Below are 57,671 nucleotides of genomic sequence, written 5' to 3'. Positions count from 1 at the left end.
TCTGCGCTGCGGGGTCGGGGTGGCCGAATTGCTGGCCGGTCCGGCAAGCCGGGTGCGCGGTGCGCGGCTGGCGGATGGGTCCGAGGTGACCGCGGACCTGGTGGTGTCGGGTATCGGCTCGCGTCCAGTGACCGACTGGCTGGCCGGATCCGGTATCGAACTGGCCGAACCGACCGCCGGTGGCGGAGTGTTCGCCGACGAGGCCGGGCGGACCAGTGCGCCCGGCGTCTGGGCGGTGGGCGATGTGGCGGCGTGGCGGACCCCTACGGGTGAACATCGCCGGATCGAGCACTGGACCAATGCCGGTGAACAGGCCAAACTGCTGACCTGCGCCCTGCTGGGGGTCGCGGCGCCGAGTACCCCGCAGGTCCCGTACTTCTGGAGTGATCAGTACGACCTGAAGTTGCAGGCGCTCGGCACGCCGCGCGCGACCGACGATATCCACATCCTCGCCGACGACGGGCGCAAATTCCTCGCCTACTACTTCCGCGAGGGCCGGCTGTCCGGAGTCGTGGGGGCGGGGATGACCGGACAGGTGATGAAGATGCGCGCCAAGATCGCCGCGGCCGCCCCGGTGGAGGAATTGCTCGGCGCGACTCAATAACCTGTGGGGGTGATCGTCGCGCTCATCGATTCGGGTTTCGGGTTGCTGCCCACCGCGGCGTGGCTGCGCAAGCTGCGTCCCGACGTGGATCTGCTGTTGCAACTGGACCCCGAAGGGGCGCCGTGGGGCCCCAAGCCACAGGACTGGGTGATCGACCGGGTGGTGGCGGCCGGTCGTAGCGCGCGTGACCTGGGTGCCGAGGTGGTCGTGCTGCCGTGTAACACCGCCAGCGTGACCGCACTCGAACACGTCCGTGCCGATCTGGGCGCCGCGATCCCTGTGGTGGGTACGGTGCCGGCGATCAAACCGGCCGCGGCGGCCTGCCGGTCGGTGGCCGTATGGGCGACCGCGGCCACTACGGCCAGCCCCTACCAGGCGGATCTGATAGCGCGGTTCGGCGGCGAGGCGAAGGTGACCGGGGTGGCCTGCCACGGACTCGCCGAAGCAGTGGATCGCGGTGATATGGCCGCGGTGCGTGCGGCGGTGGCGGACGCCGCGGCCCGGACACCCGCCGATGTCGAGGGTGTGGTGCTGGGTTGCACCCACTACCCGCTGATCGTGGACAGCATCCTGGCCGCGCTGCCCGACGGCGTCCGGCTGTTCGACAGCGCGCAGGCCGTCGCCGCGCAGACGGTGCGGCGGATGGAGGCGCTGGCCGGCTCGGCGACCGGCGAAGGGACCGTGCAGGTGTATCTGAGTGGCCGTCCCGGCGTGCTGCCGCCCGGCGCGGCCGCGTACGAATCCGGGCGGATCCTGGGGGCCGGGTAATGCGGCCTCGCCTTCCCGAGTGCGCGACCGGCTGCTCTTCGACGCTGGGCTCGGGACGCTGCGCGGTGTCGGCATCGGCCGATTCCGCCCGCTCATGACGGCGCGGTCGCAGCCGGATGGCGCCGAGCCGGAGGCGGGGAGGGGCACGGCCTGCTCCGGCCCCGTCTCAGTCGATGCCGAAGGAGCGTGCGATGGTGTCGGCGACCGCGGCGACGGTGCCCCGGACCACCGGCTGGCGCACGATCCAGGTCTGCATGGTGATCGGCGGGTCGACCAGTCGCCGCCAGACCCATCCGGGCAGCAGGCGGCCCGCGGTGGTGCGGCTCAGGATCGCTCCGCCGGCTCCCGTGGCATGCAGACAGGCCCGCGCGTTCTCGGTGTAGTTGGCGAAATGCCACCGCGGCCTGACACCGGCTTCATGGGCCGCCGATACCAGCCGGTCGTGGCCGATGGGCACCTGGTCACGGGCGTGCGCGAGCACGTCCATGCCGTGGAGGGCGCTCAGCGGGCAGATATCGCCGCTGAACTCGCCGTCCAGTCGCGGATCCACGACGAATCCGAACGGCTCCTCGAGGACCCGGTGCCGGACGAGATCCCCCGCGGGCGGTTCATGCACGAATGCTATATCGAGTCGTCCGGCCCGCAGCTGCTGGAGTTGGGCGGTGCTGGTCGCGTCGGTGAGCGAAAGGTATGCCTGGGGCACGGCCACCCGCACGGTGTCGATGATTTGCCCGAGCCAGGTGGGCGGTAGGCCGGGGGCGAGGCCGATCTGCACGATCTCGCGGACCGGACCGGCCTCCCGGGCGGCGTCCTTCGCGGTGTCGGCGTAGCGGAGCAGGGTGAGGACATGCTGATAAAGGGCGGTCCCGGCGGGAGTGGGCACGATACCGGCAGGTACCCGCTCGAAGAGCGGCACGCCGCATTCGCGTTCCAGCTGCTGGACCTGGCGGGTGAGGGCCGGTTGGGAAATCAGCAGCGCCTTCGCCGCCGCCGACAGCGAGCCGCGATCGAATACTTCGACGAAATACCGTAGCTGTCGTAGCTCCATCGTTGCTCCCTGTTTCGCATACCGATCGGTATGCCATAACTTCAGGACATACCCGGGTCATCCAAGTGGCATTGGATCATGAGCCGTCCGCACGGTTGCATTGTGGTGGGTGCCACAGCCGCCACGCAGTGCGGGCGCCGGTGCCCCAGCTTCACTCGAAAGGACCTCCGGTGACCGCGATATCCCCCGCAACACCCGACACCCGATATCGCTGGGTGGTGTTGACCCTCTGCTGGGCCGCCTTCACGATGACCTCGGTCGACCGGGCCACCTGGGGCCCGGCGGCGGGCTCGGTGGGCGAGGACCTCGGGGTGGCCGTCGCCGGCCTCGGTGTCTTCGCCACCACCTACTACATCGGCTACGTGATCTCCAATGCCATCGGCGGTTTCGTCGCCGACTGGCTCGGTGCGCGGATGACCGTCGGGGTGAGCATCCTGCTCTCCGGCGGGTTCATGCTCGCCTTCGGCGAGGTCGACAGCCATGCGCTGGGCCTGCTCTTCCAGGCGTGTATCGGATTGTGCGCGGGCGCCGAGGTGGGTGGCGGCGTCAAACTGCTCACCAGCTGGTTCAGCCCGCAGCGGCGAGGCTTCGCGATGGGTGTCTTCATGACCGCGACCTCGCTCGGACTGGTGATCGCGAACGCGGTCGTACCCCGGTTGATCGAATCGCACAGCTGGCGCACGTCGTATCACCTGTTCGGTCTCACGTCGATCGTGGTCGGTGTCCTGTGCCTGATCCTGCTGCGCCCCGGCCCGCTGGTGGAGGCCCGGACCGAAACCGGTGGCCGCCCGAATCTGCGGCCGCTGGTGCGCAATCGCGGCCTATTGCTGATCGCGCTCGCCGGATTCGGCGCGCTGTGGGGCACCTACGGGTTCATCACCTGGTCGAACCTGCTGATGGTCAAGGGCGTCGGTATCGATCCGGTGCGGGCCGGCACCGTGGTGATGATCTTCGGCGCGGTGGCGGTGTTCTCCAAACCACTGATCGGGCTGCTCGGCGATGCGCTCGGGTTGAGTCGCCGACGGCTCACGATCGCCATCCTGGCTGCCTTCGTGGCCTGCCTGATCATCTTCAGTTTCGCGACCACCGCCACCCAGTTCCTGTGGATCGCGCCGTTCCTCGGCATCACCGCCTACATCTACAGCCCGGTCATGATGGCGATGATCCCGACCCTGTCCGGTGCCGAACTCGCCGGGACGGCGACCGGCGGCGTGAATGCCTTCTGGCAGCTCGGCAGCACCATCGTGCCCGCCGTGGTGGGCCTGGTCTTCGCCGCGAGTGGCTCGTTCCAGCTGGTCTTCCTGGTCCTCGCCGCCGGGCCCTGCCTGGCGATCCTTCCCATGTACTTCATCCGCGACGCCGACAACCGCGAATCCGCGTCCGGTACCGCCGCGCCCGGCGACGGCAATGCGCTGGTCCTCGCCACCAATGGAAAGGTCTGATCCCCGTATGACCCCGAGCAATACCCACTACGACGTCATTGTCGCGGGCGGTGGATCGGCCGGTATCGCCGCGGCGGTGGGCGCTGCCCGGTCCGGTGCCCGCGCCCTGTTGATCGAACGCGGGCCGTGCCTGGGTGGCGCCGCGACGCTGCGCAATGTTGTCACCTACTGCGGTCTCTACACCCGCGACGACCTGCGGCAGGTCGTCTTCGGTATCGCCGACGAGGTGATATCGCGGCTGAAGGCGCGCGGCGCGGTCGGCGAGCCGCGCCGGTTCAACGCGGTCACCGTGGTCTTCGACCCGGAGAACGTGAAGGTCGTACTGGACGAGCTGTGCCGGGAGGCCCAGGTCGATGTCCGCCTGCACAGTCTGTTGATCGGCGCCCACACCGAGGGCGACAGCATCACCGCCGTGGAGGTCGCCGACCACGAGGGCGTGCACCGGTTCACCGCCGACGCCTTCGTCGACGCCACCGGGGACGCCGATCTCGCGCACCACGCGGGGGCCGAGGTGCGTTACGGCACCGACGGCTGGGTCCAGAACGGCAGCCTCGGCGTCCGGTTCGGTGGTATCGAACCGGATGCCGAGGTCACGGTGGATACCGTCGGCGCGGCGGTCCGCAGTGCCAAAGCCGCCGGTGTGGACGGTCTGCTCGCCGAGTCCGGGCTGGTCGCCCGGATGCCGGTCTCCGGCGACGTCATCATGTACCTGGTGGACGAGGGTTACGACGCCCGGTCCGCCGCCGACACCACCCGCGCCGAGATCAGCGCCCGCCGCCAGGCCCAGGCGTATCTGCCGGTGGTGCGGACGATCCCCGGCGCCGAACACGCGTATATCGTCACCACCGGTCCCGAACTCGGTACCCGGGAATCCCGCCATATCGTCACCCGGCAGCGGCTGCGTGAGGCGGATATCGTCCACCCGGGCACCACCGAGAGCGCGGTCGCGATCGGGGCCTGGCCGATGGAGTACCATCCGGGCCCAGGCATCCCGTCCACCTGGAAATTCATCGGCGATCCCGGTTTCTACCCGATTCCCCTCGACTGCCTGCGCAGTGTCGGCACGGACAATCTCTACGCCGCCGGGCGAACTCTCGATGGCGACCGGCAGGCCGGCGCATCGCTGCGCGTGATGGGCACCGCCTTCGCCACCGGGCACGCGGCCGGGGTCGCGGCGGCGCAGCAGGTCCGGAACGGCGAGGTCACCACCGCGAGCGTGCGCGAGGAACTTCAGCGTCAGGGAGCCCGGCTACCCGAGCCCGTGCCCGTCTAACCGCTGGGAAACGCGACCGGGAGCCCGCGGGCAACGATCGTCCGGCGGATCGTATCGAGGGGTTCGCGGGCTCCCGGTCATCCGGGAGTTCCCGGATGACCGGGGCGCCCCGCCGCCGTACGTCCTCGATTGGCATCGCGTTCGGCCCTGGGCGACCGGCTCGGCGCACGATCGCCCGGTTGTCTCTCAGGAACCAGGTGACGGCCAGGTGCAACGACGTACGGACCGCATCGTCGGCAACGAGATGGGCACGCACCTCCGGCTCACCCTTATCCGGTAGGCCGTACCGCCGGATACCGGATACAGGCGACCCAGGACGCAGGCCGGGCGATCAGAACTGGATTCGCAGGTGGTCGGTGACCGGCCGGGCCTGGCAACCCAGGATGTAGCCGTTCTCGATGTCCTCGGGATCGAGGATCTCGGCGTTCTCCATCTCGACCTTGCCCTCGAGTACCGTGCAGGCGCAGGACCCGCATTCGCCCTCCTGGCAGGAGTAGGGTACATCGAGGCCCTTGTCCAGCATGATGTCGACCAGGGTCTGTTTCCGCGGCCAGCTCAGGTTGTGCGTCTCCCCGTCCAGTTCGACCTCCACGGTCGCCGCGTCCGCGGCGTCCGCCTCGGAGATCTCGGCCGGGGCGGTATCGGCGAACGGGTCACCGGCGAGCGAGTTGAAGATCTCGGCGTGGGTGCGGTTGCGCGGTACCCCGAGCTGGGTGAGGGCGTCGTGCACCCCGTCCATGAAGGGCCGCGGACCGCACATGAAGGCGGCGTACTCGGTGTAGGGCCGCAGCACTTCGGACAGCGCGGTCACGGTCGGCAGGCCCTGTAGGGTCTCCAGCCAGTGCACCACCACCAGCCGCTGCGGGTTCTTCTCGGCCAGTTCGCGCAGTTCGGTTGCGAAGATCACCGATTCGGCGTCGCGGTTGGCGTAGAACAGCACGATCTTGCCGCTGCCTCGCGCCAGCGCGGATTTGAGGATGGACATCACCGGGGTGATACCGCTGCCGGCCGCGCAGAGCAGTAGGTCCTCATCGAGATCTTTCGGGGTGAACACCCCGGCGGGCGGCAGCACCTCGAGCTGGTCACCCGGCTTGATGTTGTCGCAGAGCCAGTTGGAGCCGTACCCGTCGCTGGTGCGCTTCACCGTGACCTTGGGTAGATCGTCGGTGAAGGGCGAACTCGCCAGCGAATAGCAGCGCGCCACCGATCCGGTGCGGTCGCTGGGGATACGCAGGGTGAGGAACTGGCCGGGCCGGTACGCGAACTTCTCCCGCGCCTGCTCGGGGACCTCGAAGACCAGCGAGCTCGCGTCGGCGGTTTCCGCGATGACCTGGGCGACCCGCAATACGACGGATCGCGAGCCATGGGGCACTTCGACGGTGGTCATCTCGTCCTCTCGAAACACTGATTGCCGGTGGCTTCGAGCCTACGGCAAAACTAGAACGTGTTCCAATTTTAGCCTATGCCGGCGGACTGTTGGCGGACGAGCTGACTCTCCAGGCCGGAGACCAGGACGCCCACCCCGAAATCGTAGGAATACTTGCCCCGCAGATCGGGCAGGTGTTCCATTGCGCGGGCCACTCGTTCCGGCATCACCACATCGGGCGGGGTGTCGAGGTTGCGCGGATTCACCCGCCGGCGGCCGAACAGGTAGGTGTGGATGGTCGCGTAACCGGCCAGCACATTGCGATCGTCGAACCCGGCCTCGTAGAGGATCTCCATGATTCCGGCGATCAGGTCGAGCTGTTTCCCGAGCATCTGCTCGATGAGCACATCGCCCAGTCCGGGGTGCCGGCGCAGCCGTTCGTCGATCTGGGCGAGCAGATCGACGAGGCGGTCCTGCCAGGGTCCCGAGTCGGGCGGCGGCTTGCGCACCCCGGTCAGTGCCGCGGTGGCCACCAGGTCCAGTAGTTCGCGCTTGTCGGCGACGTAGTAGTACGGCGCCATGGGGGAGACACCGAGCTCGCGGGATAGTCGTCGCATGGACAGCTTCTCCACCCCGTCGGCGCGGACCACCCGAAGTGCCGCTTCGACGATCTCGGTCTCCGAGAGGGTGCTGCCGTTACCGCCCCCGCCCGCGCTCGCCTGCATTCGCACGACTCCCATTGCCACCTCTACACGTCGAGCGGCATCCGCCCGTCACGTTCTGTTCAGCTGCTCTGCCCCCGCAGTCTAGAGGTCGCGTTCCGGCGTGAGCGTGGACATTACCCGAAAACTGTTCCATTTTGTCAGTGGATGACGTTATGGTGTGACGGTGGTCGCACCGGGCGACCGCGGCGCCGGCGCTGTGCCGGGGCCCACCGGCGGTTTCCCCAGCGGCGCCGCGGCGGGCGGGTCACCACGGCAGCGAGCCGGCGCAGGCACCAATCTGTGGAGGTAGCCATGGCGGACAACCGTTCCTTCGGACCGGCCGAAACCGATCACCGCGGCCCGATCGCAACCGTCGACACCGACGCGGCCGCGAATGCGCCCGTGATCGAGGAATCGCTGATCGAAGAGGTGTCCATCGACGGTATGTGCGGCGTCTACTGACCGGCGGGAGCCAACCATGCTCGATCTGGAAAACCGCTGGCAGTTGCATCCCCGGGTGGCGCTGCGGCCGGAGCCCTTCGGTGCGCTGCTCTACCACTTCGGAACCCGCAAGCTGTCGTTCCTGAAGAATCCGCGGATCGTCGAGATCGTGCGTTCCCTGCCGGGGCACACCTCGGCGCGGGCGGCCGTCCGGGCCGCCGGGATCGAGGACGCGGCCGCCGCCCCGTACCTGCGGGCGCTGACCGAACTGGCCGATTCGCAGATGATCCAGCGCGCGCCGGAAACGGCGGTGCTCGGTGAGCCCGCGCCCTTCACCGGGGTGGGTCCGGCCGATCCGGCGGTCCGGCTGGTCGACCGTTTCGAATCGGGTCTGGCGGCTCCGATTTGCCTCACCTGGGAACTCACCTATGCGTGCAATCTCTCGTGTGTGCATTGTCTGTCGTCGTCGGGCAGGCGTGATCCGGGTGAACTCAGCACCGAACAGTGCAAGGCGCTGATCGACGAATTCCAGCGGATGCAGGTGTTCTATGTGAACATCGGCGGCGGTGAACCCACCGTGCGTCCGGATTTCTGGGAACTGGTCGATTACGCGACCTCGCATCAGGTCGGGGTGAAGTTCTCCACGAATGGGGTCCGGATCACTCCGGAGGTCGCGCAGCGGCTCGCCGCCAGCGATTATGTCGACGTCCAGATTTCGCTGGACGGTGCCGACGCCGAGGTGAACGACGCGGTCCGCGGGCCGGGTAGCTACGCCACGGCGATCCGGGCGCTGGAGAATCTCGCGAACGCCGGCTTCCGGGACGCGAAATTGTCCGTGGTGGCCACCCGGCACAATATCGACCAGCTCGACCAGTTCAAAGAGATCGCGGACCGTTACGGCGCCACCCTGCGGCTGACCCGGCTCCGGCCGTCGGGCCGCGGTGCGGATGTCTGGGACGAACTGCATCCGCTTCCGGAACAGCAGCGCACGCTCTACGACTGGCTGGTCCGCAACGGCGAGGGTGTGCTCACCGGGGATTCGTTCTTCCATCTCTCCGCCTACGGTCAGGCGCTGCCGGGACTGAACATGTGCGGGGCCGGCCGGGTGGTGTGTCTGGTCGATCCGCTGGGTGACGTCTACGCCTGCCCATTCGCCATCCACGAGAAATTCCATGCCGGAAACGTGGTCACCGACGGCGGTTTCGCCACGGTGTGGCGGGAATCGGCGCTGTTCGAGGAGTTGCGGGAGCCCAGCGGCGGCGGGGCCTGCGCCTCGTGCGCGCACTACGACTCCTGCCGGGGCGGGTGTATGGCGGCGAAGTTCTTCACCGGACTGCCGGCCGATGGTCCGGATCCGGAATGCGTGCAGGGCTACGGGGAAGCGGCGCTGGCCGCCACCGGACGGGTGATCCCGCGTCCGGCGGTGGACCATTCGCGAAAGACCGCCCCGCGCCGGGCGCGTTCCGGGGGTCCGGTTCCGCTGACGCTGTTGCCGCCGGCGCGGCGTCCGGCGCGCGCGTGCGACGAGAGTCCGCTCGTGTGAGCAACTTCCGGGAAGCCGCCCGGAGCGACGGTAGCCAGACCATTGCTCCGGGCGGCTTTTCATGCCTGCGCTACGGCCGCGGTGATCTATTTCATGCCCGCACGCCCGATAATTCCGGGAATTTCCTCGGCTCGAAGCACTTTTTCCCGGACTGCTGATGTCTTGTATCGAATCGGCAGTTACCATCCGTGGAATGCGCAATGATCGCCTGCCCGACGGATTCGGGGTGCGGATCGACCCACGGGTGCGCGCATACTCGGGGGGGCGAATCCTTATCGGAGGTTCACCTGCCCGGTTGCTGCGCCTGGCTCCCGAGGCCGCCGAAATGATCGGTGACGGCTATCTCGAGGTGAACAGCCCGCAATCGGCAGTGGTTGCCAGACGGCTACTGGATTCCGGGGTGGCCAATCCCCGGCCGCGGCTGTTGCCGTCGCCGGAGGATGTGACGATCATCGTCCCGCTGCACAACAACCCCGGCGGGCTGGACCGGCTGCTGGCCGCGCTGCGCGGTCATACGGTGATCGTTGTCGACGACGGTTCCGACGACGAGGTACGGATCGCCGACGGGCACACCGGCCGCTGCCGGGTGAAAGTGCTGCGGCACGAACGGCGCCGCGGCCCCGCCGCGGCCCGTAACACCGGCCTGCGGGCCGCGACGACCCAGTTCGTGGCCTTCCTCGACTCGGACGTGGTACCGCGCAGCGGCTGGCTCGAAGTTATGCTCGGGCATTTCAGCGACCCTCAGGTCGCCCTGGTCGCGCCGCGGATCGTGGCGCTGGACCCGGAGACCAATACGCTGGCGCGCTATGAGCACGCCCGCTCCTCGCTGGATCTGGGCCGCCGCGAATCGGCGGTGCAATCACGCGGGGTGGTGTCCTATGTGCCCAGCGCCGCGCTGCTGGTGCGCCGCTCGGTGCTGGAAGCCGAAGGCGGTTTCGACGAGACCATGCAGGTCGCCGAGGATGTGGACCTGTGCTGGCGGCTCGAGCGTTCGGGCTGGCGGGCCCGCTACGAACCGGCCGCGCACGTGGCCCACGATCACCGGGTGTCGTTCCGGGACTGGTTCCGTCGCAAGATGTTCTACGGCACCGGCGCCGCCCCGCTCAGCGACCGGCACGCGGGAATGGTGTCACCGCTGCAGGTACCGAAATGGACCGCGGCGGCGGCTATGCTGCTGGCGACCCGGACCCGCTGGGGCGTGCTGGGCGCGGGACTCACACTGCTGCTGCCGCTGCGCCGGTTGCGGCGCGCGTTCGCCGGCGTCGACAACCCGACCGGTGTCGCGGCGATCTACGTGGCACGCGGGTTTTTCGCCGGTCTGTGGCGGATCGCCTCGGCCATGTGCCGGCACTACTGGCCGATAACCCTGGCCGCCATGCTGTTCTCCCGCCGGATACGACAGATCGCACTATCGCTGGCGGTGGCCGAGGGCGCGGTCGACTGGTACACCCATCGCGAGCCCGGCGGACTGGATCCGCTGCGCTATATCGTGTTCCGGCGGGTCGACGATATCGGCTACGGCACCGGCCTGTGGCTGGGCGCGCTCCGGGCGGGCAGTCCCGCCGCCCTGAAGCCGACCGCCCCGCCCCAGTAACCCGAGCAGGTCGCCCCGCATGGTGGACACGCTGATCATCGGCGCCGGGAGCGCCGGATGTGTGCTGGCTGCCCGGCTCAGCGAAGATCCGGGACATACTGTGCGGGTGGTGGAGGCGGGTAGCCACTGGGCTTCGGCCGACGATTTCCCCCCGGAGCTCGCCGACAGTGCCGACCTGCCGCTCGGTGACCAGGTCGCCTGGTTGTGGCGTTATCCCGTAGCCCTGGCACCGGGCCGACCGGGCACCATCGTGCGCGGCCGCGGTATCGGCGGTTCGGGGTCGGTGAACGGGTCCTATTTCATCCGGGCCGCGGCGCGGGATTTCGCGGCATGGAGCGGGGAAGTGGGTACCCGCGCGTGGGATTTCGAATCGGTGCTGCCCTATTTCCGGGCGCTCGAGAACGATCACGACTACGGCGATCACCCCGGCCACGGCCGGGCGGGGCCGGTCCCGGTACGCCGGACGCGCGCGTTCACTCGGCTGGTCGAGGAGTTCGGCACGGCCTGCGGGGAACTCGGATTCGGTGAGGTCGCGGACTGGAACGCGTTGCCCGGCGGCCCCGAGGCGGGCGTAGGCCCGGTGCCGTGCACGGTCGGGCCGCCCGATGCCTCCGGCCGGCGTCATCGGATAGGTCCCGCGCATTCGTATCTGCTACCGGCGCTATCGCGTCCCAATCTGACGGTGCAGGGCGAAACCCTGGTGACCCGGCTGCGTTTCCGCGGCGACCGAGTGGTCGGCGCCGACTGCCTCCACGGCGGCCGACCCGACACGATCCGGGCCGACCGGGTGGTGGTGTGCGCGGGCGCGATCGAATCGGCGGCACTGCTGCTGCGTTCCGGTATCGGACCGGCCGCGGAGTCCACGGCACTGGGTATCCCGGTGGTCGCCGACGTACCGGTCGGGCGATGGCTCACCGACCATCCCGAAATCGGTATCGACTACCGGCATCCGGCGCCCGCGGGCCGGTCCGTCCCCCTGGAATACGTCCTGGAGTTCGACGATATCGAGATCCGTCCCTATACGGTCGCGTTCACACCGGGGGTCTACCGGATGGGCGTGACCCTGATGCGGCCCACCAGTTCGGGCACCATCACGCTGAACTCGGCCGATCCGCTGGCCGCGCCGCGGATCGAACACGGCTACCTCGGGACCGGAACCGACCGGACCCGGCTGCGCAACGCGGTGGAGTTGACCGGGCAGATCCTCGGGTCCATGGCGGCCGAACCGGTAGGCCCCGTCGACCCGGTTTCGGATCGGTGGCTGTACGACCGCCTCGGCACCTCACAGCATCTCGGGGGTACCTGCCGGATGGGACGCGCCGGCGATCCGCGGGCGGTCGTCGACGAGCGGTTCCGGGTGCACGGGGTGGACGGGCTCTCGGTCGTGGACCTGTCCGTGGTGCCGGTACCACTGAGCCGGGGTCCGCAGGCGACCGTGGTGCTGCTGGCGGAACGGGCGTCCGCCGAACTGCGCTGAATCCCGCCCAGTGATCACCTGCATTTACACTGCCGCAGCGCCTTTCGGGCCCTGGAGCGGTCGACGGCGTGCTAATCGATGGCGAACTCGCTCGGCCCGGCCGCCCGGCCCCCGCGAAGGCGCGGAACTCCCACTGGCGCGGCTGTGGCCGGTGCGGTACCTTCCACCGGTGCGATTCGCCGGTCGGTGATCAGGACCGGCCCCTGCGCAGATATCCGGACACTGCCCGGCACCCGGGCGCGAATCGCCGCCACCGAGGTATAGCCGTCCGCTATCGGCGTACCCCAATTGCCTGCGCCGGGCCAACCGGTGTGGTAGGTGAGCTGTATCGGTCGGGGATACAGCTCACCGGGGTCTGCCCGCCGAAATATCAAGCGGCACCGTGCAATATTGCGTCCACATTTCCGACACCCCGGGCCGATCTCCCGGGATTCGGACCGCGAGCTTGTACTCTGGTCCCTTGGGTGGCCCGCTGCGGCAACGTGATCCGGCCACCCGAGAATCCGCACCCGGCGCCGGGCACCGGGGAAGGTACGGCGCCGGTGCGGAAGACTCAGCGAACTCCTCGCGACCCACAATTGTCGACTTCGAGCGACTCGCCACACCGATGAATGTTGGGAATCGGCTCGCGCCGGTCAGGGGAAGTGCGCCCGCCGTTCCGGAAGATCCGGTCGGGTTCCTCGAGGGCATTTCCCGCGGCTGATCCCTGCCCGCCCACCCTGTCGGACCGTTCTGCTGCCTGCTCGGCCGGTAGCGCGACCGCCGTGGTCGGGTCCGGCGGTTTCTCCGCGGATAGTACGTCGTCGGCTCCCAGGCGCGATCGGCTTTGCGAATGGGGTGTCCGGTCATTCGACCGATCCCGCGAAGTGCGCGTTCCGGGCGATTGGTCCGCGGTCCGCGCCGGCCAGGTCGATTTCGTCGATTGCCAGGACTCGTTCGTCATCGGTGAGTCGGCGCAGGATCGGCGACAGCTTCCGGATGCGATCGTGCCTGCGCGGCCAGATCGAGCGGACCCGGGTGAGGGTTGTCGGCGCGCCGGAAGAACGGCCGGGTGTGTTCAGGCGTGTGGTTGTGGGGCAGGGCGCCGGTGAGCACGGCCTGTACGGATCTGTGGACGGCGGCCGCGGTCGGTGCGTTCTCGCGGTCGGCGAATAGCAGGTGTGCCGCACCGGTGAGCGTGGGGGCGAGGGTGGCGACGTCGGCGTCCGCGGCCAGGCGCCCGAGGTCTCGTTCGGCGGTGAGGTAGTCGGCGATCATGGCGGTGCCTTCGCCCAGGACAGGTATGGGGGCCGCGCCGGCCTCGCGCAGGCGGACTCGTAGGTCGTCGCGAGAAACGATGAGCGCGACGATCGCTACCGCCACCGGGTCGAACAGCTCGGTCAGGGCGGTGGCGAGATTCTCGGCGACGGGGCCGGTCCCGGCGGTATCGCGGAGCGTCGCGGCCTGCCGGTCGAGTGCCGCGATCCGGTCGAGGACGAACTCGGCGAGGAAGGCGTCGAAATCGGTGAAGTGCCGGTGGATCACGCCTTTGGCGACTCCGGCTTCGGTGGTCACCGCCCGGCTGGTCAGTCCATGGGGTCCGCCGAGGAGTAGGACGCGCCGGGCGGCGGCGAAGAGTTGTTCGCGCGCATCACGCAATGCCACACCGGTCGGCATCCGGGCACCGCCCTTTCCGTAGTTCTCGCTCCGCGATTGACAAGTGGGCGAGCGCCCACTCATAGTGGGCGCATGACCACTCTACCGTCCGATTCGTCGTCGTCCCCCGTGGGCGAATCCCACTACGCACGCCGGCTCGCGCAGTCCTTCGGCGATGACCCGCAACGTTATGACCGAACCCGGCCGCGTTACCCCGCCGCGATGGCGGCTCGGGTCATCGCGGCGGCTCCCGGTCACGATGTCCTCGATGTCGGCATCGGCACCGGGATTTCAGCGCAACCCTTCGCCGCGGCCGGATGTCGAGTACTCGGCGTCGAGGTCGACCCGCGGATGGCCGCGTTCGCGGCCGAGGAGGGATTCGCCGTCGAGGTGGCGAAGTTCGAGAATTGGGATCCCGCGGGCCGGGACTTCGACGCAGTGATCTCCGGGCAGTCCTGGCACTGGGTGGACCCCGTCCGCGGTGCCACCAAGGCGGCACAGGTCCTGCGGCCGGGTGGCCGGCTGGCCGTCTTCTGGAACGCGTTCGCACCCCCCGCCGAGCTCGCGCAGGCATTCGGGGCCGTCTATCAGCGGCTCCTGCCCGGCTCGCCGTTCGCCCGAGGACCGTTCGGGGGCCCCACCATGTACGCCGGCCAGTTCAACGCGGTCGGCGACGGGATGCGTCGAGCAGGCGCATTCGAGGCGCCCGAACAGTGGGAGTTTCCCTGGACGCGCCGCTTCACCCGGGACGAGTGGCTCGAGCAGATACCCACCTTCGGCGGTCACAGCCAGTTCCCGCCGGACACGCTCGATCAGTTGCTCACCGGTCTCGGGTCCGCGGTCGACGACGCCGGTGGCAGCTTCGTCATGAAATACACGACCGTGGTGATCACCGCATCGACCACCGGGCGGAATCGACCGGCGACGTGATGACAGCGCCGCCCGGCCCGTCACCGTCCACCGAAACCCGACATGCCGATACCACGGAGGAAGGCCTTCTGCGCGACGGCGTAGAGGATGACCAGCGGTAGCAGGATCAGCATGGACGCGGCCATGAGCACCGGCCAGTCCGAGACATATTGTCCCTGCATCCACACCAGGCCGAGGGTGACGGTGGAGATCTCCCGGCGTTGGATCATCACCAGCGGCCACAGGAAATCGTTCCAGACATTGACCCAGGTGAGGACGGCGAGCACCATCACCGCCGGTTTGGCATTGGGCAGCAGGACCCGCCAATAGATCTGCCACGGGGAGCAACCGTCGAGCACGGCGGCCTCGTCGAGTTCGACGGGGAGGGTGCGGAAGAACTGCCGCATGAGATAGGTGCCGAACGCACTGCCGAACAGTCCGGGCAGGATCAACGCCCAGGGGGTATCGGTCAAGCCCAGCACCCGGATGAGCACGAACTGGGGCACCACGGTCACGGTGAGCGGGACCATGAGGGTGGCCAGGTAGGCGATGAACAGGACGTCGCGGCCGGGGAAGCGCAGCCGGGCGAACGCGTACCCGGCCAGTGAGCAGAAGAAGACCTGACCGGCCGTGACACATCCGGCGTAGAGGACGGTGTTCAGGAACATCCGGCCGAACGGCATCTCCTCGAAAACGGTGCGGTAGTTGGACCACTGCGGTTCGCGGGGGAGCAGGGTCGGTGTGGTGACCTCGGATTGCTTCTTCACCGACCCCGCCAGCGCCCACAGGATGGGAAGCAGAGCACACCACGCCATTGCGATGAGCGCCAGGTAGAGCGCGGCGGCTCGGACGAATGCGCGGGTCTTCCAGCCCGGTGCCGCCATCACTGCTCCGTCGAATTCTTGCGGGCGAACCACAGTTGCGTGAGGGTCAGCACCAACAGGACCACGAAGATCAGCCAGGCGATGGCCGCCGCGTAGCCGGCGTCGCCGAAGGCGAAGGCGTTCTGGAAGATCATGATGCCGAAGACGTAGGTCCCGGTTTCCGGGCCGCCGTGGCCGCCGGTGAGCACATAGATCTGGTCGAAAGCCTGTACCGCGTCGATGATCGAGACCACGAGGACGAAGGACAGCGCGCCCCGGATCAGGGGCACGGTGATCGAGACGAATCGCCGGATCGCGCCGGCCCCGTCGATCTTCGCCGCTTCGTACAAGTCCTGCGGGACACCCTGCATCGCGGCGAGCAGCACGACGGTGGCGAACGGGATGCTCTTCCACACGCTGACCAGGCAGACCGAGACCATCGCCCACCGCGGTTCGACCAGCCAGGGGACGGGGCCGAGGCCGATCCGGCCGAGCATCGTATTGAGCAGCCCGTTGTTCGTATCGAAGAGGAAACGCCAGATCACCGCCATCACCACGCTCGATATCGCCAGGGGCAGGAACATGACCGTCCGGAAGAAGCCGGTTCCCCGGACTCCCCGGTTCAGGGCCGCGGCGACGACGAGACTTATCGAGATGGTGGGGATCAGCGTGCCGAGGGTGTAGACGACCGTGTTTCGCAATGCGATGGCGAACAGCGGATCCGCGGTGAGCAACTCACGGAAGTTCCGCAACCCGGTGAACCGGACCGGCCCGAACATATCCCACTCATGGAAGCTCAGGTAGAGCGAGAAGCCCAGCGGGAAGACCAGGAAAGCCGCGACCGCCAGGAGGTTCGGGGCGATGAATAGCCCGGCCGCCCGCGCCTGCCGCTTCGCCGACTCCGAGCGGTGCCGTCCGTTGGCGGCATCCGATGCCGCCGGTTTCCCGGTCGCGATCTTGTCGGTGCTGGTCATCGGTTGCGCAGCACCTCGTCGGCTTCCGGAGTGAGATTGTCCGCCAGCGAGGTCGCCGGGGCCGCGCCGCGGAGCACCGGACCGATGTACCGGTCCATCAGTGCGTCGATGCGCGGCCATTTCACCGTGACCGGGAGTGGGGCGGAGTGCGCCGGTCCGTCGAGGAGGATGTCCAGGTTCCGGATATCGCGGTGCGCCGCGGCGAATCCGGGTGATCGCACGGCAGACTCGCGGGCCGGCACGAAGAGACCGGTTCCCGCGACCACCGCCTGGCCGACCGGCCCGGCTGCGAATTTCAGAAACTCCCAGGCCTGCTCTTTCCGGGGGCTGTCGGCGGATATGGCGAGGCCCGTGGTGCCGATATTCGAGCGCGCGCCGCGGACCGTCGGGCCGGTCGGCAGGGCAGTGATATCCAAATCCAGGTCGTCGGCCTCGGTGAAGGTGCGATATCGCCAGTGCCCGCCCATCGCCAGCGCGGCTCTGCCCTGCGTGAACAGATCCATCGCCGAGATCGACTGCTGATCAGCCGGACTCGGTGCGACGCGATACCTGTTGGCCAGGTCCGCATAGAACTGGACGCCTTCGATGAAAGCCGCGGTGGAGAAATCCGACCGGTCGGGAACGGTCCGCGGGCTCGCCCATTCGGCGCCGTTGTTGACGGCGAAGAGACCGGCCGAATAGTACGGCACCCAGGTATCGACGAACCCCCACTGCCGGACCTCGCCGGACCTGTCACGCTCGGTGAGCGCGCGCCCGATATCGAGGAATTCGGCGAAGCTCCACGCGTCTTCCCACCGCCCGGGCGGCCGCAGTCCCGCCTCGTCGAACAAGGTCCTGTTGCAGAACAGGAAGTTTCCCGACCACTGCTCCGGGAGTGCGTACTGCCCGCCCTCGAAAGTGAAGGTGTCGTACAGCGCCGCGGTACCGCCCGCCCGCAGATCGGCGGCGAAGGCCGGATCACGGTCGAGCAGGGTGTTCAGATCCAGCAGCACGCCCCGGTCGGCGAGACCGGCGTAGGTCTGTTCCCACGCCATCAACACGTCGGGGCATTTGCCGCCCGCGCAGAAGGTCAGCATCTGCTGCATCGGGTCGGGGCCGGACAGCAGGGTGCGCACTCGGATATCCGGATTCCGGCGGGTGAACTCGTCGATCACCCGCTGCCGTCCGTCGGCTTCGGCGGGGTTGGCCTGGAAGAAGAACGTCAGCGCGTCGTCGTCGCTGCCACACCCACCCAGTGTCAGCGCGGCACCGGCACCGGCGACGGCCCGCAGGAACTCGCGTCGTCCCAGTGAGGTGCCTTGCTCACGCACGCCGCAACCACCTCCCGCGCGTGCCCTCGCGCGAAATCGTCCCTATCCGGATTCGCGAATCGTCTACCGTGCCCGCCGAGGCCCGCCTGGTACACCTGCCTGCGAGCACCGATGCCCCGGGCCCCTGCGATTGTCCACCGCCGGCGCATGAATCGCCTCCAACGACTCACCGGGTTCTCGCCCAGCCGAATCGGTACGGCCGGTGTGAGGCCATGTCGGAGATTTCCCGGTTCTTCCGTAGGGACTGCACCGCCCGCGGTACGACTCGCGGTGAAAACCGCCGACGCGGAGTCGGCGGAGACCGTGGTGGTGATCGGCCAGACCATTACCAGTCTCGGTACCCGGGGGCAGCCCGCGCCGGGGCAGTTGAGCATGGTGATGCGGATGCAGAAGATCGACGGGCAGTGGCTGGTCGATCAGATGATCACCCCGCTCGCTCCCGGCCCGGCATCGTGACCGGGTACGGCTAGCGGGCGGTCGGGCCGTACAGCACCGCCCGCATGAGCAAGGCGACCCGCTGCTGCGAGGCGGTCGCGACCGTGCCGAACGCGCGGCCCAGATCGACCACGAGAGCGAAGGCCGCGTGGACGAGAAAACGCGCCTGCGGACCGGAGAGTTCGGGGCGCACCTGCCGGACCAGCCGCGCCCACTCCTCCACGCTCAGCCGCTGCACATTGCGCAGGGCGGCGCGTTCCTCGGCGGGTACGTGCTGGAATTCGGTGTAGTAGACGAAGGTGAGTTCCCGTTCGGCGAACGAACCCTCGACGTACTGGTCGATCAGCGAATCCAGCGCCTCACGCGGTCCGGCGGCTCCGGCCACCGCGGGACCGATCGCACTGGACACCCGTTCGGCGGCGCGCCGGAAGGCGGCGGCCAGCAGATCACTCTTCCCGCGGTAGAAGCGGTACACCGCGGACGCCGCGGACAGACCCGCCGCGGTGGCGATATCCTCCACGCTCACATTCGGATATCCGCGAGCGTGGAAGAGTTCCACACCTTTGCGGAGCAGCAATTCGTGCTTGAACGATTCCGGGATCTCCACCGGGCGGGCGGGTTCGACATCCCCCGGCTCCGGGAGCGAGACGGCCGCGAGGTCCATGGCGGTGGAAACCAGCAGCCCGGCAAGCGGTTTCGTGGGTAGCGTCGCATGGTGATCGGCGATGCTGGTGATCACCGACAGCAGCGCCACCACCAGCACCTGGCGATCCTGACCGCGCAGCTGCGGACGGTAGGCGGCGAGCTGGGTACCCAGCGCCTCCAGCACCGCGTTCTGCTGGCCGTCCCGGATCTCGCGATCCGCCGGCTCCAGGTAGCGGCCCTCCCAGCGCACCAGCGTCACACTGGCCCGGTTGGCGACCGTGACCGCGCTGAGCGCTTCCAGTACCGTGCGCAATCGCTGCTCGGGTGGGGCCGCCGCGGCATCGGCGTCGAGCCGTACCGATTCGGCCATGGCCTGCCCGACCCGCAGCGATTCCTCCTGGAACAGCGCGTACTTACTGGGGTAATGGCGGTACAGGGCAGCGGAACTGATACCGAGCCCGCCGGCGATGTCCTCCATGCTTACGCCGTGGTACCCCAGCGAACCGAACGCGTTGGCCGCGGCCGCCGCGATCTGCGCCCGCCGGTTCTTCGGACGGCGCCGTACGGGGCGGGCCGCCGCGACACCCTTTTCGGTGGCGACGTCGCTGCCCGGATCGTCGCGACCGCTCGCGCGCACCGGCGGCGCGGACGACCGGACCCGGCGATTGTCGACGCTCATTCCGTAATCCTATCGTCGGGTAACCAGCGACAATGCCGCGCACCCCGCTCGGGGGTCGTTTCCGGCGGCCGATGCCCGGCCCGGCCCGGCTTTCCGGCTCGTCGCCGGGTGGCCGTGGGGGCCGGGGCACGAAGACTCCCCGAAGGGGAGAACACAACCATGGCACACACCGGTGTCCCCGGGTTCCGGACACGGGGTACCGCGGCGGTCGAAGTGACCGGGGATTCCGGTCGTCCGGGGTACTCGGCGCGAACGCGGCGCCGAAACGTGTCCACTGACCGGGAATGCGGCTGGGGCGACCCGGTGCCCCAGGCCACTATCGGCGCAGTCACACAACTCCGCTGGAACATGGAGGTTCCGATGCCGGATCTTGCACCGAACGGGCGACCCCAGCACGGTACAGACGAATACAGGCAGATCGAGGCGGCCGCGGCCCCGACCCGGTTCGCGCGCGGCTGGCACTGCCTGGGACTGGCGAAATCGTTCCGGGACGGGCAACCGCACGAGGTCAAGGCATTCGGCACCACGCTGGTGGTGTTCCGGTCCGAGACCGACGGCACGCTGCACGTACTCGACGCGTACTGCCGGCATATGGGCGGCAATCTGGCCCAGGGTTCGGTCAAAGGCGATTCCATCGCCTGCCCGTTCCACGACTGGCGCTGGGGCGGTAACGGTAAGTGCACCGGGATCCCGTACGCCCGCCGGGTACCGCCGCTGGCCCGCACCCGGGCCTGGCCCACGCTGGAACGCAACGGTCAGTTGTTCGTCTGGCACGACCCGCAGGGCAGCAAACCCACCGACGAGGTGACGATCCCGGAGATCGAGGGCTACGGCACCTCGGAGTGGACCGACTGGACGTGGAACACCCTGCTGGTCGAAGGGTCGAACTGCCGCGAGATCGTCGACAACGTCGTCGATATGGCCCACTTCTTCTACGTCCACTACTCTTTCCCGCGCTACTTCAAGAACGTGTTCGAAGGGCATGTGGCGACCCAGTACATGCGGTCCACCCCGCGCGGCGATATCAACGTCGGTACCAACTACGACGATCCGGATTCCGCGCTGCGCTCGGATGCCTCGTACTTCGGCCCGTCCTACATGATCGACTGGCTGTGGAACGAGGCGCAGGGCATGACGATCGAGACGGTGCTGATCAACTGTCACTACCCGGTCACATCGAATTCGTTCGTCCTGCAGTACGGCGCGATGGTGAAGAAACCCCAGGGCATGTCGGACGCCGACGCCGCGGCGATGGCGGCGCAGTTCGCGCGCGGCGTCGAGGTGGGTTTCGAGCAGGACGTGAAGATCTGGAAGAACAAGGCGCCGATCGACAACCCGCTGCTCTCCGAGGAGGACGGGCCGGTGTACCAGTTGCGCCGCTGGTATCAGCAGTTCTACGTGGATGTCGAGGACATCACCGAGGACATGACCAAGCGGTTCGAATTCGAGATCGATACCGAGCGCGCCGTCACCAGCTGGGAGGCGGAGGTCGCGGACAACATCGCTCGCGGCGCGGTACTCGACACCACCACCTGACCCGAACATCCTCGTCCGCGCCGGGTGCACACTCGGCGCGCGTTCACCTGGGCGGCCTGGCGGGTGGTGATGGCCGTGGACCAGCTCTTCGCCCGGTCGGGCGGTAACGCGCCGCGAAGGGACACACCACTGCAGTGGTACTGACGTGACGTCGACCACGCGCTCCAGGTGCGGAGCATTGTCTACCACGCCTCGGCGCCGAGCTCGATGGGATTCGATCCGGCCGAGCATCGCGCTCGGCTACGTACAGATCCAGACCACGGATATGGCGCGCTGGCGGCAGTTCGCCTTCGAGGTGCTCGGGCTCCCGGCGGCTGCGATATCGAATTCGGCACCGACGGGATCAAGGTCGACGAAAAGTACTACACCGCGTGAGGAGGTCACCGCAGAAATGCTTGGAACGGCCCCTCGGGCCGGGCGTATCGCCCGGCCCGAGGGGCCGTTCGTGATTTTCGGCCAACCTTTGCCATTCGTGTGACAGCAGACACAATAGGATGCTACTAATAGGAATATGCCTATTCGTCATATCCGATTCGGCATCAGCACGTAGACCCAATGGAGGGTTCATGACTATCCAGGCCGACGCCGCCACCCCGAGCGCTGTGCTCGACCGCGTCTCGCTGGTTCTCGACGCGTTGGAGGGCCCGGGGCGCCTCACGCTCGCCCAGATCGTGCGCCGCACCGGACTACCCCGGTCCTCGGCGCACCGCATCCTGGAGCGGCTCGTACAACTGCGCTGGTTGCGGCGCGACGGCCGGGACTACGAACTGGGCCTGCGGCTGATGGAACTCGGCTCGCTGGCGGTGCATCAGGACCGGCTGCACCGCGCCGCCGTGCCCTTCCTGCACGAACTACACCGCACCACCGGTTGCGTGGTGCATCTGGCCGTACTCGACGGCACGGACGTGGTGTACCTGGACAAGGTCGGCGGCCGGCTGGCGGGCGTGGTACCGACTCGGGTCGGGGGCCGGCAGCCCGCGCACTGTACGGCGGTGGGCAAAGCGATCCTCGCCTACGCCGACGGCGAGCGCGGCAATGTGTTCGAGGCCGGCCCCGTCCGGCCGAAGACGCGGTACTCCATCGTTACGGCCGCGCAATTGCGGGCCGAACTGGTCAAGGTCCGCGCGCACGGTATCGCCTTCGAGCGCGAGGAATCACTGGCCGGATTCGGGTGCGTGGCGGCACCGGTCGGAGAGATCGGTCAGGCGGTGGCCGCGGTATCGATCTGCGGGCCGGTGGACCGGATGAGCTTCGACCACCGAACGGCCGCGCCGGTGCGGATGACCGCGCTGGGGATCTGGCGCAATGTCGAGGACGGCCGGGCCCGGGTGCATCCCACGCTGCAGCGGCCCCGCCCGCTGGGGCCGGTGCCGCCGCCCCGCCCGGCGGCGGCCCTGCAGTACGTCTGACCGGTGTCGTGCTACCCGAGGGCGGCCCGTCGCCGACGGCGGTTACCCAGCTTGCGCATCAGCGCGATCAGGTTCAGGCCGAACGCGGGTGCCAGATCGACGCCGCGAACCAGCGCACCACGCCAGCGCGGTATCACCCGGAATATCTGCCGGCTGTCCATCAGCGTCATACCCGCGCGGGCGACGGTGTCCTCGTCCATCGGCTTCGGCCCGGCGAACAGCAGCGCCGCACCGGGATCGGCCACCCGTGCGGTCACCATCCGGGTGCCGACCACATCGGGACACAGGGCACGGACCCGGATCGGTAGCCCGGCATGCCGGAGGTCGCCCTGCACCGAGGTCGTGTAGGACAGGACGGCCGCCTTCGTCGCGGCGTACAGCGCGAGACCCGGTACCGGAGTGAGCGCCGAGAGCGACGCGACATTGAGCACCACCCCGCCCGCCTGCCCCATCTGCGCGATCGCGGCCGCGGTCCCCGCCACGACGCCGCGAATATTCACGTCCAGGATGGTGGCGATCTCTTCGTCCGGATGGGTCCAGGCGTCGCCCGCGAAGAGCACCCCGGCGTTGTTCACCCAGTTCGTGAGCCGTCCCAGGGCCGCGGCCCGCGCCGCGATCTCCCGGTGCGCGGCGATATTGCGGACATCCTGTTCGAGTCCGACCGCACCCCGGCCGATCTCCGCGGCGGCCCGCCGTGCGGCGGCACCGTCGATATCGGTGAGCACGACCAGATGGCCCGCGTCGGCGAGATGGCGGGCGAAGGCGAATCCGATTCCGCGGCCGGCGCCGGTCACAACTGCTGTGGTGGTCATGGCAGGACGTTAGGCCGGAAGCGCTGTCGACCGCCAGCGTTCGTTCGCGGCAGCGTGGTCACGTGGGTTCCGCCACCGGCTGGCAGCGCTGGGTGCAGCGTTCTCGATCGCGCGACTGCGCGGGGCCTCGCGGACGACGCTGCACAAGTACACACAGCGTCGGGGCAGGGGGCGGTCCGATAAGAATTCACAGGTGACGCTGCCTGGGATCCGGCCCAACTATTCCGGGCCGATCCGGTCATCTCGGCCGCTGGGTGAGGGAGGTGCGCCGTCTACAAGGTGGATTGTTGTTCCGGATGAGTGCGCCTCGAGAGCCGCGGAGACATCGATCCCTTTTCGCCCGGCGCTTTCAACCGCCTCATCCGGTGGAAGGAAGTCGAATCCTGTGACTTCTTTCTCGTCGACATCGAACCGCATACCCGACACCCTGGTACCGGTCGTCTCATCGAAGGTGGCGAGGTAGATATAGTCCGTCAACGGGTAGTCGCGTCCATGTTCGGGGTCCGGTGATTTCTTGTTGGTGGCAAGCAGTCGCTCGATCCCGACGGCTCTCTGGAGTTCTTCCCCGAGTTCTTCCCGAACTTCTCGTTTCGCCGCTTCTTCTGGTTGTTCTCTCTTTCGCGGTCCGTTGTCGACGAAGCCGCCGGGCATGGTCCGTTTGCCTTCGTATGGAGATTGCAGCATCAGCACCCGGCCGTTCTCGTCCATGATGACCACCTTGGCTGCCGCCAGATTTTCGGGATCGAGGTTCCCTTCGTCGAATTGCCGTTGGAACCATGATCTGCGGGTGTCGGGTGTGAATTTCTCGCCGGCTGGAGGCGATGCCGGTGCCGGGGGTTCTCCATGGGAATCCACTGATTCGGCGTGGGCGTGGTCACCGCGGTCGGCGGCTCGATCGGCGATCGAAAGATCGGGGTCCTCCGTGGCTCCCGGCCGCTCACTCATCCCGAAACCGGTCTGCTCGATCTGTCGCCGGCCTGCCAGTTCCTGGTCGGGCACCGTCTCCGTCATGTCTTTCACGACCCTCTTGGTCCGCCGAATCGGATACCCCGCGGCACCTGCGGTGTCGGGGATGACCTGCCCGGTGAGTTTTCCGGCCACATGTTTACGGAACCAGTCGGCGAGATGTCTTCCGATCACTGGGCCGACAGTACCGAAACCGAATATCACCGAAAGATCAAATGTGTTGTCGCGCAGCATATTCGGGTAGTAATGTAATGGGAATCACCCGATGTCACGAGTCTGCGGTGCATTATCGCCCGGACTGGTGGGCGGAAGTGCGGCGCGCACCATCTCCCAGATCTCCTCTCGTGCGGTCCGGGTGACCGTGAGAGCGGGAATCGTCTCGGGCCACCGTAGGTCGGCGCTCGCGCGGACGGAGTCGTGTCTCCCGGAGAGTGGGCCGGTCCCGGCCGGACCGCCGGATACGGCCATACCGTGACGCGATGGGTGCGGCGAAGGTCTATCAGGCGCCGGGTGATCGCGATCGGCGCCGCCCGGGATCCTCGTCCTTGACCTGCTGCTCCACTTCCCGCCAGCGCCCCGGGGTGGGGTGTGGGTAGGTGGATTGCGCATCGCGTTCGGCGGCCACCAGGGCGGCCTCGGCGGCATCGATATCGTCGATCAGTTGCTGGGTGAGGTGGCGTTCGGAGGCGTAGTAGCGTTCGGCCCACTGCAGCACGATCTGCGAGTAGGCCCAGCCGGGTTCGGATTTCGCGGCCGCCGCGTCCACGGCGGCACTGCGTTCGAGCCGTTCGGCATCGGCCATATGGTCGCGCAGGATCTCCTTGAGCCGCTCCGGCGAACTGAGGTGCCCGAACATGATCCGCAACATCACATGATGTTTCAGCATCGGCGGGTCGACCGGCGCGCTGTTGGTCCAGGCGGTGACGGCGGCCCGGCCGGCCGGGGTGATCCGGTAGAGGCGGCGACCGCGCATGGCGTTGTCGGCGTCGACCCGCGAATGCGCGAACCCGTGCCGTTCGAGCTTCTTCAGCTCCGAGTAGATCTGGCTGTAAGAGGGGCTCCAATAGAAGTAGCGGATACTCCAGTCGGCCCATTTCTTCAGGTCGTAGCCGGAGATCTCTTCCTCGTAGGAGAGCATGGCGAGCACCGCCCAGCTGGTCGGCGGCAGGTTGATCTGCGCCACGTCGGGTTCGCTCGTCGTCATTCGCCGAATGCTATCAGTGGTCATATGCCGGTCCGGCATATGACCACCGTGGGGGCGCGGACCGCGCCGCTCACCGGTGCAGCAGGTCGAAGCCTTGGTAGCCGGCTGCCGCGACCCCGGCGATGCCCGCGCCGACGACCGCCACATCGACTCGGGTCCGGTCGGGTGACCAGGGTTTTCCGGGCTTCACCGTGCCTCCGACTGCTCGGGTGTCCGGTGCTCTGCGGCGACGGTGGGGACAGCCGCGACCTCCTGGTCGTCCTTCTCCCGCTGACCGGCACACCCACCGGATGACTCCGGTTCTCCCGGTCACCGGGAGAACCGTTCGCCCGCGCGGCGCACCGGCCCTACCGTCGGCCTCGGCACGAGCCGGCAGCGCGAGGAGGCGGTGGAGCAGTGGTGGACTTCGACGACGAAGTGGATGTGCTGGTGGCAGGGTCCGGCGGCGGACTCGCCGGCGCCTACACCGCGGCCCGGGAGGGGTTGTCGGTCGCGGTGGTGGAGGCGACCGACAAATTCGGTGGTACCACCGCGTACTCGGGCGGCGGCGGGGTCTGGTTTCCGTGCAACCCGGTACTCGAGCGCGCAGGCACCGACGACACCCTCGACGACGCGCTCACCTATTTCCGCGCGGTCGTGGGTGACCGCACCCCGGCGGAACTACAGGAAACCTTTGTGCGCCGCGGCCGCGGCCTCATCGAATACCTGGAGAGCGACGAGCGTTTCGAATTCCAGATGTACCCGTGGCCGGACTATTTCGGTGCGGCGCCGAAAGCGCGAACGGACGGCCGGCGCCATATCGTCCCCGTCCCGCTGCCCGCCGCCGAACTGGGCGACCTGCGTGCCCATCTGCGCGGCCCGCTGGACACCGACCGGCTCGGCGCCGAGCCGCCGGAACTGCTGATCGGTGGCCAGGCGCTGATCGGCCGTTTCCTGCGCGCGCTGGCGGGCTATCCGCACGTCCGGCTGTACCGTAACGCCGCCCTCGCGGAGCTGATCGTCGAGGACGGTACGGTGATCGGCGCCCGTATCGAAAAGCCCGAGGGCACGATGACGATCCGGGCCCGCCGCGGTGTGGTCCTGGCGGCGGGCGGATTCGAGGGCAACGAAGAGATGCGTCGCCACTACGGGGTGCCCGGCGCCGCCCGCGACACCATGGGCCCGCCCGGCAATCAAGGGAAGGCGCATCGGGCCGGTATCGCCGCCGGAGCCGATATCGATCTCATGGACCAGGCATGGTGGTCGCCCGGACTCACCCATCCGGACGGCCGGTCGGCGTTCGCGCTGTGGTTCACCGGCGGGATCTTCGTCGACCAGGACGGTAAGCGGTTCGTCAACGAATCCGCGCCCTACGACCGGCTCGGCCGGGCGGCCATCGAACGGCTGCGCGCCGGCAGTATGACCTTGCCGTTCTGGATGATCTACGACGACCGGGACGGGGTCAGGCCGCCGATACAGGCCACCAATGTGTCGATGGTCGAAACCGAGAAGTACCAGGCGGCCGGGTTGTGGCATAGCGCCGAAACGCTCGAAGAACTGGCCGCGGCCCTCGGCGTCCCCGCCGCGAACCTCGTCGAGACCGTCGAGCGGTACAACGCGATGGTCGCCGCGGGCGCCGATACCGATTTCGGCCGCGGCGACGAGGCCTACGACCGGGCCTTTTTCGAGGGCGAGCTGCCGCTGGTGCCGATCGAGCGGGGCCCCTTCCACGCCGCCGCCTTCGGCCTGTCCGATCTGGGCACCAAGGGTGGGTTGCGTACCGACAGCGCCGCCCGGGTGCTGGACCGCGCCGCGACGCCGATCCCCGGCCTGTACGCAGCGGGCAACACCATGGCCGCGGTCAGCGGCACCGTCTACCCCGGCGGCGGCAACCCGATCGGCGCCTCGATGCTGTTCGCCCACCTCGCCGTCCTCGACATGCTCGGCCGTTAGCGCCGACCGGCGACACACTCGTCACCCGGACCGGCCGGAACACGGCGCCCGAACCCGAACAGGAAACAACCATGCCCGCACCCGAACAGATCCGCGCGGCCGTACACCGCTACCTCGATGCGGTGGCCACCGGAACCGCGGCCGAGATCGCCGCTCTCTACGACGAGAACGCCACCCTGGAAGACCCGGTGGGCAGTCCATCGCATACCGGCCGCGCGGCCATCGAGAAATTCTACGAGAGCCTCGAATCCGCACGTCGCAGTACCGAACTGCTGAGCTTGCGGGTGGGCGGCGACAGCGCCGCATTCGGTTTCCGGGTGGTCACCGAGACCGGTGACCAGACCATCACCATCGAACCCATCGACGTCATGACCTTCGACGAGAACGCGCGGATCACGAGTATGCGCGCCTTCTGGTCGGCCGAGGACATCAGCTTCGGCTGAGTTCGATCTCTACGAGAGAAGAGATATACGCGGGCGCCGGCGCCGCCATCGGACCCGCCATGATGTTCGGCTACATCGCCGCCCGCCACGCCGCGACGAAGGAGTGATCGTGCAGCCCGTACAGTGCGTCAACTGCGGTAACCGAGTACTGGTGGAAAAGTTCAGTCCCAGTCACACCAGTGTGCAATGGCTCGACGACGCCGAATCCGCCTGCCCCGAATTCGCCCGCCGGGCGGCCCTGGGCGAGCCCAGCAAATGGATCCCCACCTGCCCGGCACTACGCGATTCCATCGAACGGGCCGTCGCCGACGGTGATCTGCCCACCGACGAACGCCGCCGGGAGCCTGTGGCGGGGCGCCTCGGCTGATATCGCGCTGCAGGTCATTACCGAGCGGCGGCCAGGGTTCCGGCCGGTGAGCGATCATGGTTACTGCGCAGAGAGATCGCTCGCCCCCGCACAATGTTCGAAGCCGAGAACAGCGGGGGCAGGGTGCGTCCACTCGGGATATTTATCCTTTCCGCTGCCGTATGGCCTCGCCGGCACTTCCAACGATTCGACAGGCACGGGGGTAAAGATCTGCTACCAGCGGAACCGGCGCCGTTGTCGTTGCCGATCACGTCTGAGCTGATTACTGCCGGAGGAATGGGGCATCAGCTGGTGTCTCGAGAGGCGATGCCGGAAAAGTTCGCCATGCGGGCGATATGTTCCCATGCGGGTCTCCGCGTCCGGCGATGCCGATCACCGAAGATCCATCAGCGCCTTCGGCCAGAAACATGGTATCGGTTCCGGCATTTACTTCCCGATTTATACCATTTTCTCGCATCGATGCTACCGCACTCTCAGCCGCATCCCCTTCGGGTGCGCCCGCGCTACACGATACAAATCGTATTGGACTGTCCGGCGCCTCCGCGGCATCCTCCAACTCGGATTTTTTCGCCGCGAGTAACCGCCCGTACTCCGCTCCGCCCAGGAAGATATTCCGTGTGGGATATACGAGACGTGGTGGGAGTGTGGATGGTATGAGTCGATTTTTCCGCCCACTCGGCAGTATGGATTCTGAACCGAGGGGAGGTGATCCGGATCTTAAATCGGGCGGCCCGTGCGTCCTCACCTTGACTGCGAATCCATCCGGGTTGGCGTGTGATTGCACTATTATGGCACGCTTTGCTTCTGCGCCGTCCGCGCCGGGAATGGGCTGAGGAGTGGGATCGAACTCGTAGTCCGATTTCCTTGTTGACAGCCTAGTAACAGGCCAGAAGTGGTGAAACTCTCGATCGAATTTTTCGCCGGCTCGCTTAATCCATGGGATCCGATGGAATTCGTCTGAATCTTTTGTCGGAAAGGCGATGCCGCGTAAGCCTCGGCGGTCTCTCAGCGCGTGATATATCACATCATCCGGCGAGAACACCGCAAGTTCGCCGTATTCGTCGTGACCACGGATACCTGCCGTTATCCGATCGTATCCATCGCGGTCTGCCATCCCCGACACTTTCGAAGCCTCGCCGAGATGATCGGCTACCTCGTTCAGCGGACGCGCAGAAGCGGAAGCCGCCTGTTCGATGTTCGTTGTGATCGTCCCTGCCAGCCTCTTCATGGCTTCGTGCGCCGTTATGGGCACGGAGCCCGGCTCCAGGGGAGTCGACGGCACCCGGCCTGCGACAGGGGGCATGAGCTCGAGTTTCGATCGCCCGGCGTCCGATCGCCACTTGCACGGTTCCCGGCGGCGGGAAGAATAACTCGGACAACTTCGCCCATGCAGGTGTGGCCGGTCCGGATCGAGCTCGCGAGGGCACACTGCGGCGCTCGTGCTATCGCGACGATCGCTCGCAGCACGCTGGCTGTAGGCGTCGCCTGGCACTATGGAACATCGTCATCTTCCGCCGCGAGTTGCCACCGAGGTCGCGGACGGAGCCTTTGCTGCTTGTCGATTCACAGACATCTCGGCCCACCCGCTGCCTCTGTCGACGGCGGGCGGTGAGGGAACAAATCCGGTGATCCGATCGGCGACCGCTCACCGGGAGCGCCGGGTGAGTGGTCGCCGTGTAGCTGGCAGCGTGGTCGGTAGAAAGTACGCCGAGATGGAGGGTTGACGATGACAGCAGTTTCCGGCACCGAGCACGAGCTGCGGGAGATACGGACCGACGCAGGGACGCTGCGGTATTACGAAGCGGGCTCCGGTACACCACTGCTGCTCTTGCACGGTTCCGGGCCCGGGGTCACCGGATGGCGTAATTTCCGCGGCAATCTCGATTTCTTCGCCGAACGGTTCCGCACAATCATCCTGGAGTTCCCCGGCTTCGGTATCAGCGACGATTTCGGCGGGCACCCGATGGTCACCGCCCTGGACGCGGTGGTCCGCTTCGTCGACGCGCTCGGTCTCGACCGGGTCGATATCATCGGCAACTCGATGGGCGGCGGAGTCGCGCTGAACTACGCGATCGCCCACCCCGACCGGGTCGGCAAGATCGTGACCATCGGTGGTATCGGCAAGAACATCTTCAGTCCGGGCCCGGGAGAGGGCATCCGGTTGCTTCAGGACTTCACCGAGAACCCGACCCGGGAACGGTTGATCGCCTGGCTGCACTCGATGGTGTACGACCCGGCCCTGGTCACCGAGGAGATGATCGAGGAACGCTGGGTCCAGGCCACCGATCCGGCCACCCTCGACAGCGCTCGCCGGATGTACAGCCGGGCCGCGTTCACCGCGATGGTGCGTGCCATGGATGCCGCGGACACTCCGCCGCCGTGGGCGCTGCTACACAGGGTCAAGGCGCCGACCCTGGTGACCTGGGGGCGCGACGACCGGGTGAGCCCACTGGATATGGCTCTGCTGCCGATGCGCACCATCCCGCGCGCCGAATTGCACGTGTTCCCGGACTGTGGCCACTGGGCGATGATCGAGCAGAAGGCCGCCTTCGAATCCACGGTCATGGCTTTCCTGACCCGCAAGGACTGAGGCGCCGGGGAGCCCGCTGCCGACGGAGCCCCGGCAGTGGAGACACGCCCGGGCGCGGGCATGGAGGGCGAGGTACCTCGCCGCGCCGCACGCCGCGAGAAGCGCCCGGATCGGTCGGCCCTATCGCTGGGTGCTGCCGGCGTCGACCGGCAGGGTCACCGCGGTGATGTAGCGGGCCTCGTCCGAGGCCAGGAACAGCGACGCGTTCGCGATATCGACCGGTTCCACCCACGGGATCGGCAGCATGTTCATGGTCCGTGCGGCCTCCGCGAATTCTTCGCGGGTCGGGTTCTCCCGGTCCGGGCGGAACGACCGGCGGACCATATCGTTCTGGATCATCGGGGTGTCCACATTGGTCGGGTGTACCGAGTTCACCCGGACCCCGTGCGGCGCCAGCTCCTGCGCCAGCGACCGCATCAGTCCGACCACACCGTGCTTGGCCGCCGTGTAGTGCGCCACGCCGACCAGTCCGCGCAGTCCGGCGATCGAGCTGGTCAGGATTATCGACCCGCTGCCGCGGGCGATGAGATGCGGGGCGGTCGCTTTGCAGGTCTGCCATACGCCGGTCAGGTTGACGTCCAGCATCGTCCGCCACTGCTCCTCGGTGAGTTGCAGACCGGGTGCGCTGGAGGTGATCCCGGCCGTCGCGCACACCACGTCCAGGCCGCCGAGTTGGTCCACCGCCCGGTCGGTCGCCGCCCGTAGCGCCGCGCCGTCCCGGACATCGGCGGTGGCGGCCACGACTCGCGCCCCGGTCTTCTCCACGGCTCGCACGGTCTGCTCGAGGTCCTCCGGTGTGGCCGGCGGAATGATCACCGTCTCCACCGGCCCGCAGAGATCCAGCGCGACGATATCGGCGCCCTCCTCGGCCAGCCGTACCGCCTGGGCCCGCCCGATACCCCGTGCCGCGCCGGTGACCAGCGCTACCTTGCCTGAAACCCGTCCCATCTCACACCTTCTGAGTAAGTCCGGCGTCCACGACGAGTTGGGTGCCGGTGATGTACCGGGACTCGTCGGACGCGAGGAACAACACCGCATTGCTGATATCCACCGGCTGCACCCAGGGCACCGGGAGGATCGTCCGTTCCGCGAGAACGCGCGCCGCATCGTCGCGGGTCGGATCCGCCTGGTCGGGCAGTAATTTCGCGTAGACGTCGTCGTTCAGGATCATCGGCGTCGCCACCGAACCCGGATGCACGGTGTTCACCCGGATGCCCTGCGGGCCGAGTTCGTTGGCCAGCGTCCGCGCCAGACCCACCACCGCGTGTTTGCTCGCCGAGTAGTGCGCGGCGGACGCGCCGCCCTTGACGCCGTTCGTCGACCCGACGATCACGATCGAAGCGCCCGCCTCCAGATGGGCGGCCCCGGCCCGGACGGTGTGCCAGACCCCGGTGAGATTGATATCGAGGGCGCGCTGCCAGGCGTCGTCGGACAGTTCCCAGGTCGGCGCCAGATCCGCGTAGACGCCGGCGTTGGCGACAACCACATCCAGCCGGCCGAGCTGCGTCACTCCCGTGTTCACGGCTTCCTCGACCGCCAGCGGGTCACGGATATCGGCGAAACCGGTGACGCACCGGCGGCCGAGATCCTCCACCTCAGTGGCCGCCGCGAGCAGGGCGGCCGCATTCTCCGCGAGGTCGAGCGCGACGATATCGGCGCCCTCCTCGGCCAGCCGGCGGCAATGGGCGCGGCCCATCCCGCCCGCTGCCCCGGTCACCACCGCTACCCGGTCCTGTAGGCGCGTCATCGGGCACCTCCGGCAAATACCGCATCCATGCGGGCGACGCTAGGCCCACCGAATGTTCCGCGACCGCGTTGCTCCCGGTCACCGGGCCGTGCCGGAGACCGCTCCCGCTGGGTGGGACCGGCGCCGCCCGGTATATCCGCCATCCACTACCGGGTCCGGAGCGGTGTGCCGCCCGGCCGGTCACGGCGCACGAATCCCTCGCCGCCGACCTCACCGACACCGTGCACATCGCGGAAGCGCCGGCGGGCTGGGCCGGGAAATCGCGACCGGCGCGCACCCTGCGTGTTTCAGATCAAGGCGCCGGTCGGCTTCCCGGCCGGCGGAGCCGGACAGATGTCAGGGGACGACGACCGCCCGGCCGCGCAGTGTCCCGGCGGCGAGCCGGCGATACGCCTCGGGCGCCTCGTCGAGACCGAACCGTTCGGTCGCGATCTCCAGGACTCCGGCGTGCGCGAGATCGATCAATTCGATCAGTTCGGCGCGGGCACCCCAGTACGGTGAGGTCGCCGTTGCTTCGTACGGGCTGATCCCGAATCCGACCCGTGCGGCCGACTCTCCGTCGCCGATACCGACGATGGTCACATCGGAATCCACCCCGGCCACCGCCATGGCGGTATCGATGGTCGGCTGGAAGCCCACGAAATCCAGGACCAGGCTCGCCCCGGCCGGACCGGTGATCTTGCGGACGTTCTCGGCGGCCCGGTCGTCGGAGAGCACGGCCTCGTGCGCACCCACCGACCTGGCGAATTCGAGTTTCTCGTCGTTCACATCCAGGGCGATGACGCGGGTGGAGGACAGGTACCGCAGCAACTGGATCGCCACATGGCCGAGCCCGCCACTGCCGATCACCACCGTCCAGGAGCCGGGGCGGATCTTGTCCAGCGACCGTTTGATGGCGTGATAGGGGGTCAGGCCGGCATCGGTGAGCGGTACGGTCGCCACCGGGTCGAGATCGCCGATCGGTACCAGATGGCGGGGGGAATCGACGATCAGGTATTCGGCGATGGCGCCCGGCGAGCCGAGCCCCGGCGGCATTATGCCCAGTTCGGCGGCCCGGGAACAGTAGTTCTCCTGACCCTGGGCGCAGAACCAGCAGTTCCCGCAGCCCCAGGGGCCGTAGACCACGACATTCGTGCCGATATCGATACCACGCACGCCTTCTCCGAGGGCGGTGACCTGTCCGGCGCCCTCGTGCCCGAGGGTCAGGGGCAGTTCGATACCGAACTGTTCCGGCGGGTTGTTCATGACGAAATCGTCGGAATGGCAGACCCCCGCCGCGGTCACCCGCAGCAGTACCTCGCCGGGGCCGGGTTCGGGGGTGGGGATTTCGCGGACCTCCGGTTCTGCCCCGACGGTCACGTATTGCAGTGCCTTCATTGCGCCTGTCCTCTCTGAGCCGAGCGACTGGGTGCGTACTGGTGGAACGGCAGCGAACATGCGGATACACCGACTGCGACCAGGCTAGTTCGGGCCGCGCCCGGCCGGGGGCATTCAGGCATTCGACCAGGTCGCGGCGGTCGGTGGCGGCACGGCGCATCCCGCCGCACGGGGCGCCGAGATCTGGCGGCCCGGCGCCGGGCAGGTCAGCGCCGGCCCGGTGGACGGATCCCGGAGTACCAGTCGAGCAGGGCGGGGTCGTCGACGGCGCTGCGCTCCACCACGCGGGCCGGGTCGGCGCCCTGGAACAGCCGTTTGATCGGGACCTCGAGTTTCTTGCCGGTGCGGGTGTGCGGGACCGCCGGGGCGAGCAGGATCTCGTCGGGGACGTGCCGCGGCGACACTTCGGTGCGGATCACCTCGTTGATTCGGCCGCGCAGTTCGTCGGTGAGTTCGGCTCCGGGAGCCAGGACCACGAACAGCGGCATCCAGTACTCGCCGTCGGGTTGTTCCGCGCCGATGACCAGTGCTTCGGCCACCTCGGGGAGCCGCTCGACCGCTTGGTAGATATCGGCGCTGCCCATCCGGATACCGTGCCGGTTGAGGGTCGAATCGGAGCGGCCGTGCACCACCACACTGCCGCGGCCGGTGAGGGTGATCCAGTCACCGTGCCGCCACACGCCGGGGTAGGCGTCGAAATAGGCCTCGTGGTAGCGGGTGCCATCGGGGTCGCGCCAGAAACGGATCGGCATGGACGGCATGGGGGCGGTGATCACCAGCTCGCCCACCTCGCCGCGGACCGGCTGCCCGACCTCGTCGTAGGCGTCGAGAGCGACACCCAGATAGGGCGCCGAGAGTTCACCCGGCCAGACCGGTACGGTGGGCGCCCCGCCGGCGAACGCCGAGACCACATCGGTACCGCCGCTGATCGAGGCCACCGGGATGTTCCCGGCGTTGTCGCGCAGCCACAGCGCCGACGCCGGCGGCAGGGACGAACCGGTGATACCGATCAGCCGCAGGACGGACAGATCGTGATCGGACCGGGGCACCGCGCCCGCCTTCATACAGCCCAGCACATAACCGGGACTGGTGCCCAGCACGGTCGTGCGGGTGCGGGCGGTGATCTCCCAGAGCGTATCCGGCCGGGGATGGGCCGGGCTGCCGTCGTAGCAGACGATGGTCGCCCCGGCGAGCAGTCCGGCCACCTGGAAGTTCCACATCATCCAGCTCGGGCTGGTGTACCAGAAGAAGGTGTCCTCGGGCCCGATATCGGATTGCAGAGCAACGGCTTTGAGGTGTTCGAGCAGCACCCCGCCGTGACCGTGCACGATCCCCTTGGGCAGCCCGGTGGTGCCGGAGGAGAACACGATCCACAGCGGATGCGCGAAATCGACGGTTTCGGTTTCCGGGAGCGGTTCGCCGCCGGAGGGGTCGGCCGCGGCCGACCACGGTGTGCTGTCGGGGATCTCGACACCCAGCCGCGACACCACCACGGTGGTGCGCACGGTTTCCAGACCGCTTCGCAAGGCAGCGATATCCGCGCTCTTGTCATGGGTTTTCCCGCCGTAGCGGTACCCGTCCGCGGTCACCAGGACCACGGGCTCCAACTGGCCCAGCCGATCCAGCGCGGCCTTGGCCGAATAGTCCTGCCCGCAGGCACTCCACACCGCCCCCACAGCCGCGGTACCCAGGAACGCCACCACCGTTTCGGTGATATTCGGCAGATAGCCGACCACCCGGTCGCCGGGCCGGACACCGAGCCCGCGCAGGGTCCGGGCGAACGCGGCGACCGCGGCCGACAACTCCGCCCACGATGTCGCCACCACGTCCGCACTGCCCTCGGTGATTTGCAGTATCGCCGGCCGGTCGGTCCGCGCCTGCGCGACCACCCGGTCCACATAGTTCAAGGTCGTCCCGGGAAACCAGCGTGTGCCGGGCATTTCCGGACAGGGCAGCACCTCGCCGGCGACGGTTCCGAGCTCGAAGTACTCCCACACCGCCAGCCAGAACTCGGCCAGATTGTCCACCGACCAGCGCCAGAGTGCTTGGTAGTCGGGCAGTTCCGCACCGGAACGCGCGGCGACGAAGCGGGCGAAATCGGTAACCCGGGCATCGGCGATATCCCGTTCGGTCGGTATCCACTGAGGTTCCACCGGCAAAGGACCCTTCTGTGTTCATGGCGGCGCCTCCGGCGCCGCGGGGCCCTGTGACCCCGATTCTTCACTCCGCCGCTCAGTCGCTGCGCTCCTTCGCACTGTCGCTCCAGAATCGGGGGCGGGCCCCGACCTCGGAGGTCGACCATCCGGAGGAGACAGCAGGTGCGTGGTGTCGTGCGCCTCGACCAGCGTGGGTAGGTTCACTTCACTGTAAGTGCTCAATGGTCGCCGATCTATGGACGGACGACAGCACACGCTCGGTCGCTGCGCTCCTTCGCTCTGTCGCTCCAGAATCGGGGGCGGGCCCCGACCGTGGAGGTCGACCATCCGGAGGAGACAGCAGGTGCGTGGTGTCGTGCGCCTGGACCGGCCTGAAGGTTCACATCACTGTAAGTGCTCAATGACCACCGGTACCTGGACTGTTGGCTGCATACGCTCGGTCGCTCCAGAACCGAGGGCGGGGGCCGACCACGGACGTCGACTCTCCGGAGAGGGCTCGGATTTCATTCTGGGCTGCGCCGCAGGAGTTGTTCGGCGTGACGGAGTAGGGGGGCGTCCACCATTTTGCCTTCGTAGGCGAAGACGCCGCGATGGTTCGGGGCCGCGGCCAATACGCTGCGGGCCCAGTCGAGTTCTGCGGGTGACGGGGCGAAGGCGGCGCGGATGACCGGGAGCTGGGCGGGGTGGATGGCGACCTTGATATCGAAGCCCACCGCCACCGCGTCCTCCGCCTCGGCGCGCAGGCCGTCGAGGTCACGGATGTTCAGGTACACCATGTCCAGGGCCAGGCGCCGGTGCGCCTTGGCGGCAAGCAGACCGGTACTGCGTAGTTGCCGCGCCACATCGCGGTAGCTGCCGTCGGGGCGGCGGGTGCCGGTACCGCCCATGGCGGCGACCAGGTCCTCCACGCCACACATCACGCCGCGGGTATTGGGTGCGGCGGCGATCTCTCGGATCGCCAGGGCGCCCGCAGGGGATTCGATCAGGGCGAGGACCAGGTATTCGCCGAGGCCGGTGACCTGCTGCGCGGATTCCGTTTTCGGTAGCATGATCAGCCGGTACCCCGTGCGCCGCAGAGCCTCCAGATCGAGCTCGTGGTCGGGGGTACCGGCCGGGTTCACCCGCACCACGGTGGTCGCGGGGTCGAGCGGGGTCTCCACGAGCGCGGTACGCGCGGCGGGTTTGTCGGCCGCCGCCACACCGTCCTCCAGGTCCAGGATCACCACATCGGCGGCGTCGGCGGCCTTGCGGTAGCGCTCGGGGCGATCCGCGGGGCAGAACAGCCATGCCGGCCCCGCGGATTGCCAGGTGGTGTCCGCGCTGTAGTGGTCGGTCAATGCCGGTACCCCCTCGAGGTGTGCTCGCCGCCGCTCACGGTCGTTCTTCCGACGGGCGCAACCGGATCAGCGCGTTGCGGACGGCCACCCCGACCACGGTGCCATGCTGATTACGGGCGACGTGGCGGAAGGTGACCACGCCCTGACCCGGCCGGCTCTTCGATTCCCGCTTGTCGAGCACGACGGTCTCGGTGTACACGGTGTCGCCGTGGAACAGCGGCGCCGGGAACTTGACCTCCTCGAAGCCGAGGTTGGCGACCGTGGTGCCCTGGGTCAGATGCGCCACCGCCTGCCCGATCATGGTGCCCAGAGTGAACAGCGAGTTCACCAGCCGCTCATGGAACGGCTCTTGGGCATCGCTGAATGCCTTGTCGATGTGCAGGCCCTGGGTGTTCATCGTGAGGGTGCTGAACAGGACATTGTCGGTCTCGGTCATGGTGCGACCGGGACGGTGCTCGTAGAGCACTCCGGTTTCCAGCTCCTCGAACCACAGACCGGTCTGCACCACCCGTTTCAGGCCGGAGACGTCATGGTCGACGTCCTTGGTGATCTTCTCGCCGTTCATAGGCCGAGCTCCCGTCCGATCAGCATGAGTTGTACTTCGGTGGTGCCCTCGCCGATTTCGAGGATCTTGCTGTCCCGGTAGTGCCGGGCCACCGGGTATTCGTTCATGAACCCGTAGCCGCCGAAGATCTGGGTGGCATCGCGTGCGTTGTCCATGGCGGCTTCGCCGGCCACCAGTTTCGCGATGGAGGCCTGCTTCTTGAACGGCTTCCCGGACAGCATGAGCGCAGCGGCGTCGTAGTAGGCGGTGCGGGCAGTATGGGCTCGCGCCTCCATCCGGGCGATCTTGAACGCGATCGCCTGATTGCTGCCGATCGTCTTCCCGAACGCTTCGCGTTCCCCGGCGTAGCGCACACATTCGTCCACACAGCCCTGTGCCGCCCCGACCGACAGCGCCGCGATGGCGATCCGGCCCTCGTCGAGGATGCGCAGGAAGTTGGCGTAGCCGCGGCCGCGTTCGCCGAGCAGGTTCTCCTTGGGTACCCGGACATCGTCGAAGGTGAGCGGATGGGTGTCCGAGGCGTTCCAGCCGACCTTGTTGTAGGCGGGTTCGGCGGTGAATCCGGGAGTGTCCGCGGGGACCAGGATGGTGGAGATCTCCTTCTTGTCTCCGGTCTGCCCGGTCACCGCGGTCACTGTGACCAGGGCGGTGATATCGGTGCCGGAGTTGGTGATGAACTGTTTGCTGCCGTTGATCACCCAGCTGTCACCGTCTTCGACCGCGGTGGTGCGGGTGCCGCCTGCGTCGCTGCCCGCGCCCGATTCGGTGAGCCCGAACGCGCCGAGGTTCTGTCCGCTCGCCAAACGTGGCAGCCACTCCTGTTTCTGTTTCTCGTCGCCGAAGCGGTAGATCGGCATGGCGCCGAGCGACACTCCGGCCTCCAGGGTGATGGCAACGCTCTGGTCGATCTTGCCGAGTTCCTCGAGGGCCAGGCAGAGGGCGAAATAGTCACCGCCCATCCCGCCGTACTCCTCCGGGAACGGCAGGCCGAACAAGCCCATCTTCGCCATCCCGGCGACGACTTCGTACGGGAAACTGTGCTCGGCATCGTGTTTCGCCGCCACGGGGGCGACCACCTGGTTCGCGAAATCCCGGACGGTCAGCGCCAGGTCGCGGTAGTGCTCGGGCAGCGTGCCGGTGGACAGGAAATCGGACACCTGTGCCTCTTCTCGTTCTCGGTGTGGATTCGCCGGGACCCGGCCGCATCAACTCGCGGCGGGTTCGGCTGTGGTATCGGCCGGTTCGGCCTCGGGCGCGGGTTCCGGGTGCACCCGCGCGAGCACTTCGTCCAACCGCGCCGGCGCGCCCGCCGCGACGAGTATCTCGACGGTGCCGGCCAGCGGCGCGGTCAGCGAATGCTCCATCTTCATGGCCTCGACCACCAGAATCGGGTCGCCGGCCGCTACCGGTTTCCCGGTTTCCGCCGTGACGGTGAGCACCGTTCCCGGCATGGGACTGCGGATCTCCGCGTCGTGCGCGGCGGCGTCGCCCGCGCGCACCGATTCCTCGGCCAGCTCCCGCAGCAGGGCCGGCCCGGAGGCACCGGCGACCCAGATCGCGTCCGCGGATTCGGCCACCCGGTAGTCGCGGCGTATCCCGTCGAGCGTGAGGGTCACCGTGTGGACCGTAGTTCCGCCGGGCAGTCGGGCGGCGTCTCGATCGAGCGCGGCGCTGGCCTGCGCGGGCTCGCTGTCTCCGATCCGCACCCCGACGGACTCCGGGGTGCCGGTGAGGTCGACGTGCACCACCCGTTCTCCGCCGGCCAGCCGGATCCGGATCGGTGCCGGCGCTCCGAGCCGCCAGCCGTCCGGACGATCCCAGGGGTCCGCCGGACCCGTCGGCCAGCGGCGCAGCCACCGGGACACGGCCGCGGCCGCGAAAATGTCATCCGTGACCGGCGGCGCGTGGAAGTCCCCGGCCCGCCGGTCCAGCAGCGCGGTATCCAGCCGGCCCGCCGCCACATCCGGGTCGGCCAGCAGGAACCGCAGGAAGTCGATATTCGACCGGACCCCGAGCAACACCGTCTCGGCGAGTGCGCGGTCCAGGGTGGCCAGCGCCGACGCGCGGTCGGGACCGTGCGCGACGACCTTGGCGAGCATCGGGTCGTAATCGCTGCCCACCACCGTGCCGACCGCGAGCCCGGAATCGACCCGGACCCCGGGGCCGCCGGGTTCCGTCAGCTCCAGCACGGTGCCGCCGGTGGGCAGGAAGTCACGGGCCGGATCCTCGGCGTACACCCGGGCCTCGACGGCATGGCCGTGCAGCCGGATATCGTCCTGTCGCAGCCGGATCTGTTGCCCCGCCGCGATCCGGACCTGGCATTCCACCAGATCGAAACCGGTGATCATCTCGGTGACCGGATGCTCCACCTGCAGGCGGGTGTTCATCTCCATGAAGAAGAACTCGTCGGGCCGGTCGGCGGAGACGATGAACTCCACCGTGCCCGCGCCCACATAGTCGACGCTGCGTGCGGTGGCGCAGGCGGCGGCGCCGATCCGGGCACGGGTGGCCGGGTCCAGCAGCGGTGAAGGTGCTTCCTCGATCACCTTCTGGTGCCGGCGTTGCAGGCTGCATTCGCGTTCGCCGAGATGCAGCACGGTGCCGTGGGTGTCGGCCAGGATCTGGACTTCGATATGGCGGGGCCGGGTGACGAAGCGTTCCAGGAACAGGGTGTCGTCGCCGAAGGCCGCCGCGGCCTCGCGCCGGGCGCTGACCAGCGCGGCGGGTAGCGCGGCGGGCTCGTCGACGCGGCGCATCCCCTTACCTCCGCCGCCCGCGGATGGTTTGACCAGCACCGGGAAACCGATATCGGCGGCCGCCGCGACGAGTTGTTCGTCGGTCAGGCCGGGTTCGGCGATCCCGGGCACCACCGGAACCCCGGAGGCGGCGACCGTGGTCTTCGCGGTGATCTTGTCGCCCATGATCTCGATCGCCGCGGCGGGCGGGCCCAGGAAGACGATTCCGGCGGCGTGCAGCGCGGCAGCGAAAGCGGCGTTCTCGGAGAGGAATCCGTAGCCGGGATGGACCGCGCCGGCCCCGGTGCGGCGGGCCGCGTCGACGATGCGGTCGATGTTCAGATAGCTGTCCCGGGCGGCGGCCGGACCCAGCCGCACCGCGATATCCGCGGCCCGGACATGCGCGGCCCGCACGTCGGCGTCGCTGTATACCGCGACCGAGCGCAGGCCCATGGCCCGCAGCGTCCGGATGACCCGCACCGCGATCTCGCCGCGGTTGGCCACCAGCACCGTGTCGAAGGGCAGGGGGTGAGTGGAGTTCAGCATGGTGATCACATCCGGAAGACGCCGTAGGAGACCGGTGCCAGCGGCGCCTGCGCGCACACCGAGAGCGCCAGCCCGAGGACGGTGCGGGTATCGGCAGGGTCGATGACTCCGTCGTCCCAGAGCCGGGCCGTCGAATAATAGGGATTGCCCTGCTCTTCGTACTGTCGGCGGATCGGTTCCTTGAACGACTCCTGGTCGGCGTCACTCCACGGCCGCTTGTTGCCGTCGAGTTGGTCACCGCGCACCGTGGCCAGCACCGAAGCCGCCTGCTCGCCACCCATCACCGAGATCCGGGCATTGGGCCACATCCACAGGAACCGTGGCGAGTAGGCGCGCCCGCACATCGAGTAGTTCCCGGCGCCGTAGGAGCCGCCGATCACGACGGTCAGTTTGGGGACCCGCGCGCACGCCACGGCGGTCACCATCTTCGCGCCGTGTTTGGCGATACCGCCGGCCTCGTAGTCGCGGCCGACCATGAAACCGGTGATGTTCTGCAGGAACAGCAGCGGGATCTCGCGTTTGTCGCACAGTTCGATGAAATGCGCGCCCTTCATGGCGGATTCGCTGAACAGCACACCGTTGTTGGCCACGATGCCCACCGGGTGCCCGTGGATATGGGCGAAGCCGGTGACCAGGGTGGTGCCGTATTCGGCCTTGAACTCGTGGAACCCGGCGAACCCGGACTCGTCCGCATCGACGATGCGAGCGATCACCTCGCGGACGTCGTAAGGGGTGCGCAGATCCGCGGGCACGATGTCGTAGAGCTCGTCGGCGGGGGCGGCGGGCTCGCGCGCGGGCCGCACCTGCCAGGCCGGTTGCGGGCGCGGACCCAGGGTCGCCACGATCCGGCGGACCGTGCGTAGGGCGTCGCGGTCGTCGTCGGCCAGATGGTCGGTGACCCCGGAGGTCCGGGAATGCAGGGCGCCGCCGCCTAGTTCCTCCGCGGTCACCACTTCACCGGTGGCCGCCTTCACCAGCGGCGGGCCGCCCAGGAAAATCGTGCCCTGATCGCGCACGATCACCGCTTCGTCGCTCATGGCCGGGACGTAGGCTCCGCCCGCGGTACACGAACCGAGGACCGCGGCGATCTGGGCGATACCGCGGGCGCTCATGGTGGCCTGGTTGTAGAAGATGCGGCCGAAATGTTCGCGGTCGGGGAACACTTCGTCCTGTTCGGGCAGGTAGGCGCCTCCGGAGTCCACCAGGTACACACACGGCAGATTGTTGTGCAGCGCCACTTCCTGGGCGCGCAGATGCTTCTTCACCGTGACGGGGTAGTAGGTACCGCCCTTGACCGTGGCGTCGTTGGCCACGATCACGCATTCCCGGCCGGAAACCCGCCCGATCCCGGTGATGATGCCGGCGCCGGGGCAGGCGCCGCCGTACATACCGGCGGCCGCCAGTGGGGACAGCTCCAGGAACGGGCTCCCGGGGTCCAGCAGCTGGTCCACCCGGTCGCGGGGCAGAAGTTTGCCGCGGGCGATATGGCGCTGCCGGGCCTTCTCCGGACCGCCCCGGGCGGTCTCGGCGAGACGGTGACGCAACTGGTCGGCCAGGGCGAGATTCGCGGTCCGGTTGGCGGAGTCGGGCCGGGAGGTGGGCGCTGGGCTCGCGGTGCGGGTCATCGCGTCATCCTGACGTCTGAGTTAATCGCTGATAACTGGAATTGAGGTTAATCTTGACTAACCGAGTTGTCCAGGCCGGGTGAAAGGAGTACGGGTGACCAGTGCCGATTCTGCCACCCCGACCCGCCGCGAACTGCTGAAACAGCAGCGGCGCGACCAGTTGCTCGTCGCCGGGGCACGGCTCATCGCCGAACGCGGATACCTCGGTATGCGACTGGACGATCTCGGCGCCGCGGTCGGGATCAGCGGTCCCGCGGTGTACCGGCACTTCCCCAACAAGGAGGCGCTGCTGGTCGAATTGCTGGTGGGCATCAGCCGCCGGCTGCTCGACGGCGGCAGCGCCGTCGCCGCCGACGCGGACGAACCCCGGAAGGCGCTGGCCGGACTGGTCGAATTCCACCTCGACTTCGCGCTCGGCGAACCCGAACTCATCCGCATCCAGGACCGCGACCTCGACAATGTGCCGCTACCCGCCCGCCGCGAGATCCGGCGCACCCAGCGCCGCTATGTGGAGGTGTGGGTCGGGGTGCTGTGCGAGATGACTCCCGGCCTCACCGAGGAGACCGCCCGAGTACAGGCCCACGCGGTATTCGGCCTGCTCAACTCCACCCCGCACAGCGCCGCCCCGGCCCGGGACCACAGCCGCGCCGTGCTGCGCGCGATGGCACTCGCCGCGCTCACCGGCCCCTCGCCCGACTGAACAAGGCGGACCGGACAAGCGGTGCCGACGGCCGAGTGTGCCGGGCGGCTCGCCCGATGGCTACCTGTCGGCCGCTGGTCATAGAGTCGCCACCATGTCCGAGCAGCGGTCCAACCCGCACGACGCGTATTTCCGCAAAGTGATGTCCCGCCCCACCAACGCTGCCTCCGAACTACGCGCCGCGCTACCGGAGTCGATCAGCACCCGCCTGGACTGGACCGCTCTACAGCTGCAGCCGGGCAGCTTCGTGCATTCCGACCTGCGCAACCGTGTTAGCGACCTGCTGTTCCGCACCCGCCTCGACGGGCATCCCGCCTACGTGTACCTGCTGATGGAACACCAATCCAGCAGTGACCGGTTCATGGCCTTCCGCATGCTCGAATACATGGTCGCCATCTGGCGCCAGCACCTCATCGACAATGAAAAATCCAAAACACTGCCCGTGATCATCCCGTTGGTCGTGCACAATGCTGCCGATGGCACCCGCTGGTCGCCGGCGCACCCCACCGAACTCGCCGACCTGCTCGACCTCGACCCCGCCGCCCGCGAGGCCCTCGGTCCTCACCTCCCACGGCTGCGGTTCCTGCTCGACGATATCGCCGTGCTCGACCTCGCCGCCCTGCGTGAACGCGACCTCACCCCCGCGGCCAGGGTCCTCTTGGTTCTACAGCGCATCGCACCGAGAAACGGGCGGCTGGGACACGATATGCTGGACTGGCTCGAAGACCTCCGTGCTCTCGACACCGGCCCGGATTCACTCGGCGACTATCTGACAGTCCTGACCTACATCTTGACTGTCGGTGAGACAGCCGAGGCCGATCTTGCGGCGGTCTTCGAACGGCTCGGCCCGCGAGCGAAGGAGGCGATCGTGACCACAGCAGAAATCATCGAGGCACGTGGTGAAGCACGGGGTGAAGCACGCGGTGAAGCACGCGGTCGTGTGGAGGCGCTGCTCGAGTTGCTGACCGCGAAATTCGGGCCGGTGCCCGGCGTGGTTGCCGACCGTGTCCGTTCGGCCGACCCCGCCCGGGTCCGCATCTGGACGGCTCGGGTGCTGACCGCCACCACCCTCGACGAACTGTTCGCCTGAACCCGGGTGTCGCTGCGTACGAACTGATCGAGTTGCTCTTGCTACCGGTGACCGGCTGATTCGACCGTGCGCAACGGCACGGATGCGCGAGACCTGTACGCGAGCCGATTCGGTCTCCCGCGTTCCTGTCGCAGACCCGCGAGATACTCGGGCGGATCGCGGCGATACCCATGGTGTTCTGCACGCCGGGCTGTGGCACGACCTCTGTCATCTCCGCATCTCCGGATGCCGGGCCTTCCGCCGCGCGATTACACCGTCCACCTCACGTTGCAGGCGTTCACCGTCCTCGAGAGTCGGCTCGGATTGCGCATCGGTGCGCGTATCGAGCGCGAGCAAACCCTCGCGCGTCCGTTCGAGCAGCGCGCGATAAGGTTTGGAGGATCTCAGCCATCTCGAGATCGTCTTTCGTCGCCGGTATTGGACATCAAGCCGTGGTTCGCGGAGTTCGGCCACGCGGAGAGGTCCACCAGGCGCCGTGGTCCACCGAAATGCTGAAAGACTACTTTCAGCTCGCAAAGAACCGGTTCGCCACAGAGTAGGAGCGGGGCCGGCCGGTCAGAAATCCAGTTCGGACCAGGGGATAGTGATCGGGAACGGGTGGTTGATCGTGATCGACCCCGTATCGGTCGGCGACCAGGCGCCCGCCAAGATGTAGTTGGCGCGATGCAGCACGGTGATGCCGGGTTCGGGAGGACGCACGTCGGGCACGAGGGTGTAGGCGTGGATATGAGCGATCTCGCTGCGCTGGGTCGCCAGGGTCACCTCCCAGTACCAGGGGATTCCGGCTTTCGCGTAGCGGGCCTTCTTCAGTTCCATGTCGGCATCCGAGTTCGACGGGGACAACACTTCGCCCACCAGTACGACCCGACCGGAGCGCACATACCGGTACGGTTCGCTCATGCACCGATAGATCATGAAGTCCGGGGTGACGAAGTCCGACATCCCGGTTCGGCCGAAGAACACATTGGTCTCGGTGCTCACCCGCCAGCATTGCTCGGGATCGGCCGACATCGCCGTGCGGGCACATCGACGCAGTCCGCTCCAGAGCAGATTGGTGAACTCTTGGTGCTCATGGGGGCCGCGTCGCCACCACACCACTCGCCCGTTCCAGAGTTCGATGCGTTCGGCGATCTCCTCGGGTAGGGTCTCGAGCTCCGCCCAGGTCATGTACTCCGGAAGTTCGGGGCGCTGTAGATCCGGCCGCGACATGGTGCCATGGTAGCCCAAGCATGCCGTTGGCCTGCGAGTTTGCTGACACGTTGGCTCGACGCAGCCCGTGAGGTGCCGGCACGGGCCATGACCGCGATGTGTCAGGGGTCGCCGGAACGCAGAACTCGCTCTGCACGCCGCACAAGGGGCGCTGCCCGGGCGGACTTCGCTGGGTACAGGTAGCGCCGCACTGTCTTGGTGCGGCGGGAGTTGACCTTGACGCAGGGTCAACCTCTCAGCATAGTCGGCATGTCTGCGAAAGTCGATCACTTCACGGTCCGCCACGGCGACGCAACCATCGCGATGTCTCGCGGCGGACGAGGACGACCGCTGGTCCTGTGCCCCGGACTGCTCAGCCGGACCGATCCGGCGGCGAGGTCCCGTCGGCCTTCTCGGACCTGTCCACCACACTCATCGCCGACTCCTCACACACTCCGGCCCCGGCGAGGGGGCCACACGGAGTATCACCCCGGGGCGGTCACGGCATCGGTGGTTTCGCCGGGGTCATTCGAGGACCGCCCGGCCGGGTGGGAGCGCGATCGTGGCCGGTCGCCTCACCGGGCCAGTTGCAGGACCAGCGTGGCCAGGACCGGAGCCAGATAGAGCAGGGGGAATACCGCGGTCTTGTACGAACGCGCGCGCAGCGCCGTCGCGGTGGCGCCGAGGAAGTAGGCGATCAGGCCGACGGCCGCGGCCACGCCGACGACGGGCACGGCGAAACCGGCGAGCAATCCCAGCGCTCCGGCGCTTTTGGCCAGCGCCAGCCAGTTCCACCACGACCGCGGCACACCGTACTGTTCGAGCGATTCGACCACGAACTGCTTCTTCGCGAACAGCGAGTACCCCGAGAAACCGACCCACAGGGCGGTCAGCGCGGCGACGATGTAGTAGGCGATGTCCATGGCGAACCTTTCTCTCCTGCCGGTGCAACCCCGGCGCGCACTGCGTCGACGACGCGGGCTGCCCGGGTGTGACATCGGTTCCCTGCCTGCGGTCCGCCCTCGGAAGATCGGCGAACGCCGGGGCACGGCCGGTGCTGTGGCCCGCCCACGCGCGTTCGCACACACCTCCGTTCCCTCCAGCCGACCTACGTGGTCCGGGGCCCGCGCGAGTCCGGCCCGACGGAGCAGGAGGGGCGAAGCCGGGGGAATCCGGGTGCACAAGCATCTCGACCCGCGGGGCCGTAGGCGGGGGTAAACGGCCGCGTCCGCCCTAGGCTTACCCGTATGGCCTCACTTTCCGACCCCAAGGTGCGTGAATTCCTCAGCTACGGAACCCGAACCGCCAAAGTGGCGTTCACCGCGAGCGACGGGCGTCCGCTGGTGACGCCCGTGTGGTTCCTGCTCGACGGCGACGAGATCGTTTTCAACACCGGTAAGGAGACCGCCAAGGGGAAAGCGCTGCAGCGCGACCCCCGCATCGCGATGGTGGTGGACCTCGAGGAGCCCCCCTACGCGGCGGTGCAGATCCAGGGCACGGCCACCCTGTCCGAGGATCCGGCCGAGCTGCTGCGGTCGGCGACCGCGATCGGCGGACGCTATATGGGCACGGCCCACGCGGACGAGTTCGGACGGCGCAACGGTGTCCCGGGCGAGCTCCTGGTCCGGGTACAGCCGACCAAGGTCATCGCCTTCTTCGACGCCGTGGGGAGCTGACCGGGGCGGACGTACCGGCCGCGGCTCGCCCGCATCCCGTCCGGCTACGCACTCGGGGCCGCGGGGTACGCAACCGGTGGGTGGAGGATCGGCCGCGTCGAGTCGGTGGAGATCCGGCGCACAGGTGGTCGCGATCACCTCCGCCGGGCAGGGCCGGGCCGGGTACGCGGCGGCCGACCCGGCACCGGCCGGTGCCTACACTCCACCCATGAGTGTGCACTTCATCGGGGCCGGACCCGGCGCCGCGGATCTGCTGACGGTGCGCGCGGTGGAGCTGCTGCGGCGGTGTCCGGTGTGCCTGTACCCGGGCACCTACCTGGACCCCGAGGTGCTCGGTCACTGTGCGCCGGCCACCGAACTCATCGATACCCAGCGGCTCGACCTCGACGAGATCACAGCGCATATGGTGCGTGCCACAGCGGCGGGCCGCGAGGTGGCGCGGTTGTGCTCGGGTGATCCTTCTCTCTACTCCGCCCTCACCGAACAGACGCGCCGGCTCGATGCCGCCGGGGTGCCGTGGGATATCACCCCGGGTGTGCCCGCCTACGCGGCCGCGGCGGCGCTGCTGGGTACGGAACTGACCGTTCCCGAGGTCGCCCAGTCCGTGGTGCTCACCCGTACGCGGGCCCGGTCGACGGCGATGCCGGAGACCGAGGCACTGGCGGGGTTCGCGCGTACGCGGGCCACGCTGGTGCTGCACTTGGCGATCACCCGAATCCGGCAGCTCGCGCAAGAGCTCGCCGCGGACTATGGACCGGGCTGCCCGGCCGCGGTGGTCTACCGCGCGAGCCAACCGGACCAGATCGTGCTGCGCGGCACCCTGGCCGATATCGCGGACCGGGTCGAGGCGGCGGGGCTTTCGCGGGCGGCGGTGATCCTGGTCGGGCGGGCGCTGGAGCTCGGAATCGATTGTGCGCAATCGCACCTCTACGACCCGGTGCGTGACCGCAGTCACCTGGGCGGATGAGGGCGCAGCGGCCGGACTGCCCGGGGGCGCCCGGATACCGCCGCCCGGCCGGCGGCACCGCCGCCGAACCCGGTTGGTGACACGGCCGTGCTTCGGTAGATTGGATCGGTGGTCAGGAGTCGACGCCCGGGTGCGATGGCACAGTGGCATGGGGCACCGGGTGTGCCGGGTGGTACGGGGCGCCCGATGTAACGGCTCCGGCTTCACAAACGGATAACTCCGATGGACATTTCTGCCTGAGCAAACGAGAAGTGGGCCTGGAACCGCGGTTGCCGCGCTGTCGGCGGTGCGCGTCGCAATCCGGGTGTTGACGGGAAGCGCACGCGTGCGTTCCGGAAGTGAGGTTACGGTTGGACCGGCTGGACAACGGCGGGAACGGTACGGACAGTGGCGCAGCAGCCACGGACGGGAGCCTGTTCCCGCTGTCGCCCGCGCAGCTGGGCATCTGGTATGCGCAGTACCTGGACCCGCAGGTTCCGATCAATATCGCGCAGTACGCCGAGTTGCGCGGTGAACTCGATGTCGACACCCTGAGCCGGGCCGTTGTCGCCGCCTCCTTCGAGATGCGTTCCTCCTTCCTGCGCATCGTCGAACGCGACGGGGAGCCGTGGCAGTGGGTGGACTATTCGATCGCCGACCACGAGCGGGTCGGCTATATCGATCTACGCGACGCCGACGATCCGGCCGCCGCCGCCCAGGAGTGGATGCAGACCGAGTACAGCCGTCCCCTGGATCCGACCCGGGATCGGCTGGCCGTCTTCTACGCTCTGCAGCTGGGCGACGAACACTGGTACTGGTACTCGCGCGTCCATCACATCGCGATCGACGGTCTCGGCGCGATGACCGCGGTGAACCGGGTCGCCGAACTGTACACGGCCTATCGCAACGGAACCGAGCCGGCGCCGGCCAAGGCCGCGACGCTGGGCACGCTGTACGAGCAGGAAATCGCCTATCGCGGCAGTGCCCGGTTCGAGGCGGACAAGGAGTACTGGGCCGAACGCGTCACGGGACTCGAAGCAGGCAACGGTCTCACCGGCCGGACGGCTCCGCCGGCGGCACGCAAGGGAGTGCGGCGCGCGGCATTCACCGATGACCGGCAGGCCGCGCTGGACGCGGCCCTCGCCCGGCGTGATTCCACCTCCGCCCAGGAACTGCTGGCCGCGTTCGCCGCCTACCTGGCTCAGGTCAACGGCACCGACGAAGTGATCCTGAGTCTGCCTGTCACCGCGCGGGTCACGGCGGCCATGCGCCGCTCGGCCGGCGTGATGTCGAATATTGTGCCGCTGCGGCTGCGCGTCGGATACGGCACCACGGTGGCGGAGCTGCTGCGGCAGGTCCAGCTGGAAGTGGCCGGGGCCCTGCGCCACCAGCGCTACCGGAGCGAGGACATCCGCCGCGACGCGGGCGCGAGCACGACAACCTTCGGTCCGCTGGTCAACATCATGCTGTTCGACGACGAGATCGTCCTCGGTGAAACGGTCGGCACCCTGCAGGTGCTGACCACCGGCATCATCAACGATCTCAGTGTCAACCTCTACCAGTCGATGCGCGGCACCCGGCTGAATCTCGACTTCGAGTTCAATCCCAATCTCTACACGACTGCCGAGGCGGACCGGCACCACACGCGTTTCCTGGACTTCTTCGACCGTTTCGTCGCCGCCGGAACCGATACGGCGGTGTGGGAGCTGGACCTACCCACCGCGGCCGAGCGCACCCGGACCCTGGTGGAGTGGAACGATTCGGCGCGGGCGGTACCGAATGCCACCCTGCCCGACCTGCTCGCGGAACAGGCGGCGCGTACACCCGACGCGATCGCCGTTGTCGCCGAGGACCGGACGCTCACCTATGCCGAATTCGCGGGCCGGGTCAATCGGCTGGCGCGCCATCTGGTCGAAGCCGGGGTGGGCCCGGAAACGCCGGTGGCGATCGCGATGCGGCGGTCGGCCGAGCTGGTGGTGGCGATCCACGCGGTCGTCACCGCGGGCGGTGCGTATGTGCCGCTGGATCTGGATCATCCGGCCGAGCGCATCGACTATGTGCTCGATACCGCCGCACCGCTGTGTGTCCTGACGAGTAGCGCGGATGCGTTCGATACGGCGCACTGTCCGGTGGTGGTGGTCGACGAGATCGATCTGTCCGGGTACGCGGATACAGCGCTTTCCGATGCCGATCGGAGGGCGCCGTTGCATGCGTCGAATCTGGCTTATGTGATCTTCACATCTGGTTCCACGGGTCGTCCCAAGGGCGTGGCCGTCTCGCATTCGGCGATCGTGAACCAGGTCGCGTGGATGCTGGCGCAGTATCCGATGGATTCCTCGGACGCGTATCTGCAGAAGACCGCGACGACGTTCGATGTGTCACTGTGGGGCTACTTCCTGCCGTCGGCGGCGGGTGCGCGGCTGGTGGTCGCGTCCCCGGACGGTCACCGGGACACCGAATATCTCGCGCGGACGATCGCCGAGCAGAACGTCACGGTGACGGACTTCGTTCCGTCGATGCTGGGTGTGTTCGCCACGCATACCGGGGCGGGGTCGATTCCGTCGCTCGAGCATGTATTCGTCATCGGTGAGGCGTTGCCGCCGGAGACCGTGACGGCGATGCACGCGATTTCCGATGCGACCGTGCACAACCTCTACGGTCCGACCGAAGCCGCGGTCTCGATCACGTACTGGCAGGCCACGGGTGCGGAGACCGGCAGTGTGCCGATCGGCGTGCCGGAGTGGAACAGCCGGGTCTACGTACTGGATTCGCGGTTGCGGCCGGTGCCCCCCGGTGTGGTGGGTGAACTCTATCTCGCGGGTGATCAGCTGGCTCGCGGCTATGTGACCCGTCCGGATCTGTCGGCCGATCGTTTCGTGGCCAGCCCATTCGACGCCGGTCAGCGGATGTACCGCACCGGCGACCTGGTGCGGTGGAATTACGTCACCGTCGATGCGCACAGCGAGAGCCTGCCGGTACTGGAATACCTGGGTCGTACCGATTTCCAGGTGAAGTTCCGTGGTCAGCGGATCGAACTCGGGGAAATCGAGTCGGCGCTGCTGGCCCGGCCAATGATCAGCCAGGCCGTGGTGACCGTCGCTGCTTCCGATCTAGGCGAACAGCTGGTCGCCTATGTCGTTCCGGCGCCCGGTGCGCAGGTCGATTCCGCCGCGCTGCTGAGCTCGCTGCGTGAGGTGTTGCCGGTCTATATGATTCCGGCCGCGGTCGTACAACTGGACGCGTTCCCGCTGAACACCTCCGGCAAGCTGGACCGTAAAGCGCTGCCCGCGCCGGTATTCGAGGCCCGGGAGTTCCGGGCGCCGTCGACCCCGGTCGAAGAGATAGTGGCGCGGGTCTTCGCCGAGGTTCTCGGTGTCGAGCGGATCGGCGCCGATGACGATTTCTTCGCTCTCGGCGGTAACTCGCTGGTCGCGACGCAGGCCGCGGCCCGCCTCGGTGCGGCACTGGATACCCGGGTGCCGGTGCGAATGCTGTTCGAGGCACCCACGGTGGCGGCGTTGGCGGTGCATGTCGATACGCAGCACGAGACGGGTACCCGACTGCCGCTGGTCCCGCAACCGCGTCCCAGCCAGGTCCTGCCCACGGGCGAGGTCGTGGAGCGGGTGCCGCTTTCGCTGGCGCAGCAACGTCTCTGGTACATCAACCAGTTCGATCCCACCATCCCGGCCTACAACGTGCCGTTCGTGATCCGCATGCACGGCCGGGTGAACCTGGCGGCACTACAGGCCGCTCTCAACGATGTGATGGCCCGCCAGCAGTCGCTGCGGACCATCTACCCCGAATCCGAGGACGGCGGCTACCAGCTGGTGCTGCCGATCGATCAGCTCGAAACCGGTGCTCCGGTGGAGTCGATCGATGTGGCGGAACTGCCCGCCGTGCTGGCCGAATTCGCGGCCATCGGTTTCGATGTGACCCACGAACTGCCGTTCCGCTGGCGGATCTACGAGGTCTCGGGTGGTCGCGCCAACGGGCACCCGGAATACGCCGTCGCCTTCGTACTGCACCATATCGCCGCGGACGGCTGGTCCATGGGACCGCTGTCGCGCGAATTCGCCGCCGCGTACCTGGCGCGGGCGGCCGGCTCGGTCCCGGAACTGCCCGCACTGCCGGTGCAGTACCTCGACTACAGCATCTGGCAGCGCGAGATGCTGGGTTCGGAATCGGATCCGGAATCCATCGCCGCCCGCCAGATCGCCTATCACCGGGAGCAGTTGGCGGGCCTGCCCGACCAGCTGGGACTGCCCACCGACCGGCCGCGGCCCCCGATGCAGAGTTTCCGCGGCGACCGGGTCTCCCTCGATATCGACGCGGAGATGCACGCCCGGCTGGACACGCTGGCCCGGGAACAGGGCGCCACCCTGTTCATGGTCTTGCACGCGTCGCTGGCGGTGCTGCTGGCCCGACTGTCGGGCAGCACCGATATCGGTGTGGGCACACCCGTCGCCGGCCGCGGTGAGGCCGCCCTCGACGACCTGATCGGTATGTTCGTCAATACCCTGGTGTTGCGCTCCGAGGTGGACGGCGGACAGACGTTCACCGATCTGCTGTCCGATACCCGTAAACGGGACCTCGCGGCATTCGCGAACGCGGATGTGCCGTTCGAGCGGATCGCGGAACTGGTGAACCCGTCGCGTTCGCAGGCCGCGCATCCGCTGGTGCAGGTGATGCTCTCGTTGCAGGAGCTTTCGCACGCGGCCCTGGAGATACCCGGACTGTCGGTCGACGCGGCCGAGATCGAACTCGATATCGCCAAATTCGACCTGGTCTGGACGGTCACCGAGAAGCGCGGCACCCACGGTGAGCCGACCGGTATGGACCTGGTGCTCTCCTATGCCACCGACCTGTTCGACGAGTCCACCGTCCGCTCCTTCGTGACCCGCTGGCAGCGCCTGCTGTCCGTGATCGTCACCGAGCCGCGGATCCGGCTCGAGCAGATCGAGATCATGGACGATGCCGAGCGCGCCGAGCTCACCACCCGCAGCGGTGGCCCGGCCGAAACGCCCCGGACACTGCCGGAACTGCTGAACGCCGCGGCACAGACCGATCCCGACGGTATCGCGGTGATCGCCGACTACGAGTCGCACACCTACGCCGAACTCGATACCGCGTCGAACCAGCTGGCCCGGGTCCTCATCGAGCGGGGCGCCGGACCGGAACTCACGATCGCCCTGGCACTGAGCCGGTCCTGGCGTTACCAGCTGGTCCTGTGGGCCATCGCCAAATCCGGTGCCGTGCTGGTCCCCATCGATCCGACCTACCCGGCCGACCGGATCATCCATATGGTCACCGATTCCGGTGTGGCCCTGGGTATCACCGAGGAAGCCGAACTTCCCGATCTGCCCGAATTGGCCGGCGGCTGGATCGACCTGGACGATCCGGAATTCGCCGCCGAGATCATGGCCAGTTCGGCGGCGCCGATCACCGACGCCGACCGGCGCGCACCGCTGCGCACCGCGAATACGGCGTACATGATCTACACCTCGGGGTCGACCGGTGTACCGAAGGGTGTCGCGGTCACCCACGCGGGTCTGCACAACTTCAGCACCGAACAGGTGCAGCGTTTCGGCCTGGACCCGTCCACCCGGGCACTGGCTTTCGCCTCCCCGTCGTTCGACGCCTCGGTGCTGGAACTGTTGCTGGCCGTCGGCGCGGGCGGCACCCTGGTCATCGCGGGGCAGATGATGTTCGGCGGTGCGGAACTGGCCGATCTCATCGAGACCACCGGGGTGACCCATGCCTTCCTGACCCCGTCGGTACTCGCCTCACTCGATCTCGACGCGATGTCGGACGTGCGGGTCGTCATCACCGGTGGCGAGGCGGTCCAGCCGGAACTGGCCGCCCGCTGGGCGGCGACCTCGGACCGTTCCCTCTTCAATGCCTACGGTCCCACCGAGGCCACCGTCGCGACGAATATCAGTGACCGACTGCGCCCCGGTGATCCGGTCACCATCGGTGGCCCGGTGCGCGGTATGCGGGCACTGGTGCTGGACGGCCGGTTGAACCCGGTACCGGAAGGTGTCACCGGTGAGCTGTATGTCGGTGGTATCCAGCTGGCCCGCGGCTACCACGCCCGGCCCGCGCTGACCGCCGGTCGATTCGTCGCCGACCCGTACGGCGAGCCCGGCGACCGCCTGTACCGCACCGGCGACGTGGTGCGCTGGCGGCGGGACCGTACCGGTTCGCTGGTCGTGGAATATGTGGGCCGTAACGACTTCCAGGTGAAGGTTCGCGGTTTCCGGATCGAGCTCGGCGAGATCGATTCCGCGCTCACCTCGCACGACACCGTCGATTTCGCGGTGACCGTGGGACACGAGAGTGTCTCCGGCGCGATGTCGCTGGCATCCTATGTCGTTCCGGCCTCGGGGGAGTCGGTCGACACCTCCGCTCTGGCCGCGCACGTCCAGGAGCGGTTGCCCGCCTACATGGTGCCCTCGTCGATCATGGTGCTCGACGAGATCCCGCTGACCCCGGCCGGGAAACTGGATCGCCGGGCGCTGCCCGTACCGCAGTTCCGGTCGCATACCTTCCGGGCCCCGGTCACCCCCATCGAGGAGATCGTGGCCGGGATCTTCGCCGAGGTACTCGGCGTCGAACGGGTTGGTATCGACGACGATTTCTTCGAGCTGGGCGGTAACTCGCTGATCGCGACCCAGGTCGCCGCGCGGCTCGGCGCCGCGCTCGATACCCGCGTCCCGGTGCGCACCCTGTTCGAGGCCTCGACCGTGATGGCGCTGGCCACGCGGATCGAGTCGCATGTCGGTGAGGGTGCGCGTCAGGCGCTGGTGGCGCGCAGCCGCCAGGAGGAGATCCCGCTGTCGCTGGCGCAGCAGCGGATGTGGTTCCTCAACCGGTACGACACCGAATCGGCGGTCAACAACATCCCGATCGCGATCCGGATGTCCGGTGATCTCGATGTGGCCGCCCTACAGGTGGCCTTCATCGATGTGATCGACCGGCACGAATCGTTGCGGACCGTATTCCCGGATACCGGCCGCGCACCCGTCCAGGTGATCTTGGACGCTGCCCAGGTGGTTCCGGACCTGACCCCGTTCCGGATCCGCGAGGACAAGCTGATCGATCATCTGATCGATCTGGCGACAATGGCCTTCGATGTCACCGTCGAGGTGCCGCTGCACGCCCGGCTCTTCGAGATCGACGAGACCGAGTACGTCCTCGGTATGGTCGTGCACCATATCTCCGCCGACGGCTGGTCGATGGGACCGTTGGCCCGGGATGTGATGGCCGCCTACGCGGCCCGCATCAGCTGGGAGCCCCCGGCGTGGGTGAACCTCTCGGTGCAGTACGCGGACTACGCGTTGTGGCAGCGCGAAGTGCTGGGTTCGGAGGACGATCCCGATTCGCTGATCTCCGGCCAGGTCCGGTACTGGAAACAGGAACTGGCCGGGCTGCCCGACGAGCTGGTACTGCCCGCCGACCGGCCGCGCCCGGCGGTGTCCTCCTTCCAGGGTGGCGTCCATTCGTTCGTGATCGGCCCGGAGCTGCGGCGCCGGGTGGTGGAACTGGGCCGCCGGCACAATGCCTCACCGTTCATGGTCGTGCACAGTGCGCTGGCCGTACTGCTGGCGCGCATGACCGGGGAATCCGATATCGCCGTCGGTACTCCGGTGGCCGGTCGTGGTGATGCCGCGCTGGAGAACCTGGTCGGCATGTTCGTCAACACCCTGGTGCTGCGAACCCAGGTCCGCAGCGGGATGACCTTCGCCGAACTGCTGGCCGAGGTCCGGAATACCGATCTGCAGGCGTTCGCGCACGCCGATGTACCGTTCGAACGCCTGGTGGAGGTGCTGAACCCGGCACGTTCGCAGGCGCGGCATCCGATCTTCCAGGTCGCGTTGTCGTTCGAGAACCTGCCGGACCGGCATTTCGAATTGCCGGACCTGCGGGTGGCTCCGGTCGATTTCGAGACGGGCCTGGAGAAGTTCGATCTCTCGCTCAATCTCCGCGGCATGGGCGGGGACACCGACGCCGGTATGCTCGGCGAACTCTCGTACTCCCGGGATCTGTTCGATCACGCCACGGTGGAAGGTTTCGCGGACCGGTTCGCCCAGTTGCTGCGCGAGGTCGTCGAGGCGCCGGGGACCGCTGTCGGTGATCTGGAGATCCTGGCGGCGTCCGAGCGCGCTCGGGTGCTGGCGGAGTGGAATGCGACCGAGCATCGGCTGCCGGCGGGGTTGTTGTTGGATGGGTTCAATGCCGCGGCAGCCGCGCATCCGGATCGAGTGGCGGTTTCGTTCGAGGGGACGAGTCTGTCCTATGGTGAGTTCGCGGGTCGGGTGAATCGGCTCGCGCGGCATCTGATCGCGCAGGGTGTCGGGCCGGAGACTCTCGTCGGGTTGTTGGTGTCGCGGTCGCTGGATCTCGTGGTCGGTATGTATGCGGTGGTGGCTGCGGGTGGTGCGTATGTACCCCTGGATCCGGCGCATCCGGCGGAGCGGATCGGCTACATCCTGGATACGGCGTCGCCGTTGTGTGTGTTGACGACTACGGCTGATTCCGGTGCGGTGCCCGAGGGGACGGGTGTGCCGGTGCTGGCACTGGACACTCTCGAGACCAGTGGTTACGACAGCGCGCAGGTGACCGATGCGGATCGGCGTGCGCCGGTGCGGCCGTCGAATACGGCGTATGTGATCTTCACGTCGGGCTCGACGGGTCGTCCGAAGGGTGTGGCGGTTCCGCATTCGGCGATTGCGAATCAGGTCGCGTGGATGCTGGCGGAATATCCGCTGGATGCCTCCGATGTGTACCTACAGAAGACCGCGACGACGTTCGATGTGTCGTTGTGGGGTTATTTCCTGCCGCTGGCTGCCGGTGCGCACCTTGTGGTCGCGACCCCCGACGGTCACCGGGATACCGAGTACCTGGCGCGGGTTATTGCCGAGCAGCGGGTGACGGTGACCGACTTCGTGCCGTCGATGCTGGGTGTGTTCGCTGCCCATACTGCGGCGGGTTCTATCCCGAGTCTCGAGCATGTG

At 67.9% G+C, this 57,671-nt stretch carries 44 protein-coding genes and 1 pseudogene (1 of these 45 running past the window's edge); 23 read left to right on the top strand and 22 right to left on the bottom strand.

Going from position 1 to position 57,671, the window contains the following annotated elements:
* Positions 1-604 carry the 3' portion of an NAD(P)/FAD-dependent oxidoreductase gene (locus NGR01S_RS27465; RefSeq protein ID WP_063041863.1) on the top strand. It extends 596 nt beyond the left edge of the window, so the window shows 604 of its 1,200 coding nt (coding positions 597-1,200); the start codon falls outside the window, past its left edge; its stop codon occupies positions 602-604.
* 9 nt (positions 605-613) lie between these two features.
* The gene (locus tag NGR01S_RS27460; protein WP_063041938.1) at positions 614-1,372 is read left to right on the top strand and encodes a glutamate racemase; all 759 of its coding nucleotides are present in this window, start codon (positions 614-616) and stop codon (positions 1,370-1,372) included.
* Between the two features lie 166 nt (positions 1,373-1,538).
* Here NGR01S_RS27460 and NGR01S_RS27455 read toward each other — a convergent pair whose 3' ends face one another.
* Positions 1,539-2,420, bottom strand: a complete 882-nt coding sequence (locus NGR01S_RS27455) for a LysR family transcriptional regulator (protein ID WP_063041861.1) — start codon at positions 2,418-2,420, stop codon at positions 1,539-1,541.
* 170 nt (positions 2,421-2,590) lie between these two features.
* Between NGR01S_RS27455 and NGR01S_RS27450 the strand changes: the two genes are divergently transcribed.
* Both NGR01S_RS27450 and NGR01S_RS27445 read left to right on the top strand, forming a co-directional pair.
* Positions 2,591-3,862 (top strand): MFS transporter, encoded by a 1,272-nt coding sequence (locus tag NGR01S_RS27450; RefSeq protein WP_063041859.1) that lies wholly within the window; start codon positions 2,591-2,593, stop codon positions 3,860-3,862.
* A gap of 7 nt (positions 3,863-3,869) precedes the next feature.
* Entirely contained in the window at positions 3,870-5,135 is a 1,266-nt protein-coding gene (locus NGR01S_RS27445) for an FAD-dependent oxidoreductase (RefSeq protein ID WP_063041857.1), read from the top strand.
* Between the two features lie 331 nt (positions 5,136-5,466).
* Here the strand turns inward: NGR01S_RS27445 and NGR01S_RS27440 are convergent, their stop codons facing one another.
* Positions 5,467-6,522: a ferredoxin--NADP reductase gene (locus tag NGR01S_RS27440; RefSeq protein WP_063041855.1), complete on the bottom strand. Its 1,056-nt coding sequence runs from the start codon at positions 6,520-6,522 to the stop codon at positions 5,467-5,469.
* A gap of 68 nt (positions 6,523-6,590) precedes the next feature.
* The gene (gene mftR2, locus NGR01S_RS27435) at positions 6,591-7,241 is read right to left on the bottom strand and encodes a mycofactocin system transcriptional regulator MftR2 (RefSeq protein WP_245664806.1); all 651 of its coding nucleotides are present in this window, start codon (positions 7,239-7,241) and stop codon (positions 6,591-6,593) included.
* A gap of 129 nt (positions 7,242-7,370) precedes the next feature.
* Between mftR2 and mftA the strand changes: the two genes are divergently transcribed.
* The 5 genes from mftA to mftG are packed head-to-tail and all read left to right on the top strand — an operon-like array spanning position 7,371 to position 12,260.
* Entirely contained in the window at positions 7,371-7,667 is a 297-nt protein-coding gene (gene mftA, locus NGR01S_RS33285; protein WP_084481768.1) for a mycofactocin precursor MftA, read from the top strand.
* A gap of 16 nt (positions 7,668-7,683) precedes the next feature.
* A complete protein-coding gene (gene mftC / locus NGR01S_RS27430) occupies positions 7,684-9,189 on the top strand; it encodes a mycofactocin radical SAM maturase (RefSeq protein ID WP_084481767.1) in 1,506 nt (501 codons plus the stop codon).
* Positions 9,186-9,347 carry a hypothetical protein gene (locus NGR01S_RS31240; protein ID WP_157107455.1) on the top strand — a complete coding sequence of 54 codons (162 nt, stop codon included), beginning with the start codon at positions 9,186-9,188 and terminating at the stop codon, positions 9,345-9,347. The genes mftC and NGR01S_RS31240 overlap by 4 nt, the downstream gene beginning before the upstream one ends.
* A gap of 35 nt (positions 9,348-9,382) precedes the next feature.
* The gene (gene mftF, locus NGR01S_RS27425) at positions 9,383-10,783 is read left to right on the top strand and encodes a mycofactocin biosynthesis glycosyltransferase MftF (RefSeq protein ID WP_063041851.1); all 1,401 of its coding nucleotides are present in this window, start codon (positions 9,383-9,385) and stop codon (positions 10,781-10,783) included.
* 19 nt (positions 10,784-10,802) lie between these two features.
* Positions 10,803-12,260 (top strand): mycofactocin dehydrogenase MftG, encoded by a 1,458-nt coding sequence (mftG, locus tag NGR01S_RS27420; protein ID WP_063041849.1) that lies wholly within the window; start codon positions 10,803-10,805, stop codon positions 12,258-12,260.
* A 939-nt stretch (positions 12,261-13,199) separates the two neighbouring features.
* Here mftG and NGR01S_RS27410 read toward each other — a convergent pair.
* Positions 13,200-13,916, bottom strand: coding sequence for a TetR/AcrR family transcriptional regulator (locus tag NGR01S_RS27410; protein ID WP_084481766.1), 717 nt, complete (start codon positions 13,914-13,916; stop codon positions 13,200-13,202).
* A gap of 72 nt (positions 13,917-13,988) precedes the next feature.
* On the opposite strand from NGR01S_RS27410, the gene NGR01S_RS27405 reads away from it, so the two are divergent.
* Positions 13,989-14,825, top strand: coding sequence for a class I SAM-dependent methyltransferase (locus tag NGR01S_RS27405; protein WP_063041845.1), 837 nt, complete (start codon positions 13,989-13,991; stop codon positions 14,823-14,825).
* Between the two features lie 20 nt (positions 14,826-14,845).
* Here the strand turns inward: NGR01S_RS27405 and NGR01S_RS27400 are convergent, their stop codons facing one another.
* The 3 genes from NGR01S_RS27400 to NGR01S_RS27390 are packed head-to-tail and all read right to left on the bottom strand — an operon-like array spanning position 14,846 to position 17,951.
* On the bottom strand, positions 14,846-15,688 hold the full coding sequence (locus NGR01S_RS27400) for a carbohydrate ABC transporter permease (protein ID WP_063041843.1): 843 nt from the start codon (positions 15,686-15,688) through the stop codon (positions 14,846-14,848).
* A complete protein-coding gene (locus NGR01S_RS27395) occupies positions 15,688-16,641 on the bottom strand; it encodes a carbohydrate ABC transporter permease (protein WP_084481765.1) in 954 nt (317 codons plus the stop codon). The genes NGR01S_RS27400 and NGR01S_RS27395 overlap by 1 nt, the downstream gene beginning before the upstream one ends.
* Complete coding sequence (locus tag NGR01S_RS27390) at positions 16,638-17,951, bottom strand: ABC transporter substrate-binding protein (RefSeq protein WP_084481764.1); 1,314 nt, start codon at positions 17,949-17,951, stop codon at positions 16,638-16,640. The genes NGR01S_RS27395 and NGR01S_RS27390 overlap by 4 nt, the downstream gene beginning before the upstream one ends.
* 270 nt (positions 17,952-18,221) lie before the next feature.
* Between NGR01S_RS27390 and NGR01S_RS27385 the strand changes: the two genes are divergently transcribed.
* Positions 18,222-18,407, top strand: coding sequence for a hypothetical protein (locus NGR01S_RS27385; RefSeq protein ID WP_063041841.1), 186 nt, complete (start codon positions 18,222-18,224; stop codon positions 18,405-18,407).
* Positions 18,408-18,417: 10 nt separating this feature from the next.
* On the opposite strand, the gene NGR01S_RS27380 is transcribed toward NGR01S_RS27385, so the two are convergent.
* Positions 18,418-19,710, bottom strand: coding sequence for a TetR/AcrR family transcriptional regulator (locus NGR01S_RS27380; protein ID WP_084481763.1), 1,293 nt, complete (start codon positions 19,708-19,710; stop codon positions 18,418-18,420).
* Positions 19,711-20,070: 360 nt separating this feature from the next.
* Between NGR01S_RS27380 and NGR01S_RS27375 the strand changes: the two genes are divergently transcribed.
* The 3 genes and pseudogenes from NGR01S_RS27375 (at position 20,071) to NGR01S_RS27365 (ending at position 22,655) form a co-directional block, all read left to right on the top strand.
* On the top strand, positions 20,071-21,246 hold the full coding sequence (locus tag NGR01S_RS27375) for a 3-ketosteroid-9-alpha-monooxygenase, oxygenase component (RefSeq protein WP_063041928.1): 1,176 nt from the start codon (positions 20,071-20,073) through the stop codon (positions 21,244-21,246).
* Positions 21,247-21,267: 21 nt separating this feature from the next.
* Positions 21,268-21,468 (top strand): annotated as a pseudogene (locus tag NGR01S_RS33330) (acyl-CoA dehydrogenase family protein); the annotation flags it as partial.
* 350 nt (positions 21,469-21,818) lie between these two features.
* On the top strand, positions 21,819-22,655 hold the full coding sequence (locus tag NGR01S_RS27365; protein WP_084481773.1) for an IclR family transcriptional regulator: 837 nt from the start codon (positions 21,819-21,821) through the stop codon (positions 22,653-22,655).
* Positions 22,656-22,666: 11 nt separating this feature from the next.
* Here NGR01S_RS27365 and NGR01S_RS27360 read toward each other — a convergent pair whose 3' ends face one another.
* The 3 genes from NGR01S_RS27360 to NGR01S_RS27350 all read right to left on the bottom strand — a co-directional run bounded on the left by NGR01S_RS27360 (position 22,667) and on the right by NGR01S_RS27350 (position 25,637).
* Complete coding sequence (locus tag NGR01S_RS27360) at positions 22,667-23,467, bottom strand: SDR family NAD(P)-dependent oxidoreductase (RefSeq protein WP_063041835.1); 801 nt, start codon at positions 23,465-23,467, stop codon at positions 22,667-22,669.
* A gap of 219 nt (positions 23,468-23,686) precedes the next feature.
* Positions 23,687-24,667 (bottom strand): NUDIX domain-containing protein, encoded by a 981-nt coding sequence (locus NGR01S_RS27355; RefSeq protein WP_063041833.1) that lies wholly within the window; start codon positions 24,665-24,667, stop codon positions 23,687-23,689.
* Positions 24,668-24,932: 265 nt separating this feature from the next.
* The gene (locus tag NGR01S_RS27350; protein ID WP_063041831.1) at positions 24,933-25,637 is read right to left on the bottom strand and encodes a PadR family transcriptional regulator; all 705 of its coding nucleotides are present in this window, start codon (positions 25,635-25,637) and stop codon (positions 24,933-24,935) included.
* Positions 25,638-26,033: 396 nt separating this feature from the next.
* Between NGR01S_RS27350 and NGR01S_RS27345 the strand changes: the two genes are divergently transcribed.
* The 4 genes from NGR01S_RS27345 (at position 26,034) to NGR01S_RS27330 (ending at position 30,969) form a co-directional block, all read left to right on the top strand.
* The gene (locus NGR01S_RS27345; RefSeq protein WP_063041829.1) at positions 26,034-27,569 is read left to right on the top strand and encodes an FAD-binding protein; all 1,536 of its coding nucleotides are present in this window, start codon (positions 26,034-26,036) and stop codon (positions 27,567-27,569) included.
* A 71-nt stretch (positions 27,570-27,640) separates the two neighbouring features.
* Positions 27,641-28,012, top strand: a complete 372-nt coding sequence (locus NGR01S_RS27340) for a nuclear transport factor 2 family protein (protein ID WP_063041827.1) — start codon at positions 27,641-27,643, stop codon at positions 28,010-28,012.
* Positions 28,013-28,121: 109 nt separating this feature from the next.
* Positions 28,122-28,379, top strand: coding sequence for a hypothetical protein (locus NGR01S_RS27335; protein WP_063041926.1), 258 nt, complete (start codon positions 28,122-28,124; stop codon positions 28,377-28,379).
* A 1,726-nt stretch (positions 28,380-30,105) separates the two neighbouring features.
* A complete protein-coding gene (locus NGR01S_RS27330) occupies positions 30,106-30,969 on the top strand; it encodes an alpha/beta fold hydrolase (protein WP_063041825.1) in 864 nt (287 codons plus the stop codon).
* A 120-nt stretch (positions 30,970-31,089) separates the two neighbouring features.
* Here the strand turns inward: NGR01S_RS27330 and NGR01S_RS27325 are convergent, their stop codons facing one another.
* The 9 genes from NGR01S_RS27325 to NGR01S_RS27285 form a co-directional block, all read right to left on the bottom strand.
* Positions 31,090-31,917: a mycofactocin-coupled SDR family oxidoreductase gene (locus tag NGR01S_RS27325; RefSeq protein ID WP_063041824.1), complete on the bottom strand. Its 828-nt coding sequence runs from the start codon at positions 31,915-31,917 to the stop codon at positions 31,090-31,092.
* 1 nt (position 31,918) lies between these two features.
* Complete coding sequence (locus NGR01S_RS27320) at positions 31,919-32,716, bottom strand: mycofactocin-coupled SDR family oxidoreductase (RefSeq protein ID WP_063041822.1); 798 nt, start codon at positions 32,714-32,716, stop codon at positions 31,919-31,921.
* 336 nt (positions 32,717-33,052) lie between these two features.
* The gene (locus NGR01S_RS27315) at positions 33,053-34,093 is read right to left on the bottom strand and encodes an NAD(P)-dependent alcohol dehydrogenase (protein WP_063041820.1); all 1,041 of its coding nucleotides are present in this window, start codon (positions 34,091-34,093) and stop codon (positions 33,053-33,055) included.
* Positions 34,094-34,299: 206 nt separating this feature from the next.
* Positions 34,300-36,246 (bottom strand): acetoacetate--CoA ligase, encoded by a 1,947-nt coding sequence (locus tag NGR01S_RS27310; RefSeq protein WP_063041818.1) that lies wholly within the window; start codon positions 36,244-36,246, stop codon positions 34,300-34,302.
* A gap of 506 nt (positions 36,247-36,752) precedes the next feature.
* On the bottom strand, positions 36,753-37,586 hold the full coding sequence (locus NGR01S_RS27305) for an HpcH/HpaI aldolase/citrate lyase family protein (RefSeq protein WP_063041816.1): 834 nt from the start codon (positions 37,584-37,586) through the stop codon (positions 36,753-36,755).
* A gap of 34 nt (positions 37,587-37,620) precedes the next feature.
* Positions 37,621-38,151: a MaoC family dehydratase gene (locus NGR01S_RS27300; protein ID WP_063041814.1), complete on the bottom strand. Its 531-nt coding sequence runs from the start codon at positions 38,149-38,151 to the stop codon at positions 37,621-37,623.
* Positions 38,148-39,308 (bottom strand): acyl-CoA dehydrogenase family protein, encoded by a 1,161-nt coding sequence (locus NGR01S_RS27295; protein ID WP_063041812.1) that lies wholly within the window; start codon positions 39,306-39,308, stop codon positions 38,148-38,150. Before NGR01S_RS27295 ends, NGR01S_RS27300 begins: the two co-directional genes overlap by 4 nt.
* Positions 39,309-39,356: 48 nt before the next feature.
* Entirely contained in the window at positions 39,357-41,432 is a 2,076-nt protein-coding gene (locus NGR01S_RS27290) for an acetyl/propionyl/methylcrotonyl-CoA carboxylase subunit alpha (protein ID WP_063041924.1), read from the bottom strand.
* Between the two features lie 5 nt (positions 41,433-41,437).
* Complete coding sequence (locus NGR01S_RS27285) at positions 41,438-43,057, bottom strand: carboxyl transferase domain-containing protein (protein ID WP_063041810.1); 1,620 nt, start codon at positions 43,055-43,057, stop codon at positions 41,438-41,440.
* 94 nt (positions 43,058-43,151) lie between these two features.
* Between NGR01S_RS27285 and NGR01S_RS27280 the strand changes: the two genes are divergently transcribed.
* Together NGR01S_RS27280 and NGR01S_RS27275 are read left to right on the top strand one after the other, a co-directional pair.
* Complete coding sequence (locus tag NGR01S_RS27280; protein ID WP_063041808.1) at positions 43,152-43,757, top strand: SACE_7040 family transcriptional regulator; 606 nt, start codon at positions 43,152-43,154, stop codon at positions 43,755-43,757.
* A gap of 94 nt (positions 43,758-43,851) precedes the next feature.
* Entirely contained in the window at positions 43,852-44,847 is a 996-nt protein-coding gene (locus NGR01S_RS27275; protein ID WP_063041806.1) for an Rpn family recombination-promoting nuclease/putative transposase, read from the top strand.
* Between the two features lie 555 nt (positions 44,848-45,402).
* Here the strand turns inward: NGR01S_RS27275 and NGR01S_RS27265 are convergent.
* Together NGR01S_RS27265 and NGR01S_RS27260 are read right to left on the bottom strand one after the other, a co-directional pair.
* Positions 45,403-46,056, bottom strand: coding sequence for a Uma2 family endonuclease (locus tag NGR01S_RS27265; RefSeq protein WP_063041802.1), 654 nt, complete (start codon positions 46,054-46,056; stop codon positions 45,403-45,405).
* A gap of 554 nt (positions 46,057-46,610) precedes the next feature.
* Positions 46,611-46,958 (bottom strand): DoxX family protein, encoded by a 348-nt coding sequence (locus tag NGR01S_RS27260; protein ID WP_063041800.1) that lies wholly within the window; start codon positions 46,956-46,958, stop codon positions 46,611-46,613.
* A 324-nt stretch (positions 46,959-47,282) separates the two neighbouring features.
* Here NGR01S_RS27260 and NGR01S_RS27255 point away from each other — a divergent pair, with 324 nt between their 5' ends.
* The 3 genes from NGR01S_RS27255 to NGR01S_RS27245 all read left to right on the top strand — a co-directional run.
* The gene (locus NGR01S_RS27255) at positions 47,283-47,711 is read left to right on the top strand and encodes a PPOX class F420-dependent oxidoreductase (RefSeq protein ID WP_063041798.1); all 429 of its coding nucleotides are present in this window, start codon (positions 47,283-47,285) and stop codon (positions 47,709-47,711) included.
* A gap of 208 nt (positions 47,712-47,919) precedes the next feature.
* Positions 47,920-48,678 (top strand): precorrin-4 C(11)-methyltransferase, encoded by a 759-nt coding sequence (gene cobM / locus NGR01S_RS27250; RefSeq protein ID WP_063041922.1) that lies wholly within the window; start codon positions 47,920-47,922, stop codon positions 48,676-48,678.
* A 338-nt stretch (positions 48,679-49,016) separates the two neighbouring features.
* Positions 49,017-57,671: non-ribosomal peptide synthetase (locus tag NGR01S_RS27245; RefSeq protein ID WP_157107454.1), on the top strand; the 8,655-nt coding region annotated here is incomplete at its 3' end.

The organism is Nocardia grenadensis NBRC 108939 (assembly GCF_001613445.1).
Taxonomy (GTDB): domain Bacteria; phylum Actinomycetota; class Actinomycetes; order Mycobacteriales; family Mycobacteriaceae; genus Nocardia; species Nocardia grenadensis.
The sequence above is the reverse complement of the archived record's forward strand: the minus strand, read 5'-3'. Positions and strand labels throughout refer to the sequence as shown.

What these genes read in the sequence shown, in the direction of transcription:
- NGR01S_RS27455 (WP_063041861.1), bottom strand. Translation starts at nt 2,420, where the DNA reads ATGGAGCTACGACAGCTACGGTATTTCGTCGAAGTATTCGATCGCGGC.
- NGR01S_RS27445 (WP_063041857.1), top strand. Translation starts at nt 3,870, where the DNA reads ATGACCCCGAGCAATACCCACTACGACGTCATTGTCGCGGGCGGTGGA.
- NGR01S_RS27440 (WP_063041855.1), bottom strand. Translation starts at nt 6,522, where the DNA reads ATGACCACCGTCGAAGTGCCCCATGGCTCGCGATCCGTCGTATTGCGG.
- mftR2 (WP_245664806.1), bottom strand. Translation starts at nt 7,241, where the DNA reads ATGGGAGTCGTGCGAATGCAGGCGAGCGCGGGCGGGGGCGGTAACGGC.
- mftA (WP_084481768.1), top strand. Translation starts at nt 7,371, where the DNA reads ATGACGTTATGGTGTGACGGTGGTCGCACCGGGCGACCGCGGCGCCGG.
- mftC (WP_084481767.1), top strand. Translation starts at nt 7,684, where the DNA reads ATGCTCGATCTGGAAAACCGCTGGCAGTTGCATCCCCGGGTGGCGCTG.
- mftF (WP_063041851.1), top strand. Translation starts at nt 9,383, where the DNA reads ATGCGCAATGATCGCCTGCCCGACGGATTCGGGGTGCGGATCGACCCA.
- mftG (WP_063041849.1), top strand. Translation starts at nt 10,803, where the DNA reads ATGGTGGACACGCTGATCATCGGCGCCGGGAGCGCCGGATGTGTGCTG.
- NGR01S_RS27410 (WP_084481766.1), bottom strand. Translation starts at nt 13,916, where the DNA reads ATGCCGACCGGTGTGGCATTGCGTGATGCGCGCGAACAACTCTTCGCC.
- NGR01S_RS27405 (WP_063041845.1), top strand. Translation starts at nt 13,989, where the DNA reads ATGACCACTCTACCGTCCGATTCGTCGTCGTCCCCCGTGGGCGAATCC.
- NGR01S_RS27400 (WP_063041843.1), bottom strand. Translation starts at nt 15,688, where the DNA reads ATGGCGGCACCGGGCTGGAAGACCCGCGCATTCGTCCGAGCCGCCGCG.
- NGR01S_RS27395 (WP_084481765.1), bottom strand. Translation starts at nt 16,641, where the DNA reads ATGACCAGCACCGACAAGATCGCGACCGGGAAACCGGCGGCATCGGAT.
- NGR01S_RS27380 (WP_084481763.1), bottom strand. Translation starts at nt 19,710, where the DNA reads ATGAGCGTCGACAATCGCCGGGTCCGGTCGTCCGCGCCGCCGGTGCGC.
- NGR01S_RS27375 (WP_063041928.1), top strand. Translation starts at nt 20,071, where the DNA reads ATGCCGGATCTTGCACCGAACGGGCGACCCCAGCACGGTACAGACGAA.
- NGR01S_RS27360 (WP_063041835.1), bottom strand. Translation starts at nt 23,467, where the DNA reads ATGACCACCACAGCAGTTGTGACCGGCGCCGGCCGCGGAATCGGATTC.
- NGR01S_RS27355 (WP_063041833.1), bottom strand. Translation starts at nt 24,667, where the DNA reads ATGCTGCGCGACAACACATTTGATCTTTCGGTGATATTCGGTTTCGGT.
- NGR01S_RS27350 (WP_063041831.1), bottom strand. Translation starts at nt 25,637, where the DNA reads ATGACGACGAGCGAACCCGACGTGGCGCAGATCAACCTGCCGCCGACC.
- NGR01S_RS27340 (WP_063041827.1), top strand. Translation starts at nt 27,641, where the DNA reads ATGCCCGCACCCGAACAGATCCGCGCGGCCGTACACCGCTACCTCGAT.
- NGR01S_RS27330 (WP_063041825.1), top strand. Translation starts at nt 30,106, where the DNA reads ATGACAGCAGTTTCCGGCACCGAGCACGAGCTGCGGGAGATACGGACC.
- NGR01S_RS27325 (WP_063041824.1), bottom strand. Translation starts at nt 31,917, where the DNA reads ATGGGACGGGTTTCAGGCAAGGTAGCGCTGGTCACCGGCGCGGCACGG.
- NGR01S_RS27320 (WP_063041822.1), bottom strand. Translation starts at nt 32,716, where the DNA reads ATGACGCGCCTACAGGACCGGGTAGCGGTGGTGACCGGGGCAGCGGGC.
- NGR01S_RS27315 (WP_063041820.1), bottom strand. Translation starts at nt 34,093, where the DNA reads ATGAAGGCACTGCAATACGTGACCGTCGGGGCAGAACCGGAGGTCCGC.
- NGR01S_RS27300 (WP_063041814.1), bottom strand. Translation starts at nt 38,151, where the DNA reads ATGAACGGCGAGAAGATCACCAAGGACGTCGACCATGACGTCTCCGGC.
- NGR01S_RS27290 (WP_063041924.1), bottom strand. Translation starts at nt 41,432, where the DNA reads ATGCTGAACTCCACTCACCCCCTGCCCTTCGACACGGTGCTGGTGGCC.
- NGR01S_RS27285 (WP_063041810.1), bottom strand. Translation starts at nt 43,057, where the DNA reads ATGACCCGCACCGCGAGCCCAGCGCCCACCTCCCGGCCCGACTCCGCC.
- NGR01S_RS27275 (WP_063041806.1), top strand. Translation starts at nt 43,852, where the DNA reads ATGTCCGAGCAGCGGTCCAACCCGCACGACGCGTATTTCCGCAAAGTG.
- NGR01S_RS27265 (WP_063041802.1), bottom strand. Translation starts at nt 46,056, where the DNA reads ATGTCGCGGCCGGATCTACAGCGCCCCGAACTTCCGGAGTACATGACC.
- NGR01S_RS27260 (WP_063041800.1), bottom strand. Translation starts at nt 46,958, where the DNA reads ATGGACATCGCCTACTACATCGTCGCCGCGCTGACCGCCCTGTGGGTC.
- NGR01S_RS27255 (WP_063041798.1), top strand. Translation starts at nt 47,283, where the DNA reads ATGGCCTCACTTTCCGACCCCAAGGTGCGTGAATTCCTCAGCTACGGA.
- cobM (WP_063041922.1), top strand. Translation starts at nt 47,920, where the DNA reads ATGAGTGTGCACTTCATCGGGGCCGGACCCGGCGCCGCGGATCTGCTG.